This is a genomic window from Paractinoplanes deccanensis (assembly GCF_016862115.1).
Lineage (GTDB): Bacteria > Actinomycetota > Actinomycetes > Mycobacteriales > Micromonosporaceae > Actinoplanes > Actinoplanes deccanensis.
This window is the reverse complement of the sequence record NZ_BOMI01000209.1, coordinates 1-40,804: the sequence shown is the minus strand read 5'-3', so window position 1 is coordinate 40,804 and position 40,804 is coordinate 1. Positions and strand designations below refer to the sequence as shown.

Annotated in this window: 36 protein-coding genes; 11 read left to right on the top strand and 25 right to left on the bottom strand. The window is 70.8% G+C overall.

The genetic code is table 11. The annotated features are described in order from the left end of the window. The coding region (locus Ade02nite_RS47725; protein WP_203778083.1) for an RICIN domain-containing protein at positions 1-265 on the top strand (265 nt) is incomplete at its 5' end. A 133-nt stretch (positions 266-398) separates the two neighbouring features. Here the strand turns inward: Ade02nite_RS47725 and Ade02nite_RS47720 are convergent. Further along, the gene (locus tag Ade02nite_RS47720) at positions 399-1,370 is read right to left on the bottom strand and encodes an SMP-30/gluconolactonase/LRE family protein (protein WP_239169606.1); all 972 of its coding nucleotides are present in this window, start codon (positions 1,368-1,370) and stop codon (positions 399-401) included. 176 nt (positions 1,371-1,546) lie between these two features. Between Ade02nite_RS47720 and Ade02nite_RS47715 the strand changes: the two genes are divergently transcribed. Further along, positions 1,547-2,920 carry a non-reducing end alpha-L-arabinofuranosidase family hydrolase gene (locus Ade02nite_RS47715; protein ID WP_203778081.1) on the top strand — a complete coding sequence of 458 codons (1,374 nt, stop codon included), beginning with the start codon at positions 1,547-1,549 and terminating at the stop codon, positions 2,918-2,920. An 18-nt stretch (positions 2,921-2,938) separates the two neighbouring features. Continuing rightward, positions 2,939-4,075 carry a cellulose binding domain-containing protein gene (locus Ade02nite_RS47710; RefSeq protein ID WP_239169605.1) on the top strand — a complete coding sequence of 379 codons (1,137 nt, stop codon included), beginning with the start codon at positions 2,939-2,941 and terminating at the stop codon, positions 4,073-4,075. 159 nt (positions 4,076-4,234) lie between these two features. On the opposite strand, the gene Ade02nite_RS47705 is transcribed toward Ade02nite_RS47710, so the two are convergent. Then, positions 4,235-5,668 carry an RICIN domain-containing protein gene (locus tag Ade02nite_RS47705; RefSeq protein ID WP_203778079.1) on the bottom strand — a complete coding sequence of 478 codons (1,434 nt, stop codon included), beginning with the start codon at positions 5,666-5,668 and terminating at the stop codon, positions 4,235-4,237. Continuing rightward, positions 5,665-8,067 carry a ricin-type beta-trefoil lectin domain protein gene (locus Ade02nite_RS47700; RefSeq protein WP_203778078.1) on the bottom strand — a complete coding sequence of 801 codons (2,403 nt, stop codon included), beginning with the start codon at positions 8,065-8,067 and terminating at the stop codon, positions 5,665-5,667. Before Ade02nite_RS47700 ends, Ade02nite_RS47705 begins: the two co-directional genes overlap by 4 nt. A gap of 492 nt (positions 8,068-8,559) precedes the next feature. Between Ade02nite_RS47700 and Ade02nite_RS47695 the strand changes: the two genes are divergently transcribed. The 3 genes from Ade02nite_RS47695 to Ade02nite_RS47685 are packed head-to-tail and all read left to right on the top strand — an operon-like array spanning position 8,560 to position 11,204. Further along, entirely contained in the window at positions 8,560-9,402 is an 843-nt protein-coding gene (locus Ade02nite_RS47695) for an ABC transporter ATP-binding protein (protein ID WP_239169604.1), read from the top strand. Further along, positions 9,399-10,199 (top strand): ABC transporter permease, encoded by an 801-nt coding sequence (locus Ade02nite_RS47690; protein ID WP_203778077.1) that lies wholly within the window; start codon positions 9,399-9,401, stop codon positions 10,197-10,199. Before Ade02nite_RS47695 ends, Ade02nite_RS47690 begins: the two co-directional genes overlap by 4 nt. A 24-nt stretch (positions 10,200-10,223) precedes the next feature. Next, a complete protein-coding gene (locus Ade02nite_RS47685) occupies positions 10,224-11,204 on the top strand; it encodes an ABC transporter substrate-binding protein (protein WP_203778076.1) in 981 nt (326 codons plus the stop codon). A gap of 6 nt (positions 11,205-11,210) precedes the next feature. Here Ade02nite_RS47685 and Ade02nite_RS47680 read toward each other — a convergent pair whose 3' ends face one another. The 4 genes from Ade02nite_RS47680 to Ade02nite_RS47665 form a co-directional block, all read right to left on the bottom strand. Continuing rightward, positions 11,211-11,984, bottom strand: a complete 774-nt coding sequence (locus Ade02nite_RS47680; RefSeq protein WP_203778075.1) for an IclR family transcriptional regulator — start codon at positions 11,982-11,984, stop codon at positions 11,211-11,213. Between the two features lie 43 nt (positions 11,985-12,027). Beyond that, positions 12,028-13,041 (bottom strand): 4-hydroxy-2-oxovalerate aldolase, encoded by a 1,014-nt coding sequence (dmpG, locus tag Ade02nite_RS47675; protein ID WP_203778074.1) that lies wholly within the window; start codon positions 13,039-13,041, stop codon positions 12,028-12,030. Positions 13,042-13,126: 85 nt separating this feature from the next. Continuing rightward, the gene (locus Ade02nite_RS47670; protein WP_203778073.1) at positions 13,127-14,077 is read right to left on the bottom strand and encodes an acetaldehyde dehydrogenase (acetylating); all 951 of its coding nucleotides are present in this window, start codon (positions 14,075-14,077) and stop codon (positions 13,127-13,129) included. Next, positions 14,074-14,868 (bottom strand): 2-keto-4-pentenoate hydratase, encoded by a 795-nt coding sequence (locus Ade02nite_RS47665; protein ID WP_203778072.1) that lies wholly within the window; start codon positions 14,866-14,868, stop codon positions 14,074-14,076. The genes Ade02nite_RS47670 and Ade02nite_RS47665 overlap by 4 nt, the downstream gene beginning before the upstream one ends. Before the next feature lie 24 nt (positions 14,869-14,892). On the opposite strand from Ade02nite_RS47665, the gene Ade02nite_RS47660 reads away from it, so the two are divergent. Beyond that, positions 14,893-15,054, top strand: coding sequence for a hypothetical protein (locus Ade02nite_RS47660; protein WP_203778071.1), 162 nt, complete (start codon positions 14,893-14,895; stop codon positions 15,052-15,054). Continuing rightward, a complete protein-coding gene (locus Ade02nite_RS47655) occupies positions 15,044-15,853 on the top strand; it encodes an alpha/beta fold hydrolase (protein ID WP_203778070.1) in 810 nt (269 codons plus the stop codon). The genes Ade02nite_RS47660 and Ade02nite_RS47655 overlap by 11 nt, the downstream gene beginning before the upstream one ends. Positions 15,854-15,866: 13 nt before the next feature. Here the strand turns inward: Ade02nite_RS47655 and Ade02nite_RS47650 are convergent, their stop codons facing one another. From Ade02nite_RS47650 to Ade02nite_RS47620, 7 genes are all read right to left on the bottom strand, one after another. Continuing rightward, on the bottom strand, positions 15,867-16,649 hold the full coding sequence (locus tag Ade02nite_RS47650) for an IclR family transcriptional regulator (RefSeq protein WP_203778069.1): 783 nt from the start codon (positions 16,647-16,649) through the stop codon (positions 15,867-15,869). 70 nt (positions 16,650-16,719) lie between these two features. Continuing rightward, complete coding sequence (locus tag Ade02nite_RS47645) at positions 16,720-17,658, bottom strand: quinone oxidoreductase family protein (RefSeq protein ID WP_203778068.1); 939 nt, start codon at positions 17,656-17,658, stop codon at positions 16,720-16,722. Continuing rightward, entirely contained in the window at positions 17,658-18,509 is an 852-nt protein-coding gene (locus tag Ade02nite_RS47640) for an alpha/beta fold hydrolase (protein WP_203778067.1), read from the bottom strand. The genes Ade02nite_RS47645 and Ade02nite_RS47640 overlap by 1 nt, the downstream gene beginning before the upstream one ends. A 116-nt stretch (positions 18,510-18,625) precedes the next feature. After that, on the bottom strand, positions 18,626-19,483 hold the full coding sequence (locus Ade02nite_RS47635; protein ID WP_203778066.1) for an alpha/beta fold hydrolase: 858 nt from the start codon (positions 19,481-19,483) through the stop codon (positions 18,626-18,628). Further along, positions 19,480-20,730 carry a M20 family metallopeptidase gene (locus Ade02nite_RS47630; RefSeq protein WP_203778065.1) on the bottom strand — a complete coding sequence of 417 codons (1,251 nt, stop codon included), beginning with the start codon at positions 20,728-20,730 and terminating at the stop codon, positions 19,480-19,482. The genes Ade02nite_RS47635 and Ade02nite_RS47630 overlap by 4 nt, the downstream gene beginning before the upstream one ends. Beyond that, positions 20,727-21,659 (bottom strand): DODA-type extradiol aromatic ring-opening family dioxygenase, encoded by a 933-nt coding sequence (locus Ade02nite_RS47625; RefSeq protein WP_239169607.1) that lies wholly within the window; start codon positions 21,657-21,659, stop codon positions 20,727-20,729. The genes Ade02nite_RS47630 and Ade02nite_RS47625 overlap by 4 nt, the downstream gene beginning before the upstream one ends. Continuing rightward, the gene (locus Ade02nite_RS47620; RefSeq protein ID WP_203778063.1) at positions 21,659-22,909 is read right to left on the bottom strand and encodes a Rieske 2Fe-2S domain-containing protein; all 1,251 of its coding nucleotides are present in this window, start codon (positions 22,907-22,909) and stop codon (positions 21,659-21,661) included. The genes Ade02nite_RS47625 and Ade02nite_RS47620 overlap by 1 nt, the downstream gene beginning before the upstream one ends. A 190-nt stretch (positions 22,910-23,099) precedes the next feature. Between Ade02nite_RS47620 and Ade02nite_RS47615 the strand changes: the two genes are divergently transcribed. Both Ade02nite_RS47615 and fdxA read left to right on the top strand, forming a co-directional pair. Beyond that, entirely contained in the window at positions 23,100-24,065 is a 966-nt protein-coding gene (locus tag Ade02nite_RS47615; protein WP_239169603.1) for an NAD(P)/FAD-dependent oxidoreductase, read from the top strand. 9 nt (positions 24,066-24,074) lie between these two features. After that, positions 24,075-24,410, top strand: coding sequence for a ferredoxin (gene fdxA / locus Ade02nite_RS47610; RefSeq protein ID WP_203778062.1), 336 nt, complete (start codon positions 24,075-24,077; stop codon positions 24,408-24,410). On the opposite strand, the gene Ade02nite_RS47605 is transcribed toward fdxA, so the two are convergent. The 9 genes from Ade02nite_RS47605 to Ade02nite_RS47560 all read right to left on the bottom strand — a co-directional run bounded on the left by Ade02nite_RS47605 (position 24,397) and on the right by Ade02nite_RS47560 (position 36,947). Next, positions 24,397-25,158, bottom strand: a complete 762-nt coding sequence (locus Ade02nite_RS47605; protein WP_203778061.1) for an enoyl-CoA hydratase/isomerase family protein — start codon at positions 25,156-25,158, stop codon at positions 24,397-24,399. The genes fdxA and Ade02nite_RS47605 overlap by 14 nt on opposite strands. Before the next feature lie 4 nt (positions 25,159-25,162). Further along, complete coding sequence (locus Ade02nite_RS47600; protein ID WP_203778060.1) at positions 25,163-27,304, bottom strand: CaiB/BaiF CoA-transferase family protein; 2,142 nt, start codon at positions 27,302-27,304, stop codon at positions 25,163-25,165. Then, the gene (locus tag Ade02nite_RS47595; RefSeq protein WP_203778059.1) at positions 27,286-28,764 is read right to left on the bottom strand and encodes an AMP-binding protein; all 1,479 of its coding nucleotides are present in this window, start codon (positions 28,762-28,764) and stop codon (positions 27,286-27,288) included. Before Ade02nite_RS47595 ends, Ade02nite_RS47600 begins: the two co-directional genes overlap by 19 nt. 192 nt (positions 28,765-28,956) lie before the next feature. Continuing rightward, on the bottom strand, positions 28,957-30,708 hold the full coding sequence (locus Ade02nite_RS47590) for a tannase/feruloyl esterase family alpha/beta hydrolase (RefSeq protein WP_203778058.1): 1,752 nt from the start codon (positions 30,706-30,708) through the stop codon (positions 28,957-28,959). Between the two features lie 264 nt (positions 30,709-30,972). Continuing rightward, positions 30,973-31,752, bottom strand: coding sequence for an SDR family NAD(P)-dependent oxidoreductase (locus Ade02nite_RS47585; protein ID WP_203778057.1), 780 nt, complete (start codon positions 31,750-31,752; stop codon positions 30,973-30,975). A 664-nt stretch (positions 31,753-32,416) separates the two neighbouring features. After that, positions 32,417-33,787 carry a GH1 family beta-glucosidase gene (locus Ade02nite_RS47575; protein WP_203778056.1) on the bottom strand — a complete coding sequence of 457 codons (1,371 nt, stop codon included), beginning with the start codon at positions 33,785-33,787 and terminating at the stop codon, positions 32,417-32,419. Then, on the bottom strand, positions 33,784-34,680 hold the full coding sequence (locus tag Ade02nite_RS47570) for a carbohydrate ABC transporter permease (protein WP_379038567.1): 897 nt from the start codon (positions 34,678-34,680) through the stop codon (positions 33,784-33,786). Before Ade02nite_RS47570 ends, Ade02nite_RS47575 begins: the two co-directional genes overlap by 4 nt. A 2-nt stretch (positions 34,681-34,682) precedes the next feature. Then, the gene (locus tag Ade02nite_RS47565; protein WP_203778055.1) at positions 34,683-35,615 is read right to left on the bottom strand and encodes a carbohydrate ABC transporter permease; all 933 of its coding nucleotides are present in this window, start codon (positions 35,613-35,615) and stop codon (positions 34,683-34,685) included. A 60-nt stretch (positions 35,616-35,675) separates the two neighbouring features. Next, positions 35,676-36,947 carry an ABC transporter substrate-binding protein gene (locus Ade02nite_RS47560; RefSeq protein WP_203778054.1) on the bottom strand — a complete coding sequence of 424 codons (1,272 nt, stop codon included), beginning with the start codon at positions 36,945-36,947 and terminating at the stop codon, positions 35,676-35,678. Between the two features lie 277 nt (positions 36,948-37,224). Here Ade02nite_RS47560 and Ade02nite_RS47555 point away from each other — a divergent pair, with 277 nt between their 5' ends. Further along, on the top strand, positions 37,225-38,238 hold the full coding sequence (locus Ade02nite_RS47555) for a LacI family DNA-binding transcriptional regulator (protein ID WP_203778053.1): 1,014 nt from the start codon (positions 37,225-37,227) through the stop codon (positions 38,236-38,238). Positions 38,239-38,271: 33 nt separating this feature from the next. Here the strand turns inward: Ade02nite_RS47555 and Ade02nite_RS47550 are convergent, their stop codons facing one another. Both Ade02nite_RS47550 and Ade02nite_RS47545 read right to left on the bottom strand, forming a co-directional pair. Further along, positions 38,272-38,913 (bottom strand): CGNR zinc finger domain-containing protein, encoded by a 642-nt coding sequence (locus Ade02nite_RS47550; protein ID WP_203778052.1) that lies wholly within the window; start codon positions 38,911-38,913, stop codon positions 38,272-38,274. 48 nt (positions 38,914-38,961) lie between these two features. Further along, a complete protein-coding gene (locus Ade02nite_RS47545; RefSeq protein WP_203778051.1) occupies positions 38,962-40,179 on the bottom strand; it encodes an alpha/beta hydrolase in 1,218 nt (405 codons plus the stop codon). Positions 40,180-40,804: the final 625 nt, after the last annotated feature.

Genomic DNA, 40,804 nt, shown 5'->3' with positions numbered 1-40,804 from the left:
GCGGTGGACCACCGCCGGCCAGTCCTTGCAGGCTCTGGGCAAGTGCCTGGACGCGGCGCCGGGCGCCACCGCCGGCGCAAAGGCGCAGATCTGGGACTGCAACGGCGGCACCAACCAGCAATGGACCTTCCAAACCAACGGCACGATCCGCGACAACCAATCCGGCCTCTGCCTGGACGTCAACAACAACCAGACCGCCAACGGCACCCTGACCCTGCTGTGGACCTGCACGGGCGCGGTCAACCAGCAGTGGAGCCGGCGATGAGGGCCTCCTTCCGGTGCGCCCTCGCCTCGATCACCGCGGGACCCGCGACCGGATGAGGCACGCGACACCGGCCGCCGATCGGCACCGGAGAGCGGGCGGCAGCCCGCTCTCCGGGTGTTCGGGGAAACGATCGTCAATACGGGTATCCCGGCACGCCGAGCGAGATGCTGGAGATCCCGTAGTCGCCGGTCCGGCCGGCCGTGATGTAAAGGGTGCGCCGGTCGGGACCGCCGAACGCCGCGTTGGTGGCCTGCGGGCCGGCCGCGATGGTGCCGAGCTCGACGCCGGCCGGGGAGAAGACATGCACACGGCCCTCGTTGTGCGACACCCAGTAGACGTTGCCGGCGCAGTCCACCGTCACCCCGTCGGGGCCGGCGATGGAGGCGAAAACAGTGCGTGCGCCGGTGCTGCCGTCCGGCTCGACGGCGTACGCGTAGATGAGGTTCTCCCCGAAGGCGCCGACATAGAGCGTGCGGCCGTCGGGCGACAAGGCGATGCCGTTGGGCTGGCGGAGGGTGTCGTCGACGAGCGCCACCTGCCCGTCGACGACGCGGAACACTCCGGTCCGGCCACCCATCTCGTCGCCGCGGCGACCCCGCTGGAAGGTGGGGTCGGTGAAGTAGACGACGCCGTCGGCGCGGACCGTGACGTCGTTCGGCGAATTGAACGCCCGGCCCTGGAATGTGGCCGCGATCGGCGTGCGCGCGCCGCCGGGCAATGGAAACGCGGAGACGCCGCGATTGTCGTGGGTGGCCGCGATGATCTGCTGCCCGTCCGGGCTCAGGGCCAGGCCGTTGCTGCCCGAGGCGGCCACGAAGGTCTCGGGCGGCGCTCCCGGGATCAGCCGGTGGATGGTCGACGGCTGGACCTGCTGGGCGCCGGCGGCCGCGCCGAGGTCGGACACGAGCAGATAGCCGGGCTGGTCGATCCAGACGGGGCCCTCGAGGAAGGTGAAGCCGCCCTGGATCCGCGAGGCGGACGACGAGGGGCCGGGAAGGGGTGGGACGGCCGGTGCGGGCGCCTCGCACACCCCAGGCGGCGCTCCGGGCGCGGTGGCCGAGGCGGCCGGCGCGGCGGCCAGGAGCAGGCACACGGCACCGGCCACCCTTGATGCATTGATAAACATAAATGTGAAAATAACACCCGAGCCAGGGCCGAACATATTGATCGAGCACGATCTCTTGAGGCTATGGGAGCGCTCCCGTAGCATCCGCGAAAGAGGCGTGAACGCTAACAAAGCGGATCTTCCCCGCGCCGTCCTCTCCCGGACAGGAGACCCCCATGAACCTGTCAAGATCGAGCAAGCTCGCCGCCGCGGCCGGCGCGGCACTGCTGGCGGCGACCGCCGTCGCCGTGGCCCGCCCGGCCGGCGCCGCCGCGGCCGGCTGCTCGGTGAACTACGCCGTGTCGTCGCAGTGGCAGGGCGGGTTCGGCGCCAACGTGACCATCACCAACCTGGGCGACGCGGTGTCGAGCTGGACGCTGACGTGGTCGTACAGCGCCGGGCAGACCGTGACGCAGGCCTGGAACGCGACGGTGACCCAGAGCGGGCCGGCCGTGACGGCGAAGAACGCCGGCTACAACGGGTCGATCGCGACCAACGGCACGGTGTCGTTCGGCTTCAACGGGTCGTGGACCGGCAGCAACCCCGTCCCGGCCGGCTTCGCGCTCAACGGCGTGACCTGCACCGGCGGCACCGTGCCGACCACGCCGACGTCCCCGCCTCCGTCGACCCCCGACCCCGGCGGCACGTGCACCCTGCCGTCGAGCTACCGCTGGACCTCGACCGGCCCGCTGGCCGAGCCGAAGAACGGCTGGACGTCGCTCAAGGACTTCACCAACGTCGTCTACAACGGCAAACACCTGGTGTACGCGTCGAACGTGGCGAACGGCTCGTACGGCTCGATGAACTTCGGCCTGTTCACCAACTGGTCCGACATGGCCTCGGCCAGCCAGAACGGGATGAGCCAGGGCACCGTGGCGCCGACGCTGCTCTACTTCGCCCCGAAGAACATCTGGGTGCTGGCCTACCAGTGGGGACCGACGTCGTTCAGCTACAAGACGTCCACCGACCCGGCGAACGCCAACGGCTGGTCGAGCGCGCAGACGCTGTTCACCGGGACGATCGCCGACGCCCCGTACGGCGTCATCGACCAGACGCTCATCGGCGACGGCCAGAACATGTACCTGTTCTTCGCCGGCGACAACGGCCGGATCTACCGGGCGAGCATGCCGATCGGCAACTTCCCGGGCAGCTTCGGCGCGTCCTACACCACCATCATGACCGACTCCACGAACAACCTGTTCGAGGGCGTCGAGGTCTACAAGGTGGCCGGCCAGAACCAGTACCTGATGCTCGTCGAGGCCATCGGCAGCCAGGGCCGCTACTTCCGGTCGTTCACCGCCACGAGCCTCAGCGGTACGTGGACCCCGCAGGCCGCCACCGAGAGCAACCCGTTCGCCGGCAAGGCCAACAGCGGCGCCACCTGGACCAACGACATCAGCCACGGTGACCTGGTGCGCGCCAACCCGGACCAGACCAAGACCGTCGACGCCTGCAACCTCCAGCTGCTCTACCAGGGCAAGAACCCCAACGCCGGCGGCGACTACAACAACCTGCCGTGGCGGCCCGGGCTGCTCACCCGCCAGCGCTGACGACCCCCGGAGATGACGATGAGACGAGCTCTTCTCGGGTGGGTCACCGTCGCCGCCGTCGTGCTCGGCGCGGCGCCGGCCCAGGCCGCCGTCGGCGGCTCCGGCCCCTACCTCGCCGACTACGAGACCTCGGCCGGCCTGCCCAACCACACCATCTACCGGCCGCAGACCATGCCGGCGGAGCGTCTTCCCCTGTACGTGTGGGGCAACGGCGCGTGCTCGGCCAACGGCCTGTCGCAGCACAACTTCCTCCGCGAGATCGCCTCGCACGGCTTCCTCGCCATCGCCAACGGCGGCCCGAACGCCTCCGGCTCGACCACCTCCTCGATGCTCACGCAGTCCATCGACTGGGCCCTGGCCGAGAGCTCCCGGTCCGGCAGCAAGTACTACGGCAAGATCGACACCACCAAGATCGCGGTCGGCGGGTTCTCCTGCGGGGGCCTGGAGGCGTACGCGGTCTCCAACGACCCGCGGATCACCACGACCACCATCTTCAGCAGCGGGCTGCTCAACGACGCCGACGACTACCAGCTGCGCAGACTGACCAAGCCGATCGCCTACTTCGTCGGCGGGCCCAGCGACATCGCCTACCCGAACGCCATGGACGACTGGGGCAAGCTCCCGGCCGGGCTGCCCGCCTTCATGGGCAACCTGAACGTCGGCCACGGCGGCACCTACGACCAGGCCAACGGCGGCGAGTTCGGCCGGGTGGCGGTGCTGTACCTCAAGTGGCGGCTCAAGGGTGACACCGCCGCCGGCCGGGCCTTCGTCGGCGCCGACTGCGGCCTGTGCGGCGGCCAGTGGCAGGTCCAGCAGAAGAACCTGACCCTCGGCGGGGACACGCCACAGCCCGAGCCGGGCGCCGCGTGCTCCGCGGTCTACGCGGTGCAGGACCAGTGGAACGGCGGCTTCGTCGCCACGGTCACCGTCACCGCCGGCGCCGCCGCGATGAGCGGCTGGCGCGTCGCGCTCGGCCTGCCGGGAGGAGCCTCGATCAGCTCCCTGTGGAACGGCGTCGCGACCGGCACCACAGGCTCAGTCACGGTCACGAACCAGAGTTACAACGGCCGGCTGGCCGCCGGCCAGAGCACGACCTTCGGCCTGCAGGGCACCGGCAACGGCGGCGGCGCCACGGTCACCTGCACCGGCAGCTGACCTCCGGCACCGGCCGGGCGGTCCGTCAGCGGACCCACGACGATGTGACCTTCGTCGTGGGTCCGATCGGTTCGGCGCGGCATCGCGAGGCTCCGGCCTACCACCAGAAGCGATCTCCCCGCCGCGCCGATGGCTCTGCGTAGGCGATGCTCTCCTGCCTCATCCCGCGGCGACGATCTTCCAGCGCTGGTTGGCGCTGCCGGAATCGCTGTACTGGCCGGCGCTCGCCCCGTTCGCCGTCCTTCCCATGCCGTCGAGGTACAAGCCGGTGGCCCGGTTGCGCACCCGCACGTTGTCGGCGTCGGTGACCACGGTCCACTGCTGGTTGGCCGACGTTCCGCCGGTGTACTGGCCGGCGGCGCTGCCGTTGACGGTGCGGCCCATGCCGTCGACGTACAGCCCGGTGCCCAGGTTCCGGATCCGCACGTAGGTGCCGGCGTTCTCGACCACCCACTGCTGGCTGAAGCCGGCGGTGGCGGAGCCCTGGCCGACGTCGGAGCCGGACGCGGTGCGGCCCAGGCCGTCGGCGTACCGGCCGGTGGCCGCGTTGACGATGCGGACCGTCGTGCTGCCCCCGGAGCCGAGCCCCCACGAGTAGCGCAGGCGGTTGAGGCCGGAGGGGTTGGTCAGGGTCAGGGTCAGGTCCGGGCCGCTGCCGGTGCGCCGGGTCAGGCTGTACCAGTCGCCGTCGCGCAAGCCGGGCCAGTAGACCCCGCCCACGCCGAGCTCGCGCAGCTTGCCGCTGACGCCTCGGACGTAGTCGGCGAAGAACGAGCCGCTGGGGATGTTGTAGTCGATGGTGCCGTACGAGACCCCGTTCTTGCTGCCCGGGCTCATCGGCCCACCCCACTCGGTGGCCACGGTGCGAGAGGCGTACCCGCCGATGGAGCTCGCGATGTGGTTCGCCCACGAGGTCTCGTCCTCGAAACCGGCGAAGAACGAATAGTCGTGTACGGCGAGCAGGGTGCCGTTCAACCGGCCGTCCCGGCCGACCGCGGCGACGTTCTGGGCAAGCCCGGCGCCGTCCAGGATGACCCGGTCGCGCGGTACGCCGGCGTGCCGGGTGAGCCACGCGGAGTAGAAGTCGTTCAGCTCGGTCGTGGAGTACCCGTACGGCTCGTTGATGACCTCGAAGTAGGCGTTGCTGTTGCCGGCGTACCTGGCCACGACGGTGTTCCACATCCGGTTGTAGGCCGCGACGTCGGCGGGCCGCCCGCCGCTGTGCGCCCAGTAGGCCAGGATCACCTTGCCCTTGGTGAGCGCCTGGTCGATCGCGCCGGTGTAGGTGTTCCAGTAGGTCGCGACGGTCGGCTCGTTGATCGGCATGCGGACGGTGTTGGCGCCGGTGATCGAGTAGAGCTGGCCGACCACCCGGTCGGCGACGACCGATGCGGTGGCGTACGTGTCGGCCGCGCCCAGGCCCGACACGTACAGCACCCCGTCGGCGAAGTTGTCCCGCTGGTCGGCCCAGTTCACCCCGCGGAACTGCAGGGTGTCGGCGCGCGCCGGCTCCTGGATCACCGCGGCGCCGGCGAAGGCGAGCGCCGCGGCGAGCAGGACCCGGCCCGCACGGCCGCCGACCGACCTGATCATGATCGGATCCACTGCTGGTTGCTGCCGCCGTTGCAGGTCCACAGCGCGACGGCCGAGCCGTTGGTGGTGGCCGCGCCGACCACGTCGAGGCAGAGGTTCGACTGGACCCCGGTGATGGTGCCGTCGGCGTTGATCCGCCACTGCTGGTTGGCCCCGCCGGTGCAGGACCAGATCCGGATCCGGGCGCCGGCGGAGGCGCTCGGGGCGTCGAGGCACTTGTTGCCGTACACGGTCAGCTGGTTGGCCGACGTCGCCGTCCAGGTCTGGTTGGCGCCGTCGTTGCAGTCCCAGATCTGCACGATCGCCCCGTCGGCCTGGCTCTGCCCGTTGACGTCGAGGCAGCGGTTGGAACCGGCGCCCCGGATCGCCCCGGTGGGGCTGGTGCCGCCGCCGAGCGGGGTGATGGTCAGGTTGTCGAACTGGGCCGTCACGCCCTGGCCGGTGGCGTAGCCCACCTGACCGGCGATCCACGTGGTGTCGGTGACAGTGGCGACGGTCGCGCCGTCGATGGCCGCGCTCAGACTGCTGCCGTTGAGGGTGAGCGCCAGCTTGTGCCAGCGGCCGGTGCCCAGCGCGGCGGTGGTGCCGCTGGCCAGGGTCCGCTGGTTGCCGCCGGTGCTGTTGCTGCGGATCGACCACTGCCCGTTGTCGGCGACCCGCAGGTAGTAGGCGTTGAGGTTCTGCGGCTGGTCGTGGTTGTAGTTGGTGGCCCGCCCGACGAGCTGGGCGTAGCCGGACTTCTCCAGCATGACGTCGGAGGACACGGTGTAGTTGCGCCAGCTGACGTCGCCGAGCAGGGTGAACGGCTCGGCGTGACCGGAGGTCCAGAAGATCGGCGCCTGCTCCGACATCTGGCGTACGCATTGACCGGCGCGGCCACCACCGCAGCCGACCACCTCGAACGAGCCCTGGTGGTCCGACAGGTACTTGGCCTGCCGCCCGCTCGCGTAGCCGTCGAAGCCGTCGGCGTACGGCAGGGCGAGGGTGCCCTGCGCGGGGCTGACCGCGGTGCCCTTGCCCTGGCCGGTGGTCGTGGTGATGCTGTAGACGTAGCCCGGCTGGACCGTCAGCGAGAACGACCCGTTGGACGGGGTGATGTCGGCGCGCCGGACGAAGTGCTCGGCCGGGTTGCTCGACCGGACGTTCGTCGACCACACCCGGACCGTCCCGGTCGACAACCCGCCGGTCACGGAGAATGTGAGGTCCTGCGCCGAACCGGCGTCCATCGTCTCGATGACGGTGCTGTAGTCGGTGTTGTTCGGCGACTTCAGCGAGACGTAGCTGCCGTTGGCGCGGTTGCCGCCGAGGTAGCCGGTGGAGCTGTCCAGGTAGCGCCATCCGGGGGCGGTGAACTGGGTGGTGTGGCCCATCACCCAGGTGCTCTTGCCGATGGAGTAGTAGCCGGACCAGGGTTGCGGCGCCACCGCCACCCCCGTCGTCGCCCACGGCACGTTCGGGGTGATCGCCGCGATGACCGGCCAGTTCAGGTACGCGGTCATCTTCCCGTCGATGTAGTCACGGTTGATGCCCCGGGCCAGCGCCGTGGCGCCGGCGTTGTAGTCGTCCGAGCCGTTCTCGCTGGCCCACAACGTCTTGCCGGAGTTCACCGCGTTCGCCGAGCTCGGGCAGTCGGTCTGCGCGCTGCGATATCCGCAGACGTAGTGGCTGCCGAACACCGACACCGCGTTGCCGAACGCCGGGTCCCGCAGCGCGTCGTCGGCGGAGCCCCAGCCGAAGTCGTCCGACGCCACGATCTTCACGTTGGCGTACCCGCGGGAGTTCAGCGCCGACCGCAGGTTCTTGTACCAGTTCAGGTCGCGGCCGCGCTCGTTCCAGCCGCCGAGGTAGTCGATCGTCAGCCCGTGCGAGGCGGCGCAGCCCAGCCACGCGATCAGGTAATCGATCGAGTCGCTGGACCAGAAGTTGCCGTTGCCGATCCAGCCCGGTGCTCCCCACGACAACCCGACGAGCTTGATGGTGGGGTTGCGGGCCTTGGCCTGGGCCATCATCCACCACTCGTACCCCCGATCGCAGTTCACCGCGCCCCGGGTGTGCTCATGACTGGGCTCGGCCCCGGAGGTCGAGTTGGTGTCCCCGCCGATCTCGACCTTCATGATCTGCATCGCCGCGCCGTAGCCGGGCTTGAACAGGTAGTCGAGGATGTCGCTGCGCTGCGGCTCCGGATAGTCGAACAGCAGCCGGCTGTTGCCGCCGCCGCCGCTGATCGCCCCGACCCCGTCGAACACCCGGCCGCCGGACGAGCCGTTGATCGTGATCGCCGTCGCGGCCCGCGCCGGCGAGGGGAACGCGACCAGCGCGCCGGCCAGCACCAGCAGCAGAGCCGCCACCCCGGCCCAGCCGCGCGATCGCCACAGCCGGTCCGCACGTGTCGTCACCATCTCGGTTCCTTCCGCCAAGGCCGTCCGGCGGTGCACGTCATGACCGGTACGCGGCGTCCACACTTATCGAAGGCACCGCGGTCGACCCGGAGACGGCACATCACGCCGATCCGATGATTACGTGGCCGTTAAGTTAGCGTTAACCAAGAAGCCGGTCAAGTGATGTTCGTCGATGCGAATCACCGGCACGAGTGAAGCGAGCTCGCCGCTTTCCACGGCGGACAAAATCCCCTATATCTGCCCGTACGCTGCCGTCACGATGGGCAGATGAGCGGGCAACGACCTTACCCAGCGGAGCCGCGTAACACTTTTCAGCGGCCGGTAGACCGGTTCATTTCACCGAGTAGGAGAATTGCTGACCGCGCGAATGTGAAAGTTAACATCGGCAACCGCGATGCTGGCGTGCCGGCCGACCCGGCGTCATCGCACCGCCGGTTCGCTGAGCGGACCGGGATCATTCTGCCTGGTCCCACGCCCCGATATACCACCTGAATGACAAGCAACTTCGACGTAGCGATGTCCGGCGACTCGCCGCCGGTCCGCGACTCGGGCATCGTTCTCGAGGATGTGGGCATCGGGTTCGGCGCGTTCCAGGCGGTCAGCGGTATCGACCTCGAGATAGCCGAAGGCGAGTTCATCTGCCTGCTCGGACCCAGCGGCTGCGGCAAGTCCACCGTCCTGATGGCGCTGGCCGGCTTCGTGGCACCGAACCACGGCCGTATCTGGCTGGGTGGCCGGGAAGTGGCCTCTCCCAGCCCTGACTGTGGAGTGGTGTTCCAGAACAGCGACGCGCTGTTCGACTGGCTGACGGTACGGCAAAACGTCGCTTTCGGACCGCGCATGCGCAGTGTCGCGCAGGCGCGGCAGCGCGAGATCGTCGACGAATACCTCGGTCTGGTGGGGCTGCGTCACGCGGCCGGCCGATACCCGAGCCAATTGTCCGGCGGCATGCGCCAGCGGGTGCAGATCGCGCGGGTGCTCGCCAACGAGCCCAGGGTGGTGCTGATGGACGAGCCGTTCGGCGCGCTGGACGCGCAGACCCGCGAGGTGATGCAACAGGAGCTGGACCGGATCTGGCGGGCCCACCGCAGCACCGTCCTTTTCGTCACCCACGACATCGACGAGGCGATCCTGCTGGCCGACCGGGTGGTGGTCATGACCGCGGGCCCCAGCGCCCGGGTCAAGAGCTCCTATGAGGTCGACCTGCCCCGGCCGCGTCAGGAGAGCAGCGCCGGCTTCGCGGAGCTGCGGAGCCGGCTGCGTGCGGACATCAGCGAGGAGGTCCGCATCTCGCTGCGCGCCCAGGGTATCGACCCGGAACGAGCGGCGGCATGACCGCCGTGGCGGAACGTCCGGTGAGCGCCGTGCCCGCCCGCCGATGGCGTTTCCGGGGTGTCGCCTGGACCGTGGTGACCCTCGCCGCCGGCCTCGCCGTCTGGACGGCGGTCGCCTGGTGGTACGGCTCGGCGCTGGTCGCGTCGCCGGCGGAGACGCTGCGAGCCGGGATCGACCTTGCCAAGGACGGTTCGCTCGGCGAGTCCGTGCTTGCCTCGACACGTCGCATCCTGCTCGGCTGGGCGCTGGGCGTCGTGGTCGGCGGTCCGATCGGCATCCTCATGGGCCGGGTCCCGGCGATCCGCCGGCTGCTCGACCCGTACATCGAGTTCTTCCGGTTCATCCCGCCGATCGCGTTCGTCACGCTCGCGATCGTCTGGTTCGGCATCGGTGAGATGTCGAAGATCGTGCTCATCTTCTACACGTCGGTCTTCATCGTCACCATCAACACGATCGCCGGCGTGCTGGCGATCGAGGAGTCGAAGCTTCGGGCCGCCGCGAGCCTCGGCGCGAACCGATGGCAGCTGCTGCACGCCGTCGTGCTGCCCGCCGCCATTCCCTACATCGTCACCGGCGCCCGGTTGGCCATGGGCAACAGCTTCCTCACCATCGTGTCGGCCGAGATCGTAGCCGCCGACACCGGCATCGGCGCCATGATCTGGCAGTCCCGCAACTACGGGCGCATCGACTGGATCTTCGTCGGCATCATCGCCCTCGGCCTGCTCGGTTTTGTGTGCGACCGGCTGATCCGCATCGGCGCCGGACGGCTCCTGCGCCGTTACGGCGTGAAGGTATAGATCCTGCGAACGAAGGGCACCACCATGCGCACTTGGTTCACATTTGGACGATCGACGGCCGCACTGGGATTGGTCGGCGCGCTGCTGCTCGCCGGCTGCTCCCGGCCGGCGGCCAAGGCGGATTCCGCCACCGGCGCGACCGCAAAGGTGCGGATCGCGGTCGGCGTCGACGCCGCGTACGCGCCGTTCTTCCTCGCCAAGCAGGAGGGCCTGTTCGACAAGGCCGGCCTGGACGTGGAGCTGACACAGACCGAGGGCGGCCCGGCGATCACGAATGCCGTGGTGGCCGGCGTCGCTCAACTCGCCGCGAACTCGGATGCCACCATCATCACGCTGATGGCCAAGTCACCCGACCTGCGGGCGCTGGCGGTGTTCCAGGAGTCCTCGCAATATCTGAAGGTGGTCTGGCGCAAGGGAATCACCGACGTCAGCCAGATCAAGAAGATGGCCACGGCGCCCGGCCTGATGACCCTCGCCGCCGCCCGTTACCTGCAGAGCAAGAACATCGACCGGGCGTCGGTGAAGTTCGTCAACGCCAGCGCGCCGGACTTCCCGGCCCTGCTCGGCAACGGCGATGTGGACGCGTACGTCGTCTTCGAGCCCTGGATCAGCAAGGGCGTCGAGCAGGGCGGGACGATCAAGGAGTCGATCGGCGACTACGGCATGAAATACGTTCAGTGGATCGACGCCGATCAGAAGTGGCTCGCCGCCAACTCGGCCGTCGCCGGCAAGATCGTCAAGGTGATCGCCGAGGCCTGTGACATCGTGGCGAAGGACCCGCAGCGGGCCGCCGACGCGACGCAGAAGGCAGTCAAGATTCCGGCCGAGCAGACACTGCAGAACATCGGGCAGATCGACTTCGCGGTTCGCGACATCACCGGCACCGACGTCAGCAGCGCGAAGAGCACGGGCGACTTCTTCGTCCAGGAGAAGCTCATCTCCGCGGCGCCCGACCTCGACCAGCAACTGCTGAAGAACTGGTATTCGCAGAACGCCCCCAAGTGACGCCGATCAGTTGAGGTGGTCGCCGGCGGCCAGCTCACGGCGGACGGCGGTCAGAGCCCGGACGTAGCGCGCGACGTCCGCCCGGAACGTCGGCGCGGTGACCGACACCGCGCCCAGGAGAACGCCACTACTTCCGAACAAGGGGACCGCGGTCGAGCAGTAGCCGATCGCGGTCTCCTCGCTCTCCCGGGCATGGCCCACCTCGCGGACCTTGCGGATCTGCTCGCGCAGCAGCGACGGGACCACGATGGTCATCGGGGTGAGCCGCTCCAGGGGGCGGGCCAGGACCGCGTCGAGGACGTCCGGGGAGGAGTACGCCAGCAGCGCCTTGCCGGTCGCCGTGCAATGCAGCGGCAGCCGCCCCGCTATCCGGGACTGGTGCGCGACCCGGGGGCCGACCGCCAGCTTCTCCAGGAACAGGACCTCCAGACCGTCGAGGACGGCGAGGTGCACGGTCTCCTTGGTGAGCGTATGAAGCTGGTGCATGTACGGGCGCACGGCGTCGCGCAGCACGCGGAAGCGGGGGACGCGGGAGCCGAGCTCGAAGGCGCGCATCCCCAGGCGGTAGTCGGAGTCCGAGCGCTCCAGCATGCCCCACTCGAGCAGTTCCTGGGCGAGGCGGTGCACCGTGGTCTTGGAGATGCCGGTGCGGCGAGCCAGCTCGGAGAGCGACACCTGGGCGTCGTCGATCTCGAACGCCTCGAGGATCAGCCGGGCCTTGCCCAGGACGCTGCCGGCGCCCCGGCCAAGGCCGTCACCGTACGGGCGCGGATGACCCATGCCAGGCATGGTACGTACCATGGCCTCCACCAGGAGGCATATATCAGTGACGCTGATGCGTGGTGAGGTCCAGCGCGATGTCCACGATCAGATCCTCCTGGCCGCCCACCAGACCCCGCTTGCCCACCTCGACGAGGATCGTGCGCACGTCGATGCCGTACCGTTCGGCGGCCACCTCGGCGTGGCGCAGGAAGGAGCTGTAGACACCGGCGTAGCCGAGGGTGAGAGTCTCACGGTCGACCCGCACCGGGCGGTCCTGCAACGGGCGCACCAGGTCCTCGGCGGCGTCCTGCAGAGCGAACAGGTCGCAGCCGTGTTCCCAGCCACGCAGGTTCGCCACGGCGACGAACGGCTCGAGCGGGCAGTTGCCGGCTCCGGCGCCCTGGCCGGCCAGCGAGGCGTCCACCCGGGTGACGCCCTCCTCCACGGCAACCATGGAGTTCGCGACCGACAACGAGAGGTTCTCGTGGGCGTGGATGCCGATCTCGGTGGCCGGGTCGAGGACGTCGCGGTAGGCCCGGATCCGGTCGCGGACGCCGTCCATCATGAGGCGGCCCCCGGAGTCGGTGACGTAGACGCAGTGCGCCCCGTACGACTCCATGAGCTTCGCCTGCCCGGCCAGCACGGCCGGCTCGGCCAGGTGACTCATCATCAGGAAGCCGGAGACGTCCATGCCGAGCTGGCGGGCAGTCGCGATGTGCTGGGCCGACACGTCGGCCTCGGTGCAGTGGGTGGCCACCCGCACCGAGCGGACGCCGAGCGCGTACGCCTCCTTGAGATCGGCGATCGTGCCGATGCCGGGCAGCAGCAGCGTGGTGAGCCGGGCCCGGCCGATGTTCGCGGCCGCCACCTCGAGCCACTGCCGGTCGGTGTGCGAGCCCGGGCCGTAGTTCAGGCTTCCTCCGGCGAGACCGTCGCCGTGCGAGACCTCGATGCCGTCCACACCGGCCGCGTCGAGCGCGCCGACGATCTTCGCCACGGCGTCGAGCGCCATCCGATGGCGGACGGCGTGCATCCCGTCCCGGAGGGTCACATCCTGGATGAACAGGCGGGTCATACTGTGCCCTCCTTAGGCATGCCCTTCTGGCCCTCGCCCGCGACGCCGTCCGCCGGTGCGGCCGGGTGCCGCTCGGTGCAGGCGGTCATGCCGAGACCTCCCGGCTCGCGCGGACGGCGGCGATGCGCTCGGCGGCGGCGACCGCGGCCGAGGTCATGATGTCCAGGTTTCCGGCGTACGCCGGCAGGTAGTGCGCGGCACCCTCCACCTCGAGGAAGACGGACACCTGGTGGGTGACGCGGGCGGAACCGGCCAGGGTGTGCACCGGCTGGCCGGCCGGAATCGGGTTGATCTGCACCTGCTGCTTGAGCCGGTAGCCCGGGACGTAGCGGGCGACCGCGCCGACCATCCGCTCGACCGAGGCCCGGATCTCGTCCCGGACGGACGGCGACGCCGCGTCGACGAGGCACAGCACGGTGTCGCGCATGATCAGCGGTGGCTCCGCCGGGTTCAGGATGATCAGCGCCTTGCCGCGGCGGGCGCCGCCGACCTGCTCGATCGCGTGCGCGGTGGTCTCGGTGAACTCGTCGATGTTCGCCCGGGTGCCCGGGCCGGCCGACTTCGAGGCGATGGACGCGACGATCTCGGCGTACGGGACCGGCGCGACGCGCGAGACCGCGGCGACGATCGGGATCGTCGCCTGGCCGCCGCAGGTCACCATGTTGATGTTGCGGACGTCGCCGGCCGTCAGATGCTGCTCCAGGTTCACGGCCGGCACGACGAACGGCCCGACCGCGGCCGGCGTCAGATCGATCACTGCCTTGCCGTGGGCGGCCAGCTTGGCGTCGTTGGCAAGGTGGGCCCGCGCCGAGGTGGCGTCGAAGACCAGCTCGATATCGGCGAACCCGTCCATCGCGATCAGGCCGTCCACCCCGTCGGCGGTCGTCGGCACGCCCAGCCGCCGGGCCCGGGCCAGGCCGTCGGAACCCGGGTCGATGCCGACCATGGCGGCGATGTCGAGCGTCTCGGAGAGCCGCAGAATCTTGATCATCAGGTCGGTGCCGATGTTGCCCGACCCGATCACGGCGACCTTCATGAGTCTTCCTTCCCCGCGAAAACCGCGCCTACCGGGCCGAGTGACGAGATCTCGGCGTGCACCCGGGCGCCCGGCCCGACCGGGACCATCCGGCCCAGGGCGCCGGAGAGCACCACCTGGCCGGCCCGCAGCGGATCACCCCGATCCCGGGCGGCCCGGGCGAGCCAGGCCAGGGCGGCCAGCGGGTCGCCGAGACAGTCCCGGCCGGTTCCGGCCGAGGCCGCCGCCCCGTCCACGGTCATCCGCATCACCACGTCGGCGGGCTCGAAATCGCTGAGCGGCACCGGCCGGCCGGACAGCACGAACAGGCCGCTCGAGGCGTTGTCCGCGATGGTGTCGGCGATGCTGATGTCCCAGCCCGCGATCCGGCTGTCCACGATCTCGATGGCGGCCTCCGCGTGCCGTACCGCGGCTCGGACGGCCGCCGGGCTCAGGTCCGGGCCGTCCAGGTCCGCGCCGAGCCGGAACGCGATCTCGGCCTCCACCCGGGGCTGCAACAGTCCGCCGGTCGGTATCACGTCGAGGTCCGACACGTCCATCGTGTCGAATAGCACCCCGAAATCGGGCTGGTCGACGCCGAGCTGACGCTGCACCACCGGCGCGGTGAGGCCGATCTTGTGACCGGCCACGCGCTCGCCGGCGTCGATCCGCCGCCGCACGCCGACACGCTGCACCTGATAGGCCAACTCGACGTCCGTGGCGCCGATCAGGTCTCGTACCGGGGCGCACGGGACGCCGGTGCGCTGCGCGTGGTCCAGCCGATGGGCCACCGCCGCTGTTGGTGATTTCATTGGGCTCCCCTGCCGTCGAGCCCGATGCTGCCGGGTGACGGCGCGGCGGCCCAGCGCCGCGTTCCGGTCACCGAAACCGGCGCCCCCACCGGCGATCCGGTGAACGAACCACCGTTCTTGCCGGATTCGCCGCGCGTCACGACGCTGCACCCGACCCGCGAACCGGAAGGATGCCATGACGCCTGAGCTCACCCGAGGCTATGCCACAACCACCTACGGCCAGATGCACTACGCGGAGGCGGGCGAGGGACCCGCGGTTCTGCTGCTGCACCAGACGCCCCGCTCGCACGACGAGTTCCGTGAGGTCCAGCCGCTGCTGGCGTACGGACGGCGGGTGATCGCGATGGACATGTACGGATTCGGCCTGAGCGCGCCCCAGCCGAAGCCGCAGACCATCGAGGCCATGGCCAGCGGGGCGTACGCCCTTCTGGACGCGCTCGGTATCGAAAGCGCGACGCTGATGGGCCACCACACCGGGGCCGCCGTCGCGATCGAGATGGCCGCCGCCGCCCCGTCCCGGGCGCGGGAGCTGATCCTCTCCTCGCCACCGTGGACCGATGCGGAGTATCGGCATTCGCACGCGAACGGGCCCGGGGTCGACGTCGCCACGGCCGCCGAGGACGGCTCCCACCTGACCGAGCTGTGGTCACAGCGGCGGCCCTACTATCCGGCCGGGCGGCCCGACCTGCTCGACCGTTTCATCCGGGACGCGCTGGCCCCGGGCGTCGACCCGATGGAGGGGCACCTCGCCTGCGCCCGCTACGTCATCGAGGACCGCATCGGCGAGGTCCGCGCCCCCACCTTGATCATCGGCGCCGCCGACGATCCGTTCGCCCGGCCCAACGTCGAGCGGGTCCGAGCGCATCTGACCGGCGCCGCGCATGTCGAGGTGGCGATCGTCGCCGGAGGGACCATTCCGCTCATGGAGCAGAAGGCCTCCGAGGTCGCCGGCCTGGTGACCGCGTTCCTCAGGGCACGGCCGTGACCGGCCGGCGACCTCAGATCTCCTCGGCGCTGAGCAGCTTCGTCATGTGCCGGCCGACCAGGCCCAGCTGACCGGCCAGCAGGTCGACCTTCGACCGCGACAGGGGCACCGTGACCGACAACGCCGCCACCGTGACCCCGGTCGCGCCGGCCAGCGGGATCGCCACGCTCATGTATCCGAGCCGTGTCTGCTCGAACTCGGTCGCGTAGCCGAGCTCACGGGTCCGATCCAGCTCCTGCGCCAGCAACCCCGGCGCGACGGTGGTGCGCGCCGTCACCCGCGCCAGCGGGGCGGCCATCACCTCGTCCAGCAGCCCTCGACGGCCGAAAGCGAGCAGCGCCTTACCGGTGGCCGTGCAGTGCAGCGGCATCCGGCCGGCGACCCGCGACGGATGGTTGACGTGGGTGTTCCCGCTACTGACCTTTTCGAGGTAGAGCACCTCGAGACCGTCCACCACGGCGAGGTGGACGGTCCCGCTGGTCGCGTGCACCAGATCGACCATCAGCGGCCGGGCGAGATCCCGCAGGATCCGCTGGCGCGGAACGCGCTGCCCGATCTCGAACAGCCGCATGCCGAGACGGTATTCGCCGTTACGGCGTTCGAGCAGCCCCCACCGGACGAGCTCCTGGCTCAGCCGGTGCACGGAGGCCTTGGCCAGCCCGGTACGCCGCGCGAGCTCGGACAGGCTGAGCGTCTCGTCGTCGAGGCCGAACATCTCGAGGATCAGCCGTACCTTGCCCAGCACGCTGTTGGTGTCCGCGGCAGCGTACGGGCCGCCTTCGGCGATGAGCTCCATCACCACATGGTTCGTTGCGCATGTTACGAGCGATAACGAACCGTTCCGCTCACCGGAACAGTGCCGCTGATCAGAACGTCACGACCAGGCGGCCGCGCGTCTGCCCCTTCGCCAGCCGGGCGAGGGCGTCCGCCGCCGCCTCGACCGGGACCTGCTCGATGGCCAGCGTCAGCGTGCCGGCGGCCAGCTGCGCGCTGAGAGCGGGGCTCAGCTCCTGCCCCCGCCGCCCGTGCCGCATCATGTTGACCGGCAGCAGCGCCACGTCGGCCAGCAGCCAGTTCGGCAGGTCCACCGTCGCCTCGGCGCCGGCCGTGTAGCCGACCACCACGGCCCGGCCGCCGGCCCGCACCCAGCGCGTCCGCTCGATGAGCCGGTCGCCGCCGACCGTGTCGACCAGCAGATCGAAGGGACGTTCGGCCGCCCAGCCGGCCGGCGGCTCGCCGAGCAGGGCTCCGGTGACGCCGCCGGGCAGGTCGGCGAGGCGCTCGGGCCGGCCGACCAGGCCGGTCACCTCGGCGCCGGCCTGCCGGGCGAGTTGGCACACGAGGGAGCCGACCGCGCCGGCCGCGCCGGTCACGAGGACCTTCTCCCCGGCCGTCAGCTTCGCCACGTCGTGGAGCGTCACCGCGGCGGTCGTGGTGGGGCCGAGGAACGTGGCGGCCAGGTTGGCCGGCAGGGGCGTGTCGAGCAGCGAGACCGCCTTGCGCGGCACGCTGACCCGTTCCTGCCAGGTGCCGTCGCGCACCACGCCGAGCCCGCCGCCGCGCAGCATGACCTGGGTGCCGGGCGCCAGGTCGTCCGCCTCGAGGACGGTCCCGCTGCCTTCGACCCCGCCGGTGTAGGGCAGCGCCGGGCGCATCCCGAACTCGCCGGAGGCCACGGTCAGGTCGAGGTGCGCCATCCCGGCCGCGTCGACCTGGACCAGCACCTCGCCGTCACCGCGGACCGGCTCGGGGATGTCGTCGATGACCGGGGACGCGCCCCAGGCGTGGATCCGTAGCGCGCGCATCAGGCCTCCGCCTTGGCCAGGAACTCCAGGCTGAGCGGGTTGTACCGCTCGGCCTGCTCGTGTTGCGGCCAATGGCCGGTGTCATCGAACAGCTCGAGCTGGGAGCCCGCGATCGCGGCGTGCATGGCCTGAGCCTCCGGCACGTCGCCGAACGGGTTCTTGCGGCCCCAGACGATCAGCGTGGGCTGGGTGATGCGCCGCATCTGTTCGGTTGTCAGCAGATTACGCTGCCGGATCTCCATCTTCTGTAGCGATAGAAGATTGTCGATGTTGGCGACGAAGTCCGGCTCATGGTAGATGCGGTGCCGCACCTCGACCAGTTCCTCGGTGGCGTTCACCGGATCGGCCATCAGCAGCCGCAGCCGCTTACGGGTCAGCTCGATGTCGTCGGTGGACACGGCCTGCCGGGTGCTGGCGTCGATGCGGGCCATCACCTCGGGGTTGGCGACCGTGCCGCCGGCGCAGAGCAGTTGCAGGCTGGCGACCCGGCCGGGGTGGTCGACGGCGGCGCGCGCGCCGACCCAGCCGCCCAGGGACTCACCGACGATGTGGGCCTTGTCGATGCCGACGGCGTCGAAGTAGTCGAGCAGGTGCCGCACGTAGCCCGGGATCTCCGACGGCTTGTCCACCTTTCCGGTGTAGCCGTGGTTGAGCATGTCGATGGCGTGCACCGTGTAGTGCTCGGCGTGGGCCGCGATGTTGCGGGTGAAGGCTTCGAGATGGCCGCTCGTGCCGTGCAGGAACACCACCGGCGCGCCGTCGCCGGCCCGCAGCGTCCGAGTCGGCACGCCACCGGCGTCGACGTAGGACAGGGAGAACGGCAGCGGTGTCAGATCAGTCCAGATGGACATGGCTCTCCCTAGGGTTGGTTGATCCGGTGGACTTGGGTGTTGCTACGCCGGGCGAGGATCCGCAGGAGCGCGACGAGCACCCCGGCACCGGTCAGCCAAAGCAGGATTCTCACGGTTCAGTGGCCTTTCGCGTCACGGCGAGCCACGTCGGCCAGGAACGCGGCGACGATGGCGTGATAGCGCTCGGGTTGCTCCTCCTGCGGGTGGTGCGACACGTGGTTCATCACGTGCAGGTTGCCGTGGGGCACCATCCGGGCGAGCATCATCGGGTAGTCCGGGGTGAGGAACGCGTCCTCGCGACCCCACACGAACAGGGTGGGCGCCTCGATCCGGCCGAGCTCGGCGGTGAGGTCCTGCCAGTCGCCACGCGGCGAGTCGGACATCGCGGCCAGCTCGCGCTCGCCGGGGTCGAGGCTCTGCTGGTAGCGCATGTCGACGGTCTCTTCGGGCAGCTGGGCACCGTCGTACCACTCCAGGGAGGCGATGAGGTGGCGCATCTTCTCCCGGGTCGGGCCTTCGCCACCGTAGTACGCGTCCCGGGCGTTGCGGCCCCGGTGACCGTTCTCCGGCAGGGGCGCGAGCGGGCCGTAGAAGACCGGCATGCTGCCGGTGACGACGATCGACCGTACGCGGTCCGGGTACTTCGCCCCGAGGTTGAGCGCGATCGTGCCGCCCCACGAGTTGCAGACGAAGTCGGCGCGCTCGACGCCGAGCGAGTCGAGCAGCGCCACCGTGCGGGCCGCGTGGAAGTCCCACATCGGGCCGGTGATGCGCACCTTGTCGGATCGCCCGTATTGCAGGATGTCCGGGATCAGCACCCGGCGGTCGGTGGCGAACAGGCCGGCGACCGGGCCGAAGTCGCTCCAGCCGGTGCAGCCGGGCCCGCCACCGTGCAGGAACACGGTGTCCAGTCCCGACCCGAGGTCCAGGTAGTAGTAGCCCTCGGCGTGCTTGCCCTCGGGGGCGTTGCTCATCTCTTCTCCTGACTGTTGGCGACCGCGACGCGCGCGAGGACTTCGCAGAGGCGGCGCATCTCGGTGACCTGAACGGTGTTCATGCCCAGCGCGAAGTCGATGCCGGGCAGCGGCGCCTTGGGCATGCCGACGCGGGCGGTGGGGACGCCGCGGGCGCGCAGGATGTTGGCGTCGGTGGCGCCGCTGTTGTCGGTGATCGGCTGGTGCGGCTTGCCGGCCGCGGCCTCCCAGGCCCGGATCGTCTCGGTGACGACCCAGCTGTCCGGGTCGGTGGTCGTGGCGGGGATGTGGTTGACCAGCTCGCACTCAGCGTCGAAACCGGCCAGGAAGGCGGCCAGCTCCCGGCGCACCGCCAAGGGGTGCTGACCCGGCGCGAGCCGGATGTCCAGACGAAGACGGCACACGGCCGGGGTGACGGCGAGCATGCGCTCCCAGCCACCGGCGATCGAGCCGATGACGCCCTGCGGCGCGGCCGTGGCGGTGCGGTGCCGGGCCGGAAAGTCCGCCAGCCACTTTTCGAGCCCGGTCGCCACCTCGGCCGCCGCGACGATCGGGTTTCGGTAGGGAAGCCGGTGCCGACTCCCCGCATAGGTGTGGATTCCGTGGAGCGTTATCTCGAACCAGCAGACGCCGACCTCGTCATGGGCCACGAAATCGCCGGGCTTCGCGATGATGGCGTGGTCGGTGTACCAGCCGCGTTCCAGCAGGAACGACGCGCCGACGCCGTGGCCGGTGTTGGCCCTCCCCCCGCCGACGGCGTTGGTGGGCATGCCGCCGGCCCCGAACGCCAGCACGAGATCGCCCCGGATCGTCCGCGACCTGGTCGCCTCGGCGAACGCCTGGCCGGTCACGAGGACGCACGCCGCATGGCCCTTGGGGTTGCCCGCGCCGAGACCCTGGACCAGGTCGCCGTCGGACACCCCGATCGGCCGCATGTCCGGCCGCAACGACGGGCCGATCCACGGCAGATCCTCGGCCTCGTCGCCGGTCGTCAGCGTGTCGATCGGCGCATAGAGCATGAGGTCGCGGCCGGTCCGGTCGCTGCGCACCCGGCCGACCGCATTCGCCTGGTCCGCGTCGATCGACTGCACCTGGGCGGGTATGCCGCTGAGGCGCATCTGCTCCACCAGCCAGGCCGCCAGCGGCGCCTCCCGTCCGGTCGGACTGGGGATCGAGGTGATGGCGACCGCCGCCTCCCGTAGCCGCTCGGGCGTGATCCGGTCCAGGACCTCGTCGAGCAGGCTCACGGTTCGATCACCGCGACGCCCATACCCGTCAGCCACTCCGGCATCGGGCTGTAGGCGAGCGTCCGGCCGGGCGCGAAGCCGAGCGCCGCGGCCATGGTCAGCCAGGTCCGCAACTCCTGGCCGCCGTTGCCGGCCGCCGCCTCGATCTGCGCGGTGGTCCAGCCGGCGTAGTGGCGCAGCTCGCCCCGATCGAGCCGGCCCAGGAACTCCTCGTCGAAGTCGGGGAACAGGGTGGGCCGGGCGGACACGATGATCTCGCGGCGACGCTTGTCGTACTTCTCCCAGTCCCCACGGCCCTCCCGCCACGCCTCGACCAGGAACTCCTCGTCGTCTCCCTGCGGGTCCTGCCAGCGACTCGGCCACGGCAGCTGATGGGAGAGACCGCCCGAGGCGATGACCACGACGCGCTTGTCGTCGCCGACGGCCGCCACCGCGCGGGCGAGGCCCTCCCCCAGCTGGACGCAGCGGGCCATCAACGGCAGCGGAGTGGCGAACACGTTGATCACCAGCGGCACGATCGGCACGTCGATGTCCCGCAGCAGGTACTGCACGGCGTGCGCCTGGCCGTGGTCGATCTGAAGCTTCGCCGAGATGGCGACCTCCGTGCCGTGCCCGACCAGGTCCTCCGCCAGCGCCTGGGCGAATGTCGGCTCGGTGCGCTGGGGTCCCTTCGGGGTGCCGCCGTCACCGGATGCCACGACCTGGTCGACGCCGAGCGTGAAGGCGGGGATCAGGTCGAGCCAGAAGCCCCGGAAGTGGTTGGAGCCGATGACGATCGCGACGTCGGGGCGCGCGGCGGCGATCGCGTCGCGCGCCTCGGCCAGTGCATCGCGGAAGCGCTCGGCACGGTCCACCCCGGCGACCTGGTCCCAGTGGGTGTTCATCAGCGTCGAATGGGAGGCGCCGACGCCGAGCACGATGCGGGCCATCACCGCGTCACCTCGGGCCGGCCGTCCTCCGGCCCGATGCCCGCGGCCTTGAGCCGATCGGCCCGCTCCTCGGTCACGTCCTCGGCCATCTTGCGCCACTGGAGCAGGGCATCGTCGGGGCGATAGAGGCGCTCCGGCGGCGCGTCGGTGACCTCCACCATCCACTTGTCCTGCCCGGAGAACTGGCCGTGGAACAGCCACCGGATCGCGCCCAGGTATTTGGGGTAGAACGGCAGCGTCCGCAATCCCGTGCCGAAGTTGACCATCACGCCGACGTACAGGTGATGGTCGGCGTCGACCGGGACGTAGAACTCGTAGTGGATGAAGCCCGGGTAGGCGACCCGCAAGATGCCGGGCATGGTGATCGAGACGAAGCCCGGGAAGTCCTGGGCGGCGATGACCTCGTTGACCTTCGCCGAGCCGCCGGTGTTGCCGATGTTGCGGTTGGCCGCCGCGCCCGGCTTGGTCTTCGACGGGTCGATCTTGTACCAGGCCTTGCCGGACCACTTGCCGAGACCCGGGAAGTCGGCGTCCCAGTACTGGTTGTCCTGCACCCGGTAGAGCCAGCGGCCCCGCCGCACGAGCCGGGTGTCGTTGTGCACCGGCATCGCCTTGAACAGCCGCCACAGCGCCGTCCGGTGCAGATATTTCGCGTGGCCCTCGTCGTAGCCGTTCTCGGCGGCGAAGCGCCAGTTCCCCTCGCGCGGCTGGATCCGCGCTCCGATCACGCCCGGGTTGTCGAGCAGCTCCTCGGGCAGCTGGTCGTCGATCGGCGGCGCGTCCTCGCCGTCGCCGACGAACAGCCACACCATGCCGAGCCGCTCGGCCGTCTCGAAGGTGGGCTGGGTGACCTTGCCGCAGATCGGTGAGGCGGGGCCGTCGGTGATCGCGGCGGCCAGGTCGCCGGTCTTCAGGTCGAACGTCCAGCCGTGGTAGATGCAGCTGATCGTGCCGGGGAACTGTTGATTGCCGTAGCTGAGCGGCACACCACGGTGCGGGCAGCGGTCCTTGAGGGCATACACCGTCCCGCGGTCGCGCATGACCATGATCCGCTCGCCGAGCAGCGTCACCGCGGTCGGCTTCCCGGTGATCTGCGACGAGAACGCCACCGGGTACCAGTAACCGCGGAAGCCTGCGGCGGCCGCCTGGTAGTGCGGCCAGCTCGACCAGTCCTGCCGGCCGGGCAGCCGCCCGCTCCGCGAACGACGCCGCGCCGGCGCCTTCCCGTTCGCAGTGGGCTCTGCGACCATGCGACCCTCCCCTCAGCCCAGGGACGTCGCCCCGGCTCGCTGAACAATGAGGCGAGCGAATCATCGATGGCGCGGGGCACGACAGCGGCCGGTTCCGTCCACCGAAACGCATTCCGCTGAGCGGTCCAGGGTCCGCTCAGCGGTCCGGCGTCGTGGCCCCGGCGCCGGAGCCGTCCCTACGGTCGGTGCCATGCAACCCACCACGATCCACACGGACCTGGCGATCGTCGGTGCCGGCCCGACCGGCCTCTACGGCGCGTTCTGCGCCGGTTTCCGCGGCCTGAGCACCGTGCTGATCGACGCGCTGCCGCAGGTCGGCGGTCAGATCGCCGCGCTGTATCCGGAGAAGGTGGTACGGGACGTGGCGGGCCTGCCCGGCGTCACCGGTCGCGAGCTCGTCGAAGGCCTGACCGCACAGGCCGACGCGTTCGGAACTCGGTACGTGCTCGAGCGGCAGGCGGTGGGCCTGGGCGACGACGACGGCCGGCCGCAGCTGACGCTCTCCGACGGCACCCTGATCGACGCCGGCGCGGTGGTGCTGACCGCGGGGATCGGCACGTTCACCCCGCGGCCGCTGCCGGCCGGTGAGGAGTTCCTCGGGCGCGGGTTGTCGTACTTCGTGCCCGATCTCGGCGTGCACGCCGATCGGCACGTCGTCGTGGTCGGCGGCGGCGACAGCGCCATCGACTGGGCCAACGCGCTGGTGCCGCTGGCCCGCAGCGTGACCGTGGTCCACCGCCGGGCCCGGTTCCGGGCCCACGCCGCGAGTGTGGCCGAGGCGAAACGGGCCGGCGTCGCCTTCCGCGTCAACTGCGAGGTCACCCGGCTGGTCGGCGACGACTGGGTCTCGCACGCGCAGGTGGGCGACGATGTGCTGCCGGCGACCAGCGTCATCGCGGCCCTCGGCTTCGTCTCCGACCTCGGCCCGCTCGCCGAATGGGGTTTGACCCTCTCCGGCCGGGCGATCGAGGTGGACCGGCGCATGCGCACCAACCTGCCGGCGGTCTACGCGGCCGGCGACGTCACCGAATATCCGGGCAAGGTGCGCCTGATGTCCGTCGGCTTCGGCGAAGTGGCGACCGCGGTCAACAACGCGGCGGTCGCCCTCGACCCGGACGCCTCCCTGTTCCCCGGCCACTCCACCGAGACTGTTTAGGAACCGCACATGACGTACGTCATCGGTAAGGACTGCGTCGACGTCAACGACCGGGCCTGCGTGGACGTCTGCCCGGTCGACTGCATCTACGTCGGCGATCGCAAGAGCTACATCAACCCGGCCGAGTGCATCGACTGCGGGGCCTGCGAGGTGGAGTGCCCGGTCGAGGCGATCTTCGTCGACCGCAAGGCGCGCGGTGACGACGAGCGCACCCTGTTCGTCGAGGACTCCCGGAACTTCTTCCAGGTCGTCCTGCCCGGACGGGAGACCCCGATCGGCACCCCCGGCGGCGCGCGCAAGGTGGGCGAGATCGGGGTGGACACCCCGTACGTCAGCGGCCTGTGAACCGTGGCGGCCTCTTGTCCAGGAAGGACTGGAGGCCCTCGGCCGCGTCCTCGGTGGCGATCACCTGTTGGACGGCGGCCCATTCGACCGCCAGGGCCTCGTCGAGGGACTTGCCGGCCGCGTCGTCGACGGATCTTTTGAGCAGCCCGATCGTCGTGGTCGGCCGGGCCGCCCAGTCGAGCGCCCGCCCGCGGACGGCGTCCGCGAAGTCGGCGTCGGGCACCACCTCGTCGACCAGGCCGATCTCCAGCGCTTCGGCCGCGGTCATCCGCCGCCCCTCGATCATCAGGAGCTTCGCCTTGTGCGCGCCGAGCAGGCGCGGCAGGCGCTGACTGCCGCCGGCGCCCGGGAACAGGCCGAGCCCCGTCTCGGGGAAGCCGAGCGTGGCGCTCGCGGCCGCGATGCGCAGGTCACAGGCGAGGGCGAGCTCGGCGCCGCCGCCCAGCGCGTACCCGTTGATCGCGGCGATCACCGGCTTGGCGGCGAGCTCGAGCAAGCGCTGCACCTGCACCCAGCGCCGCATCCTGATGTGGTTGTCCAGGGAGAGGTCCCGCATCACCGCGATGTCGGCGCCGGCCACGAAGAACCGGCCGGTCCCGGTGATGACGACGCACCGGACGGCGGGATCGTCGGCGAGGCTCGGCACCACCTTCAGGAACTCCTCGATCAACGCCGGGTTCACCGCGTTCGCGGGCGGCCGGTCGATGACGATCGTGCCGACGGCGCCGGCGACGGTCACCTCAAGCATGTGGTCACTCCAGTACGGACGGGTCGGCGGCGGTCGCGTCGCCGAGCAGCTCTTCGAGGATCTGGCTGGTGTGCTCGCCGAGCAGCGGCGCGGGCCGGGACACGGCCGGGGTGAACACGCCGCCCTCGTGCCGCACCTCCCCGGCGATCGGATGGCACAGCACCGGGTAGAACCCGCGGACGGCGAGTTGGGGGTCGCGTTCGACGAGGTCCTCGCCGGTGGCCACGACGGCGGCCGGCACACCCGCGGCCTGCAGCGTCTCGGCGATCTCGTCCGCGTCACGCGCGCCGGTCCAGGCCGCGAGGGCATCGTCGATCCGGTCCTCGTCGGCCTTCCGCTCGGCGAGGGTGAGGCCGGCGTCGCCGATTCCGGTGCGGCGCGCGAGCGTACGCCACTGGGCATCGTCCTCGACCGCGATCGCCACCCACCGGTCCTCGCCGCGGGCCGGATACACCCCGTGCGGCGCGCGGTGGGCGACCCGGTGCGGGCGGCTCGGCGTGGCTCCGGTGGGCGGGGCGCCGAGCTGGTGTTCCAGCACGGCCGGGCCCATCGCCGCCGCCATCGACTCGAGCTGGGAGAGGTCGACGAAGCCGCCTCGTCCTTCGGCGAGCATCGCGAGGACGCCCAGCACCGCCGCGTTGGCCGCGACCATGTCGCCGAGGCCGAAGGTAAGGCCCTGCGGATCGCCGCCCGGGTCGGCGGTCTCGTCGGTGAGGCCGGACATGGCGGCGAGCGTGTCGGCGAAGGTGACCGCGTTGCGCCACGGACCGGTCTGTCCGACGCCTGACATCGACACCGCGATCAGCTCCGGGTTCGCCTCGCTCAGCGACGGGTGATCGAGGCCCCACCTGGCCATCGTGCCCGGGCTGTAGTTGTCGATGATGACGTCGCACTCCCTCGCCAGCCGCCGCACCAGCTCCTGGCCTTCGGCGAGGCGCATGTTGACCGCGATGCTCCGCTTGCCCCGGTTGAAGTTCATGAAATAGCCGCCGTCGTCGAACGTGGCGTCCGGCCGCAGCCGCATGGACGGCTGGAACCGGGTGGGATCCTGCCGGTGGCGCGACTCCACTTTGATGACGTCGGCGCCGAAGTCGGCGAGCTGCCTGGTCGCGTACGGCCCGGCCAGCACCCAGGTCAGATCGAGCACCCGCAGCCCTTGGAGACGTCTGCGCCTGCTCGCGACCCCGGCCGGTAGCCGCACGGGATAGCCGACGTCGGTGAGGCCGTCGACCGTGCGGAAGAAGTCCCGGCTTCTCAGCTGCGGGTTGCCGGGCAGCTGATCGGCCCGGCTCACCTCGGCCCAGGGCAGCGCCCGCTTGCGGCCCTCCTCGCCGAGCTGGGCGGCTGTGCGGCGGGCGGCGAAGCGCGTGACCACCTCGTCGACGTGCGAGCGGGCGTTCCAGCGAAAGACGGCGTCGGCGTACTTCTCGTCGGTCAGGTCCTCGGCCTCGCCGGTCTCGTCCATCCAGGCGAGCAGGTCGGTCCACATGCGATCGCTGCCCGAATAGCCGCCCGCGGCATAGCCGTCGACGGCCCGGAACACGCGATGCGCGACATGCGCGTAGACACCGCCGCTGCGTACGGGAACCGCACCCGTGTGAATCCACGAGATCGCGCCGGTTTCGAGGGTGGCGGCGACAGCTTGCTGAACGGAGATGTCAATCAGCCGAGGGGCCTGGTCGAGCAGGCCGACGTAGGCCGCGATCGCCGCGTGCGCACCCGCCACCTGGAGCGCGAACTCGCGCGGCGGCGGCTTGGGCGGGCCGTCGGGCCGCCCGCCGAGCCAGGTCATGCCGCCGGCGGACGCCGTCACCAGGTCCCCGCCCAGCCAGTCCCGGCGCGGCCCGGTGAGCCCGAACGGTGTCACCACCACGTGCACGCGCCCCGGCCAGCGCGACCCGCCCTCGCCGGTCAGCCCGCGCAGAGACCACCGGGGACCGCTCTCGACGACGACGTCAGCCTCCGCGGCCAGCTCGTCGAGCAGCCCCGGGCCGTCGGCCACCACACGGACACCGCTGTACCAGTGCAACTCGCTCGCCCGGGAACCGGCCCGCGCGGCGGGCACGCGCACCACGTCGGCGCCCAGTCCCACCAGGTGGCGGATCGCGGCCGCGCCGAGCTCGTCGGTCAGGTCCAGGACTCGCATGCGTGGTCCTTCCGTCTCAGGTGTTCGAGGTCCTTGCCGGCGACGTCGCGCAGGCGCGACTTGCTGACCTTGGCGGCGGCGTTGCGGGGCAGCGCGTCGAGCAGCACGACGTAGCGCGGCCAGGCGTACCGGGGCAGCCGGTCCCGGCACCAGGCGTGCACGTCCTCCTCGGTGACGGCGCCGACCGCGGCGACGAGCAGGTCCTCCTCGGTGAGCTCGGAGGGCACCCCGACCGCCGCCGCCTCGCGCACGCCGGGCATGGCGGCCACGACCGACTCGACCTGCCAGGCCGAGATGTTCTCGCCGCGGCGGCGGATGACATCGGCATGCCGGCCGCGGAAGACGAGCCGCCCGTCGCCGTCGAAGTCGCCGAGGTCACCGGTGAGGACCCACTCCGGCGGAGGCTCGGAGCTGCCGACGTAGCCGAGCGCGCTGATGTGCTTCGCCCGCGGCCGTACCGCGATGCGGCCGTCGTCCAGCCGTACGTCGTACTCCGGGACCGGCCGTCCGGCGGTTCCCTCGGCCACCTCGCCGAGGGTGTTGCTGGTGACGTCGCCGAGCTCGGTGCAGGCGTACGCCTCGACGAGCTGCACCCCGAATCGTTCGCGGAACCGCGCCGCCAGCCAGGCCGGGGCCGGCCCGCCGTAGGCACGGGTCACGCGGTGGGCGCGGTCGGCCGGACCGCGCAGCAGGATCGCCGCGACCGCGCCCATGAAGTTGAACGCGGTCACCCCCTCGGCCCGGCACAGCTCCCAGAACGCCGACGCCGAGAACCGTGGCACCGCCACCAGCCGGGCACCGCTGACCAGCGCGGCGAGCAGGCCGGCGTGCCGGATGTTGACGTGGTTCCACGGGAAGGCGTTGTAGAGAACGTCGTCCGGTCCGTACCGCATCGACGCGGTGACCCGCCGCGCGTGCCGTACCCCGGCGAAATGCGGCAGCAGCACCCCCTTGGGCCGGCCGGTCGTGCCCGACGTGCTCAGCACGAGCGCCGGATCGCCGGGGCCCGGCCGCGGCCCGAGAGGCCCGGGCCGCAGGTCATCGAGATCGCCCGGACCGCCGCCGTCGTCCACGGTCCGCACGATCGGAGCGATGGTCGCCAGCCGGGGGTTGCCGGCCAGGGCGCCGGTGCCCAGCAGCGCCACCCGTCCGGCCGACGGCGTGCCGCCGTCGGCGGTGACGGGCACCTCCACCAGGCCGGCGCGGGCCACTCCGGCCAGCACCGCCACGAGCGCCGGCCCGGGCCGCAGGCAGGTCAGCACCGATTCGCCGGGAAGCAGGCCCAACGACGGGGAGGCGAGCAGGCGGGCGATCCGCTCCGCCGAGCGGAGCAACTCCCCCACGGTCAGATTCCGCCGAGGGTCGCCGGCGAACGTCGCAACGATCGCTCGCGGGTCGGCGGCCGCCCGCCGGGCCAGGACGTCGATCACGGTCTCCGGACGGTCGACCACCTCGATCATGAGCGGTCCGCCTCTCTTCGCCCGCGTCACGGCGCTCTCCCACTCAGCCGTGCAGGACCCGATCGTCGGGCGGGCGCCCGGGCCCGGTCAACGGGGCCGGACCACCCACCGGACCGGGCTCCGCCGGACAGCGGCACGCACGCGGACCGGCGGTAGCCGCCGGCTCAGCGAGCGATCCGGTCTCGCTCGTCGCTAACTCGCCACCTTGCCGGTGCGGCAGACCCACCTGCCGTTGATCCAGCCACAGGTCTTCTCGTAGCCCGGGCGGAAGTCGCCCAGCCAGCTGACGGTCTGGCTCGCCGACTTGCGGCGCTGCGCGGTGTAGCTCGACGCCTGGCCGACCGGTCCACCGGTGGTGTTGACGGCCATGAGCGGCCACGGGTAGACCGGCCGGGTGGCGGTGACCGATCCCGCGGCGTCCACCTTGCTGGTGATCATGCTGGTGGGCGCCTGGCCGCGCTCGACCCAGTCGACGACCGGGGTGAGCGCGTCGAACTTGTCGGGTCCCTGGCCGCCGGAGCAGTGGGCCACGCCCGGCAACATGAACAGCCGGGCGAACTCCTGCGTGCGGGCCAGCCCGCCCATCTGCTTGATGACCGCCTGGTAGTACGCGATGGTGCCGGCCGGGGGCACCGCTGGGTCGGCCTCACCGTGCCACATGATCAGCTTGCCGCCGCGCTTGCGGAACGCGCTCAGGTCCGGGTCGGTGGAGTCGTAGATCCCCGAGACGCGGCCCATGATCTCGCGGAAGCTCTTCTCGGTGAACTGGATGTCGTTCAGCGTCAACGACGGCCGCACCTGCGGGTAGGCGAGCCAGCGCACCGTGTTCACGGCGAAGCCCTCCTGGTTCGACGTCCCTGCGGCGACGGCGGGGATGAGCCAGCCGGCCCAGTCGAGCTCGGAACCGCGGGGCTGGGCGCCCGGGTACATCAGCCGGTTCTTGGTGTCCCGCGCGCCACCGTAGATCTTGCGTACGGTCTCGACTTGAACCGGGGTGAGGCAGAAGCCGGACGTGCCGGCCCCGGTGGCCGGGCAGGCGATGCTCTTCGGATCGAACGTGCAGCTCTGCGAGTCGCTGATCAACCCGTCCTTGGTGCCGTCCAGGGTGTCACACGCGTTGACGACGGCCGTGTGCAGTGGCGTGAGATCGTTCAGGGCGAGGGTCGGTTTCCCGTCGGCGCCCCGGACCGCCTTGGCGTTCCAGCCCTGGTCCCAGATGGCGAGCGCGGTCATGTTCGACGCGGGAGCGCCGGCGACGATGCCGTCGAAGTCCTCGGGATAGCGCTGCGCCTCGGTCATCGCCTGATCGCCGCCCTCCGAACATCCCGTGAAGTACGAGTACGACGCGGCCCGGCCGTAGAAGCGCTTGACGATCTCCTTGGCCACCAGGGAGGTCAGGTGCTGCGAGCGGTAGCCGAAGTCGACCCGCAGTTGGGGGTCGGCGCCGAAAAGCCCGTCGGTGAAGCCGGCTCCGTAGTGCCCCTCGTTGTCGGCGGCCACCGCGAACGTGCCGTTGGTGAGCGGCGCGCAGCCGTAGGCCGCCTGAGGGTCGAAGTTGACGCTGCCACAGAAGCCGCCGCAGCCGGTCTGCAGGTAGCGGCCTGCCCACGTCTGCGTGGGCAGCATCAAACTGAATTGGATCTGCGGTGCGATGAGTCCCTTGACGTGGCACGCCTCCCATTGGCCGAGGGCGTTGCCGGCGGCGGAGACGACGGTCGCCGAGGTCACCGCCGCCGGCGCCTCGGGAACACCGGTCAGATCCAGCCGCGCGGCTTGTGCGCAGGTGATCGCCGGGAGCGTCACAGCGGCCTGGGCCGGGGCGTTCAGCGGGCGCGGCGAAGCCTGCGCCGTGGACGCGGCGGCAAGGCCCGCCACCAGTACGAGAACGTTGACGACGGCGGCGAGGGTTCGGCGCCGCTCGGGGCCCCGCGTGAAGAGTGACAACTGACCTCCTGGTAACAGTTGAAACATCGATCTCGGGGAATAGTCGGGCAGGCCGGAGTGCCGTCAAAACCTTCGGTTCCGCTCACCGAACCGTCGTCACAAATGGGCGCGGTGTTGCCGATAGACCTAAGAAATCGTTTGTCCTTGGCGGCGAACCCCCTGGCGGACCGGATCCCTGCGGTCCGTCAAATGCCCCGACCGGAGCCCGGCAGCGCCGCCGAACGCCCCCCTCCGGCGGCGCTGCCGCCAGGCTCCGGAGATCTGTCACTGAGCGGTGTAGCCGCCGTCCACGTGCACCACCGAGCCGGTGGTGAACGACGAGCCGGCGGCGAGGAGGGGAAGCACCGCATGGGCGATCTCCTCCGGCCGGCCCCAGCGGCCCAGCGGCATCTTGGCCGTGAAAGCGGCCTGGGCGGCGGCGTCGGTCTCGGCCGCGCTCTCGTTCATGGGGCTGCGCACGGGGCCGGGAGCGACGCAGTTCACGGTGACGCCGGTCCCGGCGACCTCCAGGGCGGCCGACCTGGTCAGCGCGGCGACCGCGCCCTTGGTGGCGGCGTAGCCGGCCCGCTCGGCAGCCCCGGTCGAGCCGAGCACGGAGCCGATCGTGACGATACGCCCGAATCCGGCGTCGAGCATGCCGGGCAGGACGGCGCGGATCGCCAGCCAGGTGCCGATGACGTTGGTGTCGAGGGCGGCGCGGAAGTCGTCGGGCGTCATGGCGAGCACCGAGCCGCGGGCCAGGCGGCCGGCCGCCGTCACCAGCCCGGTGACCGGGCCCCACCGGTCCGCGGCCAGGCTCACGGCTTCCGCCAGCGCATCAGGGTCGGTGGTGTCCGCGACGAGCGCCAACTGCTCTCGCCCGTACGTCTGCTGGAGTTGGTGCCCCGCCTCGCGGCAACGCTCTGCCGAGCGCCCGGTGACCACCACAGGCCGCCCGGCACGGGCCACCGCCTCGGCGACCGCCAGTCCGATTCCGCTGGTGCCTCCGGTGACGAGCACGGCCCCGTTCGATCCGGATTCCTCGGTGTGCTGGGTGAAGGTCATTCGGTGAGCGTGCGTGGCGTTCAGGGGACACGCCAACGCGGCGGTCCGGCCACCGGACCACGCCCGGGCAGAGAAGCGCCTGGGCACCCTTCCGTTGCCCGCCGACTGTCACGATCCGGTCAGCGTCCCGGAGAACAGCCAGACTCGGATGGCGTCGGCGGCGGAGCTGATCATCACGGGGGCCGGCCGGCCGAGCTGGGTGATCTGCTCGGCTACGTCGGTGACGCCGGCTTTCCAGCCGCCGCGGCGCAGCCATGCTGATGGTTCGACTGCCGGTCCGGCAGGACGGGTCCTCGTTGACGGCGGCGACCACGGTTTCCTTGAAGGCGAGCACCTCGGGACTGTCGACTTCGAACACGACGCTGTCGCCGGGCAGGCCGAGGCGGTACGCCCGGGCGTCCAGCCCGGCGGCGAGCCCTCCCGGTGGCCGGTCGCCACGTCGATGCTGGTCTCGGCCCAGCGGTCGTGGAAAATCGCGTCTCGCCGGCGGCTTTCCTGGGCGCGGGCGTACCCGGCCATCAACGCGGTCGCGCCCACGCCCGGACGGTCTTACGCATCGACGACCCTCGCCCACCGGTAGCTGACACAAGGGGGCGGGCCAGGCGTAGCTGGGTGCAGGCGGCCGGCGAGCGATCGAGTGCTCGGCCGCCCGCCGGTCGCGTCGTCACACGGTGGTGGCGTGCTGCCGGGCCAGCTGGTCCCGCAGCCAGTGGTAGCTGGCCCGCGGTGTGCGGTTCCCGGTCGGATAGTCCACGTGCGCCAGGCCGAAGCGCGGACCGTACCCCCGGGCCCACTCGAAGTTGTCGATGAGCGACCAGTAGAAGTAGCCGCGCAGATCCACGCCGGCCTCGGCGGCGGCGGCCACGTGCGTGGCGATGAATCGGATGCGGTCCGGGTCCGCGCCGGGATCTTCGCGCACCTCGGCGACACCGTTCTCGGTGACGTAGATCGGGGGCAGGCCCGGGAAGCGGCCGGCGAGACCGGTCAGCGTGTCGGTCAGGCCCCGCGGCTCGATCGGCCAGCCCAGGTCGGTGACCGGTACCCCCTCGCGCGGCACGGAGCGTACGCCGATGTCGCAGGCGGTGCGCAGCGCCGGATCGGGCTGCTCGTACGGCGCGGCGGCGGCGTGGATCCGGTAGTAGTAGTTGACGCCGAGGAAGTCCAGCGGGGCGCCGATGAGCGCGAGATCGCCGGCGCGCCGGAACGACAGGTCGCTCACCCCGGCGTACAGCCGGTCGAACCCGTCCGGGTAGGCGCCGCCCAGCACTGGGTCGGTGAACTGCCGGTTGACCAGCAGGTCCATCCGCCGCGCGGCGTCCCGGTCCGCCTCGCTGCTCGTCGCCGGCACGGCCGGGGACAGGTTGAGGGTGATGCCCACCCGGGCGCCCGGGCAGGCGGCCCGGACCGCCGCGACCGCCAACCCGTGCCCGACCAGCAGGTGGTGGGCGGCCGCGAGCGCGCCGTGGCCCTCGGTGGCGCCCGGGGCGTGCCGGCCCTCGGCATAGCCGACGATCGACGAGCAGTACGGCTCGTTCAGCGTGATCCAGTCGCCCACCCGGTCGCCGAGCCGCCCGGCGGCCACCGAGGCGTACTCGGCGAAGCGCTCCGCCGTGTCACGCGCCCGCCAGCCACCCCGGTCCTCGAGGGCCTGCGGCAGGTCCCAGTGGTAGAGCGTGACGAACGGCCGGATGCCGCGCTCGCACAGGGCGTCGACGAGCCGGTCGTAGTAGTCCAGGCCCGGCTTGTTCACCTCGCCGTCGCCCGACGGCACGATCCGCGGCCAGGCGATCGAGAATCGGTAGGCGCCCGCGCCCAGGCCGTCGAGCAGGTCCACGTCGTCGCGCCACCGGTGGTAACTGTCGCAGGCCACCGCCCCGGAGCTCCCGTCGGCGACGGCGCCCGAGCGCCGGCTGAACGTGTCCCAGATCGAGTCGCCACGGCCGTCCTCGGCCACCGCCCCTTCGATCTGGTACGCCGCCGTGGCGGCGCCCCAGAGGAAGCCGGCCGGCATCCGCGGCAGTTCCGAGTCGGTCATCCTTTGATCGCTCCTTGCATGATGCCGCCGACGATCTGCCGGCCGAGAACCATGAAGATCACCAGGATCGGCACGGTGGCCAGCAGCGTGCCGGTGAGGGTGAGGGTGTAGTCGGTGGTGTAGCCGCTGGCGAGCGAGGAGAGCGCGACCTGGACCGTGGCGTTGTCCTGCAGCACGACCAGCGGCCAGAAGAAGTCGTTCCACGCCTGCATGAAGGTGAACAGGCCGAGCACCGCGGCCGCGGGACGCGCCGCGGGCAGGACGACGTGCCAGAACAGGCCGAACGTGCTGCAGCCGTCGATCCGGCCGGCCTCCAGCAGCTCGTCGGGCACCGCTCGCCCGAGATACTGCGTCATGAAGAAGACGCCGAACGCGGTGACCAGGCCGGGGACGATCACGGCGGCGAGCCGGTCGGTCCAGCCGAGCTCGGCCATCAGCAGGTAGAGCGGGATGATGCCGAGCTGCTGCGGCACCACCGACGTGCCGATGGCGACGACGAGCAGCACCTTGCGGCCGCGGAAGCGCAGCTTGGCGAACGCGAAGCCGGCCAGCGTCGAGAAGAAGACCACGGAGATCGTCACCGAGCCGCTGACGATGAACGAGTTGAGCAGCGCCTCGGCGAAATCGGTGGAGTCGAAGACCCGCGCGATGTTGTCGAACAGGTGCCCGCCCGGGATGAGGACCGGCGGCACCTGGGCGACGGCGTCGCTGGTCTGTGACGACACGACCAGCGACCAGTAGAGCGGGAAGACCGATCCGGCCACGACCGCGAGCAGGGCGGCGTAGGTCCAGACCGAGGCCCTGCGCGGATAGCCGAAACCGCGGCGGCGTGCCCGGCTTTGCGGCGCCGGTGTCTCGGCGCGGGTGGACGGTGGGTCGGCGAGAACGGTCACGACTACTCCTCGTCGTTGGCGATGCGCCGGGTGATCAGGTAGTTGGCGATCGCGAAGACGGCGATGACGAGGCAGAGCGTCCAGGCGATCGCGGAGGCGTAGCCGAACCGGAACTCGCGGAAACCCTGCTCGTACATGAACAGCGCGGCCGTCTGGAACTGCCGGTCGGAGCCGCCCGTGGGCGTCGAGCTGCCGGCGAACAGCAGCGGCTCGGCGATGATCTGCAGGCCGCCGATCGTCGAGATCACCGCGGTGAAGATGATCGTCGGACGCAGCATCGGCACCGTGATCTTCCAGAACTGCTGCGCCGACGACGCGCCGTCGAGCTCGGCGGCCTCGTACAGGTCATGGGGAACGGCCTGCATGGAGGCGAGGTAGATGAGCGCGTTGTAGCCGGTCCAGCGCCAGGCCACGATGATCGAGATGGCCAGGTGGGAGCTCCACGTGTCGGCCTGCCAGTCGATCGGGCCGATGCCGACGACGCCGAGCAGCCAGTTCACCATGCCGAAGTCGCGGCCGAAGAGCTGGGTGAAGACGATCGTCACCGCGACGATGGACGTGATGTTGGGCAGCAGCACACCCATGCGCAGGCTGGTGCGGGCCCGCAGCTTGTGGTTGAGCAGGTGCGCGATCCAGAGCGCGGCGAGCAGCTGCGGCACCGTGGACAGCACCCAGATGCTCAGCGTGTTGCCGAGCGCGTTCCAGAAGTACGGATCCCGCACCAGCTCGCGGTAGTTGGCCAGGCCGACCCATTCGTGCGAGCCGGCATCGAGAAGGTTCCAGTCGTTGAACGAGACGTATCCGGTGTAGATCAGCGGGAAGAGCCCGAAGGCGCCGAAGAGCACGAAGAACGGGAGTACGTACAGGTAGGGCGAGCCTTTGGTGTCGAGCCGGTTCAGTCTCGCCCGGCGGGCGGTCAGCGCGGGGATGGCCATGGTCGATCCTTCGTCGCCGGGGCGGCCGGCGATCCGAGGACCGCCGGCCGTGCGGGTGGGCTACTTGGCGAGGCGATCGACGTCGCTGACCGTCTGCTGCCAGGACTCGTCGGAGCTCTGCTTGCCCTGCTCGACGCGCACCAGGCCGTCGCGGATGGTGGTCTGGATGTCACCGGTGCGCGGGCCCTGGTACTGCGGCTTCAGCTCCTTCGCGGCCGTCGTGAAGATCTTGCCGACCGGCGCGTCGTTGAAGAACGGGTCCTTGTACTGCGCGATCTCCGGCTTGTCGTACAGCGCCGGGATGGAGGGCAGCAGCCCCTTCGAGGTGAAGACCTTCGCCTGCTGCTCGGGCGCGGTGAGCCAGGCGGCGAGCTTCTTCGCCTCCTCGACGTGCTTGCCCTGCTTGGGCACGGTCAGGTACGAGCCGCCCCAGTTGCCGCCGCCGCCGGGCACGGCCGCCACGTCCCACTTGCCGGCCGCGTTCTTGGACTGGTCCTTGATCTTGGCCATCATCCAGGCGGGGCAGGCGATGGTCGCGAACTGGCCCTTGGCGAAGCCGTTGTTCCACTCCGGGGAGCTCTCGAGCAGCTTGGCCGAGAGGTTGCTCTGCACCGCCTTGACGACCAGGTCCCAGGCCTTGCGCACCTCGGGGTTGCTGCCGACGACGATGGTGTTGTCCTCGCTGTAGAAGCCCACCGGTGCCTGCCCGATGACGGCGTTGTACAGCGCGCCCGCGCCGTCGAAGAACGCGGTGCCGGCCGGCGCCTTCTCGGCGTACTTCTGCCCCTGCTCGATGTACTTGTCCCAGCCGCTCGCCCATGACGCGGAGACCTCGTCGCGGTCGGTGGGCAGGCCGGCCTTCTGGAACAGGTCGCGCCGGTAGCAGATGGCCAGGCCGCCGACGTCGGTGCCGTACCCGATCTGCTGGCCGTCCTTGGTCAGCGACGCCTGCCACTTCCAGGGCAGGTACTCCGCCTGGCGCTCGGTGCCGAGGTCGGTGAACTGCTTGCCGACCTCGCGCATCTGCGCGATGAAGCCGGTGTCGACGCCCTCGATGTCGCCGGCGCCCGACCCGGTGGCGAGGTGCGTGGCGAGGTTGCGGTGGTGATCGTTGTAGGCGGCCGTGCTCTCCTTGATCTTGACGTTGGGGTTCGCCTTCTCGTACTCCCGGTACAGCTCCTCGTAACCGAAGTTGCCGAACAGGTTGACGTTGAGCGTGACGTTGCCACCGTCGCCGGCGCCGCCTTCATCGCTCCCGGAGCCGCAGGCGGTCAGCATCACCGCGGCGGCCGCCGCCGCGGTCAGGGCCCGCACGGATCGAGACAAGAGCATGGAAATTTCTCCCCTTTTCATCTGATGTAATCGGTTACATGAAACCGGTTACACGCCGCAGAACTGGAGTTTCGAACGAGCTGAGTCGAGAGAGAGCCGACATGGATGCGGCCGGAGAAACGCTTCGAGGAGGGTGGGTGTCGCCCCTTGAGCCAAGAGTCTGCATCGATCGGTGCCGCTGCCGTCAAGTCACGAAACGGTAACGCGATCCACTGTGTTGACCCGTGCGACACGGGGCTGTTACGGTCTTGAAACCGGTTACATTAGGGTGTTCGCCGTGTCCAGCATCAGAGAATTGGCACGCCGGTGCGGCGTCTCCGTCGCCACCGTCTCCCGCGTCTTCAACACTCCGGAGGTGGTCAGCCAGCAGACGCGCCAGCTCGTCCTCGGCATGGCCGCCGAGATCGGGTATCTGCCGAACGAGTCGGCCCGCACCCTCGCGACCAAGAAGTCCAACATGGTCGGCCTCGTGTGGGACACCGACCACCGCCGCCCCGGCTGGCGGCATCCGTTCCTGCAGGACATCCTGGTCGCGCTGAAGGGCGCGCTCAGCGCGCACGGCCTGCACCTGCTCATGCTCGCTCCCGACCCGGGCGCCGGCCCCGGCGACCCGCGGCGTTTCCTGCGCGCCGTCCAGCGCCACAACGTCGACGGCGTGGTCATCATCGACAACGGCAGCCGGGACCCCGCGGTGCTGGCCCTGGCCGACGCCGAGGTGCCCTGCGTCGCCCTCGACCTGCGCTTCACCGGGCCGACCTGCACCTACATCACCTCCGACAACGCCGGAGGCGGCCGGCTGGCCGCGGCACACCTGATCGAACGCGGCCACCGGCACATCGCCACCATCACCGGCCCGGCCGGCAACTGGCCGGCCGCGCAACGCCTGGCCGGCTTCCGGGAGGCGCTCACCGAGGCAGGGATCCCCCTGGCCGATGGCGACGTCGTGACCGGCGACTTCTATCTGGACAGCGGGCACGCCGCCATGACGCGGCTGCTCGAGCGCGACCCCCGCCCGACCGCCGTGTTCGCCGCCGGCGACGAGATGGCGGTCGGCGCGATCAAGGCGATCCGTGAGGCCGGCCTGCGCGTCCCCGACGACGTCGCCGTCATCGGCTTCGACGACATCGAGGTGGCCGCGCTGGTCCCGCCCGGCCTGACCACCGTCACGCAGGACAAGACCGGCTTCGGCACAGCGGCCGCGGAGTCCCTCATGGCCATGCTCGCCGGCACGGCGACCCCACCGGAACCGACGACGCTGCCCACCACGCTGATCCTCCGCGGCTCGACCTGAGCGGCCGGCTCGCCGGCTTCCGGCCCCCACACGTCATCCGGCGGCTCGTGCGGCTTTGCGTCTCGCGGCTTGCCGCTCCAGCTTGGCATCCAGGCAGCAGCCCTCGGTAGTGCACCACCGGCGGCTACGGTTCTTCGTGGTGTCCAGGAACAGTCCGATGCAGCTCGTTTGCAGCGCGCAGACCTTGACTCGCTCCAACGGCCCGTGGGTCAGCAGCTCAACGGCGGAGATCGCCAAGGGCCACCAGGCTCGCCCGGGCGCAGAGCCGTCGAAATCCCAGACGAAGCCGGATCCCCTTGAGACGAGATGCCCGGCGGCCGCCGCCTCGGCGTACCGGGCTTGCACCACGGCCAGGGAGGCCGCCGGGACAGCGTCGCCACGGCCGATGGCCGAGAAGACCTGAAAGATCGCCTCGCGCAGCTCCACCGCGGTGCGCAGGGCCGAGTCGCCACCGTCGAGCCGCACAGCGGTGGCCGCATCGACCAGATCGGCGTGCCGGGCCCAGCGCACCAGGTCGGCATAGCTGTGCAGGTAATCGACCGGGCGCGCGGTCGCGCGGCCGTCCAGCGGTCTCCGGCTGCTGGCCGCGGAAGCGCTGCATCGGCTCGCGACACACCTGGAGCAGGGCCGCCCCTCACGAGGGCACTTGCGCGAGGCGCCGGCCTGCTCCCTCAACTGACGGCCTGCCCGGCCTGCGCCGGCGCCTTGCCGCCGCCGGCCGGGTCACGGTGTGGTGAGGAAATCGAGCAGCAGCTTGCGGCTGGTCTGAGCGACGACGCTGCCATAGGCGTCGTCGAAGGCATGCACCCCGAACGCCAGCGTGTGGATCTCGACCTCCGCGCCGCCGCGGGACAGCGCGGCGCCGAAGTCGTTGACGGTCGACGTGGTGACGCTGCGGTCGCGGTCGCCGACAAGCAGCATCGTCGGCATGAGACCGGGGCCGATGTGGGCGCTCGGGGAAACCTCGCGGTAGCGGTCCGGCCGATCCGCGGGACTGCCTCCGGTGAACCAGGTGGCGGCCTCCCGGCTGCCGTCGACGTCGGCGTGCCACATCTGGCTGACGTCCCCGCCGGTGTAGAGGCCGACGGTCGAGGCCGGCGCCGGTGGAGTCGGCCCGCACGGGGACGCGATGGTCCGGTCGGCGAGGCGGTAGGCGACGTTCAGGGCGAGGATGCCTCCGGCGGACATGCCGCCGAGGGAGACCCGGGACGGGTCGACGTGGTGGCGGGCCGCGGCGGCGTGCACCCAGGCGAGGGCGCACACCAGGTCCTGCGGGGCCTTGTCCCAGGTCGGCGTGGTGGCGGTGGCCAGGCGATAGTCGACGGCGTAGGCGGCTACCCCGTGATCGGCCAGCCAGCGTGCCGTACCCCGCAGGTCGCTCCTGTCGAAGGTGCGGAAGCCACCGGCATGGGCGAGGACGACGGCGGGTGTGGTGACGCCGGGCGCCACCTCGGGGAGGTAGGCGTCGACGAGAAGCGGCTGCCCGGCGGGGGTGGCGTAGACGGCGGACTCGTCGGGGGTGACGCCGGGATAGGCGAGCTCGGTGAAGATCTCGGCGACCGAGAGCTCGGCGCCCGCCCGGACGGCGTCGCGGATCTGGAGTCCGGCGATCAGCAGCGCGGCCGCGGCGCTGACGGCGGTGACGACGATGAGGATGCGGCCCCAGCGGAGCAGACCGGCCTGCCGGGCGATCACCGCAAGCGCCGTACCGGTCAGGGCGAGAAGCGCGACATGGAACGGCCACTGGCCGGCGAGGACCGGCCCGGCGATCCCGGCCTTCGGAATCGCGGGGAACCAGGCACCGGCGACGATGGCCGCGGCCAGGACGGCCACCAGCGAGGCGACGACGGCGACGGCCGCCCGCGCGATCCGGCGCGGCCAACCGGCGGGCCTCTCGGGCGGGCTGCCGGATCCGGAAGGGGCGTGGACGTCGGTGCTCATGTCGGACTCCTGCCGCAAGACGAGGACTCGAGAACGGAGCCCGACGTTAGGGGCCGCGACGGCTCACCCGCGTCACACCGCGGAGCCACATTCGGAGTAGCTCTCCGGTATCGCGGTTCGATGCTGCGGCGGTTCCTGGCGCCGGGGCGACCACCCGGCTCCCCTACGGGACCGGCCAGCGGGAACGGCCATAACAACTTTCCGAACAACTTCCGGAATATTTCAGAACCTGCGATACGACCGCTCGCAGCCTGTTTGCGAGACCTTGCGCATGAGCAGCCGCAACATTGTGCAGACGAGATGCAGCTTCTTCCCTCAAGTCCTTTTTGTCGAGAGAAACTTCCGAAACATCTCCGAAACCTATTGTTCGCGTACGACCACCGCACCTAGCATTTCGAGCATCGAGACTCATCCATGTCTTGCTCGGGTCATCGCCGCATCGGCATCTCTCTTGGCGTACGAGCGGTCTCCGCCTGCCGGTGTGCCCCACGACCGCGACCCGGGCGCGAATGTGAGAAGGGACGGGCCATGGTGGCGGATAGCTCCTCAGTCCACCTCGGCGGTACACGTCGTAGACGGTCGTTGGGAATGCGGACTGTGGTCGCGGCCGCGGTGGCGGCCGCCG

Coding starts and splice junctions, on each gene's coding strand:
- Ade02nite_RS47620 (WP_203778063.1), bottom strand. CDS start 22,909: ATGGTCGCAGAGCCCACTGCGAACGGGAAGGCGCCGGCGCGGCGTCGT.
- Ade02nite_RS47625 (WP_239169607.1), bottom strand. CDS start 21,659: ATGGCCCGCATCGTGCTCGGCGTCGGCGCCTCCCATTCGACGCTGATG.
- Ade02nite_RS47685 (WP_203778076.1), top strand. CDS start 10,224: ATGCGCACTTGGTTCACATTTGGACGATCGACGGCCGCACTGGGATTG.
- Ade02nite_RS47600 (WP_203778060.1), bottom strand. CDS start 27,304: ATGCGAGTCCTGGACCTGACCGACGAGCTCGGCGCGGCCGCGATCCGC.
- Ade02nite_RS47700 (WP_203778078.1), bottom strand. CDS start 8,067: ATGGTGACGACACGTGCGGACCGGCTGTGGCGATCGCGCGGCTGGGCC.
- Ade02nite_RS47695 (WP_239169604.1), top strand. CDS start 8,560: ATGACAAGCAACTTCGACGTAGCGATGTCCGGCGACTCGCCGCCGGTC.
- Ade02nite_RS47575 (WP_203778056.1), bottom strand. CDS start 33,787: ATGACCGACTCGGAACTGCCGCGGATGCCGGCCGGCTTCCTCTGGGGC.
- Ade02nite_RS47660 (WP_203778071.1), top strand. CDS start 14,893: ATGCTGCCGGGTGACGGCGCGGCGGCCCAGCGCCGCGTTCCGGTCACC.
- Ade02nite_RS47680 (WP_203778075.1), bottom strand. CDS start 11,984: ATGGGTCATCCGCGCCCGTACGGTGACGGCCTTGGCCGGGGCGCCGGC.
- Ade02nite_RS47635 (WP_203778066.1), bottom strand. CDS start 19,483: ATGAGCAACGCCCCCGAGGGCAAGCACGCCGAGGGCTACTACTACCTG.
- Ade02nite_RS47585 (WP_203778057.1), bottom strand. CDS start 31,752: ATGACCTTCACCCAGCACACCGAGGAATCCGGATCGAACGGGGCCGTG.
- Ade02nite_RS47665 (WP_203778072.1), bottom strand. CDS start 14,868: ATGAAATCACCAACAGCGGCGGTGGCCCATCGGCTGGACCACGCGCAG.
- Ade02nite_RS47645 (WP_203778068.1), bottom strand. CDS start 17,658: ATGCGCGCGCTACGGATCCACGCCTGGGGCGCGTCCCCGGTCATCGAC.
- Ade02nite_RS47565 (WP_203778055.1), bottom strand. CDS start 35,615: ATGGCCATCCCCGCGCTGACCGCCCGCCGGGCGAGACTGAACCGGCTC.
- Ade02nite_RS47615 (WP_239169603.1), top strand. CDS start 23,100: ATGCAACCCACCACGATCCACACGGACCTGGCGATCGTCGGTGCCGGC.
- Ade02nite_RS47595 (WP_203778059.1), bottom strand. CDS start 28,764: ATGATCGAGGTGGTCGACCGTCCGGAGACCGTGATCGACGTCCTGGCC.
- Ade02nite_RS47690 (WP_203778077.1), top strand. CDS start 9,399: ATGACCGCCGTGGCGGAACGTCCGGTGAGCGCCGTGCCCGCCCGCCGA.
- Ade02nite_RS47650 (WP_203778069.1), bottom strand. CDS start 16,649: ATGGAGCTCATCGCCGAAGGCGGCCCGTACGCTGCCGCGGACACCAAC.
- dmpG (WP_203778074.1), bottom strand. CDS start 13,041: ATGACCCGCCTGTTCATCCAGGATGTGACCCTCCGGGACGGGATGCAC.
- Ade02nite_RS47710 (WP_239169605.1), top strand. CDS start 2,939: ATGAGACGAGCTCTTCTCGGGTGGGTCACCGTCGCCGCCGTCGTGCTC.
- Ade02nite_RS47715 (WP_203778081.1), top strand. CDS start 1,547: ATGAACCTGTCAAGATCGAGCAAGCTCGCCGCCGCGGCCGGCGCGGCA.
- Ade02nite_RS47640 (WP_203778067.1), bottom strand. CDS start 18,509: ATGTCCATCTGGACTGATCTGACACCGCTGCCGTTCTCCCTGTCCTAC.
- Ade02nite_RS47670 (WP_203778073.1), bottom strand. CDS start 14,077: ATGAAGGTCGCCGTGATCGGGTCGGGCAACATCGGCACCGACCTGATG.
- fdxA (WP_203778062.1), top strand. CDS start 24,075: ATGACGTACGTCATCGGTAAGGACTGCGTCGACGTCAACGACCGGGCC.
- Ade02nite_RS47655 (WP_203778070.1), top strand. CDS start 15,044: ATGACGCCTGAGCTCACCCGAGGCTATGCCACAACCACCTACGGCCAG.
- Ade02nite_RS47545 (WP_203778051.1), bottom strand. CDS start 40,179: ATGAGCACCGACGTCCACGCCCCTTCCGGATCCGGCAGCCCGCCCGAG.
- Ade02nite_RS47705 (WP_203778079.1), bottom strand. CDS start 5,668: ATGATCAGGTCGGTCGGCGGCCGTGCGGGCCGGGTCCTGCTCGCCGCG.
- Ade02nite_RS47560 (WP_203778054.1), bottom strand. CDS start 36,947: ATGCTCTTGTCTCGATCCGTGCGGGCCCTGACCGCGGCGGCGGCCGCC.
- Ade02nite_RS47605 (WP_203778061.1), bottom strand. CDS start 25,158: ATGCTTGAGGTGACCGTCGCCGGCGCCGTCGGCACGATCGTCATCGAC.